At 64.0% G+C, this 55,905-nt stretch carries 56 protein-coding genes (1 of these 56 only partly in view); 44 read left to right on the forward strand and 12 right to left on the reverse strand.

From position 1 onward, the window contains the following. The 4 genes from PVW27_RS13965 to PVW27_RS13980 all read left to right on the forward strand — a co-directional run. On the forward strand, window positions 1-896 hold an 896-nt coding region (locus PVW27_RS13965; RefSeq protein WP_274558685.1), incomplete at its 5' end, for an ATP-binding cassette domain-containing protein. Window positions 897-913: 17 nt separating this feature from the next. Then, a complete protein-coding gene (gene argE / locus PVW27_RS13970; RefSeq protein WP_274558687.1) occupies window positions 914-2,071 on the forward strand; it encodes an acetylornithine deacetylase in 1,158 nt (385 codons plus the stop codon). Window positions 2,072-2,117: 46 nt separating this feature from the next. Then, window positions 2,118-3,284 carry a M20 aminoacylase family protein gene (locus tag PVW27_RS13975; RefSeq protein WP_274558688.1) on the forward strand — a complete coding sequence of 389 codons (1,167 nt, stop codon included), beginning with the start codon at window positions 2,118-2,120 and terminating at the stop codon, window positions 3,282-3,284. Window positions 3,285-3,323: 39 nt separating this feature from the next. Continuing rightward, entirely contained in the window at window positions 3,324-4,487 is a 1,164-nt protein-coding gene (locus PVW27_RS13980; protein WP_274558690.1) for a M20 aminoacylase family protein, read from the forward strand. A 34-nt stretch (window positions 4,488-4,521) separates the two neighbouring features. Here the strand turns inward: PVW27_RS13980 and PVW27_RS13985 are convergent, their stop codons facing one another. Continuing rightward, on the reverse strand, window positions 4,522-5,835 hold the full coding sequence (locus tag PVW27_RS13985; RefSeq protein WP_274558692.1) for a 3-deoxy-D-manno-octulosonic acid transferase: 1,314 nt from the start codon (window positions 5,833-5,835) through the stop codon (window positions 4,522-4,524). Window positions 5,836-5,842: 7 nt separating this feature from the next. After that, a complete protein-coding gene (gene moaA, locus PVW27_RS13990; protein WP_274558694.1) occupies window positions 5,843-6,874 on the reverse strand; it encodes a GTP 3',8-cyclase MoaA in 1,032 nt (343 codons plus the stop codon). Between the two features lie 86 nt (window positions 6,875-6,960). Between moaA and PVW27_RS13995 the strand changes: the two genes are divergently transcribed. Beyond that, window positions 6,961-7,434, forward strand: a complete 474-nt coding sequence (locus PVW27_RS13995) for a hypothetical protein (RefSeq protein ID WP_274558696.1) — start codon at window positions 6,961-6,963, stop codon at window positions 7,432-7,434. Between the two features lie 6 nt (window positions 7,435-7,440). Here PVW27_RS13995 and PVW27_RS14000 read toward each other — a convergent pair whose 3' ends face one another. The 3 genes from PVW27_RS14000 to glmU are packed head-to-tail and all read right to left on the reverse strand — an operon-like array spanning window position 7,441 to window position 11,317. Further along, window positions 7,441-8,142 (reverse strand): DNA alkylation repair protein, encoded by a 702-nt coding sequence (locus PVW27_RS14000; RefSeq protein WP_274558697.1) that lies wholly within the window; start codon window positions 8,140-8,142, stop codon window positions 7,441-7,443. Then, window positions 8,139-9,962, reverse strand: coding sequence for a glutamine--fructose-6-phosphate transaminase (isomerizing) (gene glmS, locus PVW27_RS14005; RefSeq protein ID WP_274558699.1), 1,824 nt, complete (start codon window positions 9,960-9,962; stop codon window positions 8,139-8,141). Before glmS ends, PVW27_RS14000 begins: the two co-directional genes overlap by 4 nt. Then, a complete protein-coding gene (glmU, locus tag PVW27_RS14010; RefSeq protein ID WP_274558701.1) occupies window positions 9,962-11,317 on the reverse strand; it encodes a bifunctional UDP-N-acetylglucosamine diphosphorylase/glucosamine-1-phosphate N-acetyltransferase GlmU in 1,356 nt (451 codons plus the stop codon). The genes glmS and glmU overlap by 1 nt, the downstream gene beginning before the upstream one ends. A gap of 130 nt (window positions 11,318-11,447) precedes the next feature. Between glmU and PVW27_RS14015 the strand changes: the two genes are divergently transcribed. Both PVW27_RS14015 and PVW27_RS14020 read left to right on the forward strand, forming a co-directional pair. Continuing rightward, window positions 11,448-12,113: an HAD-IA family hydrolase gene (locus tag PVW27_RS14015; protein WP_274558703.1), complete on the forward strand. Its 666-nt coding sequence runs from the start codon at window positions 11,448-11,450 to the stop codon at window positions 12,111-12,113. Window positions 12,114-12,177: 64 nt separating this feature from the next. Beyond that, complete coding sequence (locus tag PVW27_RS14020) at window positions 12,178-13,389, forward strand: DegT/DnrJ/EryC1/StrS family aminotransferase (protein WP_274558705.1); 1,212 nt, start codon at window positions 12,178-12,180, stop codon at window positions 13,387-13,389. Window positions 13,390-13,438: 49 nt separating this feature from the next. Here the strand turns inward: PVW27_RS14020 and PVW27_RS14025 are convergent, their stop codons facing one another. Continuing rightward, the gene (locus PVW27_RS14025) at window positions 13,439-13,837 is read right to left on the reverse strand and encodes a BLUF domain-containing protein (RefSeq protein WP_274558707.1); all 399 of its coding nucleotides are present in this window, start codon (window positions 13,835-13,837) and stop codon (window positions 13,439-13,441) included. A 205-nt stretch (window positions 13,838-14,042) separates the two neighbouring features. On the opposite strand from PVW27_RS14025, the gene PVW27_RS14030 reads away from it, so the two are divergent. From PVW27_RS14030 to PVW27_RS14190, 33 genes are all read left to right on the forward strand, one after another. Further along, a complete protein-coding gene (locus tag PVW27_RS14030; RefSeq protein WP_274558709.1) occupies window positions 14,043-15,206 on the forward strand; it encodes an isovaleryl-CoA dehydrogenase in 1,164 nt (387 codons plus the stop codon). After that, window positions 15,203-15,541, forward strand: a complete 339-nt coding sequence (locus PVW27_RS14035; RefSeq protein WP_274558711.1) for a hypothetical protein — start codon at window positions 15,203-15,205, stop codon at window positions 15,539-15,541. The genes PVW27_RS14030 and PVW27_RS14035 overlap by 4 nt, the downstream gene beginning before the upstream one ends. Then, entirely contained in the window at window positions 15,541-17,106 is a 1,566-nt protein-coding gene (locus PVW27_RS14040; RefSeq protein WP_274558713.1) for an AMP-binding protein, read from the forward strand. Before PVW27_RS14035 ends, PVW27_RS14040 begins: the two co-directional genes overlap by 1 nt. Continuing rightward, entirely contained in the window at window positions 17,103-18,707 is a 1,605-nt protein-coding gene (locus PVW27_RS14045; RefSeq protein WP_274558715.1) for a carboxyl transferase domain-containing protein, read from the forward strand. Before PVW27_RS14040 ends, PVW27_RS14045 begins: the two co-directional genes overlap by 4 nt. A gap of 2 nt (window positions 18,708-18,709) precedes the next feature. Further along, the gene (locus tag PVW27_RS14050) at window positions 18,710-19,120 is read left to right on the forward strand and encodes an ASCH domain-containing protein (RefSeq protein WP_274558717.1); all 411 of its coding nucleotides are present in this window, start codon (window positions 18,710-18,712) and stop codon (window positions 19,118-19,120) included. A gap of 103 nt (window positions 19,121-19,223) precedes the next feature. After that, window positions 19,224-21,167, forward strand: a complete 1,944-nt coding sequence (locus PVW27_RS14055) for an acetyl/propionyl/methylcrotonyl-CoA carboxylase subunit alpha (RefSeq protein ID WP_274558719.1) — start codon at window positions 19,224-19,226, stop codon at window positions 21,165-21,167. Next, window positions 21,164-21,847 (forward strand): glutathione S-transferase family protein, encoded by a 684-nt coding sequence (locus tag PVW27_RS14060; protein WP_274558720.1) that lies wholly within the window; start codon window positions 21,164-21,166, stop codon window positions 21,845-21,847. Before PVW27_RS14055 ends, PVW27_RS14060 begins: the two co-directional genes overlap by 4 nt. A gap of 31 nt (window positions 21,848-21,878) precedes the next feature. Beyond that, entirely contained in the window at window positions 21,879-22,736 is an 858-nt protein-coding gene (locus PVW27_RS14065) for a hydroxymethylglutaryl-CoA lyase (RefSeq protein ID WP_274558722.1), read from the forward strand. Beyond that, window positions 22,733-23,518, forward strand: coding sequence for a crotonase/enoyl-CoA hydratase family protein (locus PVW27_RS14070; RefSeq protein WP_274558724.1), 786 nt, complete (start codon window positions 22,733-22,735; stop codon window positions 23,516-23,518). Before PVW27_RS14065 ends, PVW27_RS14070 begins: the two co-directional genes overlap by 4 nt. A gap of 289 nt (window positions 23,519-23,807) precedes the next feature. Then, window positions 23,808-24,173: an NADH-quinone oxidoreductase subunit A gene (locus tag PVW27_RS14075; RefSeq protein ID WP_274558726.1), complete on the forward strand. Its 366-nt coding sequence runs from the start codon at window positions 23,808-23,810 to the stop codon at window positions 24,171-24,173. Continuing rightward, window positions 24,164-24,697, forward strand: coding sequence for a NuoB/complex I 20 kDa subunit family protein (locus tag PVW27_RS14080; protein WP_274558728.1), 534 nt, complete (start codon window positions 24,164-24,166; stop codon window positions 24,695-24,697). The genes PVW27_RS14075 and PVW27_RS14080 overlap by 10 nt, the downstream gene beginning before the upstream one ends. Before the next feature lie 51 nt (window positions 24,698-24,748). Continuing rightward, window positions 24,749-25,357: an NADH-quinone oxidoreductase subunit C gene (locus PVW27_RS14085; protein WP_274558730.1), complete on the forward strand. Its 609-nt coding sequence runs from the start codon at window positions 24,749-24,751 to the stop codon at window positions 25,355-25,357. Next, a complete protein-coding gene (locus PVW27_RS14090; protein ID WP_274558732.1) occupies window positions 25,357-26,571 on the forward strand; it encodes an NADH-quinone oxidoreductase subunit D in 1,215 nt (404 codons plus the stop codon). Before PVW27_RS14085 ends, PVW27_RS14090 begins: the two co-directional genes overlap by 1 nt. An 8-nt stretch (window positions 26,572-26,579) precedes the next feature. Further along, window positions 26,580-26,858, forward strand: a complete 279-nt coding sequence (locus PVW27_RS14095) for a hypothetical protein (protein ID WP_274558734.1) — start codon at window positions 26,580-26,582, stop codon at window positions 26,856-26,858. Beyond that, a complete protein-coding gene (nuoE, locus tag PVW27_RS14100; protein WP_274558736.1) occupies window positions 26,858-27,976 on the forward strand; it encodes an NADH-quinone oxidoreductase subunit NuoE in 1,119 nt (372 codons plus the stop codon). Before PVW27_RS14095 ends, nuoE begins: the two co-directional genes overlap by 1 nt. 37 nt (window positions 27,977-28,013) lie before the next feature. Further along, window positions 28,014-28,805 (forward strand): endonuclease, encoded by a 792-nt coding sequence (locus PVW27_RS14105; RefSeq protein ID WP_274558738.1) that lies wholly within the window; start codon window positions 28,014-28,016, stop codon window positions 28,803-28,805. 28 nt (window positions 28,806-28,833) lie between these two features. Then, window positions 28,834-29,064 carry a DUF5337 domain-containing protein gene (locus PVW27_RS14110; RefSeq protein ID WP_274558739.1) on the forward strand — a complete coding sequence of 77 codons (231 nt, stop codon included), beginning with the start codon at window positions 28,834-28,836 and terminating at the stop codon, window positions 29,062-29,064. Beyond that, the gene (nuoF, locus tag PVW27_RS14115; protein WP_274558741.1) at window positions 29,064-30,359 is read left to right on the forward strand and encodes an NADH-quinone oxidoreductase subunit NuoF; all 1,296 of its coding nucleotides are present in this window, start codon (window positions 29,064-29,066) and stop codon (window positions 30,357-30,359) included. The genes PVW27_RS14110 and nuoF overlap by 1 nt, the downstream gene beginning before the upstream one ends. Window positions 30,360-30,364: 5 nt before the next feature. Then, the gene (locus PVW27_RS14120) at window positions 30,365-30,718 is read left to right on the forward strand and encodes a hypothetical protein (RefSeq protein WP_274558743.1); all 354 of its coding nucleotides are present in this window, start codon (window positions 30,365-30,367) and stop codon (window positions 30,716-30,718) included. Window positions 30,719-30,851: 133 nt separating this feature from the next. After that, the gene (locus tag PVW27_RS14125) at window positions 30,852-31,277 is read left to right on the forward strand and encodes a DUF5333 domain-containing protein (protein ID WP_274558745.1); all 426 of its coding nucleotides are present in this window, start codon (window positions 30,852-30,854) and stop codon (window positions 31,275-31,277) included. Between the two features lie 6 nt (window positions 31,278-31,283). Further along, window positions 31,284-33,269, forward strand: coding sequence for an NADH-quinone oxidoreductase subunit NuoG (gene nuoG, locus PVW27_RS14130; protein WP_274558747.1), 1,986 nt, complete (start codon window positions 31,284-31,286; stop codon window positions 33,267-33,269). Beyond that, on the forward strand, window positions 33,269-33,664 hold the full coding sequence (locus PVW27_RS14135; protein ID WP_274558858.1) for a hypothetical protein: 396 nt from the start codon (window positions 33,269-33,271) through the stop codon (window positions 33,662-33,664). The genes nuoG and PVW27_RS14135 overlap by 1 nt, the downstream gene beginning before the upstream one ends. Window positions 33,665-33,670: 6 nt before the next feature. Further along, a complete protein-coding gene (gene nuoH, locus PVW27_RS14140; protein WP_274558749.1) occupies window positions 33,671-34,708 on the forward strand; it encodes an NADH-quinone oxidoreductase subunit NuoH in 1,038 nt (345 codons plus the stop codon). Between the two features lies 1 nt (window position 34,709). Continuing rightward, window positions 34,710-35,204: an NADH-quinone oxidoreductase subunit NuoI gene (gene nuoI, locus PVW27_RS14145; protein WP_274558751.1), complete on the forward strand. Its 495-nt coding sequence runs from the start codon at window positions 34,710-34,712 to the stop codon at window positions 35,202-35,204. Next, a complete protein-coding gene (locus PVW27_RS14150; protein ID WP_274558753.1) occupies window positions 35,201-35,608 on the forward strand; it encodes a carboxymuconolactone decarboxylase family protein in 408 nt (135 codons plus the stop codon). The genes nuoI and PVW27_RS14150 overlap by 4 nt, the downstream gene beginning before the upstream one ends. After that, a complete protein-coding gene (locus PVW27_RS14155) occupies window positions 35,605-36,213 on the forward strand; it encodes an NADH-quinone oxidoreductase subunit J (protein WP_274558755.1) in 609 nt (202 codons plus the stop codon). Before PVW27_RS14150 ends, PVW27_RS14155 begins: the two co-directional genes overlap by 4 nt. 81 nt (window positions 36,214-36,294) lie before the next feature. Next, complete coding sequence (gene nuoK / locus PVW27_RS14160; protein ID WP_274558757.1) at window positions 36,295-36,600, forward strand: NADH-quinone oxidoreductase subunit NuoK; 306 nt, start codon at window positions 36,295-36,297, stop codon at window positions 36,598-36,600. A gap of 4 nt (window positions 36,601-36,604) precedes the next feature. After that, window positions 36,605-38,710, forward strand: coding sequence for an NADH-quinone oxidoreductase subunit L (nuoL, locus tag PVW27_RS14165; protein ID WP_274558759.1), 2,106 nt, complete (start codon window positions 36,605-36,607; stop codon window positions 38,708-38,710). Next, window positions 38,710-40,251, forward strand: coding sequence for an NADH-quinone oxidoreductase subunit M (locus PVW27_RS14170; RefSeq protein ID WP_274558760.1), 1,542 nt, complete (start codon window positions 38,710-38,712; stop codon window positions 40,249-40,251). The genes nuoL and PVW27_RS14170 overlap by 1 nt, the downstream gene beginning before the upstream one ends. A 15-nt stretch (window positions 40,252-40,266) precedes the next feature. Further along, window positions 40,267-41,706: an NADH-quinone oxidoreductase subunit NuoN gene (gene nuoN / locus PVW27_RS14175; protein ID WP_274558762.1), complete on the forward strand. Its 1,440-nt coding sequence runs from the start codon at window positions 40,267-40,269 to the stop codon at window positions 41,704-41,706. Further along, window positions 41,696-42,457, forward strand: coding sequence for a biotin--[acetyl-CoA-carboxylase] ligase (locus PVW27_RS14180; protein ID WP_274558764.1), 762 nt, complete (start codon window positions 41,696-41,698; stop codon window positions 42,455-42,457). The genes nuoN and PVW27_RS14180 overlap by 11 nt, the downstream gene beginning before the upstream one ends. Before the next feature lie 11 nt (window positions 42,458-42,468). Continuing rightward, entirely contained in the window at window positions 42,469-43,248 is a 780-nt protein-coding gene (locus PVW27_RS14185) for a type III pantothenate kinase (protein ID WP_274558765.1), read from the forward strand. Further along, window positions 43,245-44,918: a ribonuclease J gene (locus tag PVW27_RS14190; protein ID WP_274558767.1), complete on the forward strand. Its 1,674-nt coding sequence runs from the start codon at window positions 43,245-43,247 to the stop codon at window positions 44,916-44,918. The genes PVW27_RS14185 and PVW27_RS14190 overlap by 4 nt, the downstream gene beginning before the upstream one ends. Before the next feature lie 30 nt (window positions 44,919-44,948). On the opposite strand, the gene PVW27_RS14195 is transcribed toward PVW27_RS14190, so the two are convergent. After that, entirely contained in the window at window positions 44,949-45,554 is a 606-nt protein-coding gene (locus PVW27_RS14195; protein WP_274558769.1) for a TetR/AcrR family transcriptional regulator, read from the reverse strand. Window positions 45,555-45,657: 103 nt separating this feature from the next. On the opposite strand from PVW27_RS14195, the gene PVW27_RS14200 reads away from it, so the two are divergent. Both PVW27_RS14200 and PVW27_RS14205 read left to right on the forward strand, forming a co-directional pair. Then, window positions 45,658-46,095, forward strand: coding sequence for an ABA4-like family protein (locus PVW27_RS14200; RefSeq protein ID WP_274558771.1), 438 nt, complete (start codon window positions 45,658-45,660; stop codon window positions 46,093-46,095). Window position 46,096: 1 nt separating this feature from the next. Then, a complete protein-coding gene (locus PVW27_RS14205) occupies window positions 46,097-46,939 on the forward strand; it encodes a hypothetical protein (protein ID WP_274558772.1) in 843 nt (280 codons plus the stop codon). A 73-nt stretch (window positions 46,940-47,012) separates the two neighbouring features. Here the strand turns inward: PVW27_RS14205 and PVW27_RS14210 are convergent, their stop codons facing one another. From PVW27_RS14210 to PVW27_RS14230, 5 genes are all read right to left on the reverse strand, one after another. Then, a complete protein-coding gene (locus PVW27_RS14210; protein WP_274558774.1) occupies window positions 47,013-48,611 on the reverse strand; it encodes a DEAD/DEAH box helicase in 1,599 nt (532 codons plus the stop codon). Between the two features lie 162 nt (window positions 48,612-48,773). Further along, window positions 48,774-49,733, reverse strand: a complete 960-nt coding sequence (locus PVW27_RS14215; RefSeq protein WP_274558776.1) for a glycosyltransferase family 2 protein — start codon at window positions 49,731-49,733, stop codon at window positions 48,774-48,776. Between the two features lie 5 nt (window positions 49,734-49,738). Further along, window positions 49,739-51,523: a glycosyltransferase family 2 protein gene (locus PVW27_RS14220; protein WP_274558778.1), complete on the reverse strand. Its 1,785-nt coding sequence runs from the start codon at window positions 51,521-51,523 to the stop codon at window positions 49,739-49,741. Window positions 51,524-51,600: 77 nt separating this feature from the next. Further along, window positions 51,601-53,208, reverse strand: a complete 1,608-nt coding sequence (locus tag PVW27_RS14225; RefSeq protein ID WP_274558779.1) for a peptide chain release factor 3 — start codon at window positions 53,206-53,208, stop codon at window positions 51,601-51,603. Between the two features lie 48 nt (window positions 53,209-53,256). Continuing rightward, window positions 53,257-54,285, reverse strand: coding sequence for a Hint domain-containing protein (locus tag PVW27_RS14230; protein ID WP_274558780.1), 1,029 nt, complete (start codon window positions 54,283-54,285; stop codon window positions 53,257-53,259). Window positions 54,286-54,491: 206 nt separating this feature from the next. Between PVW27_RS14230 and PVW27_RS14235 the strand changes: the two genes are divergently transcribed. Together PVW27_RS14235 and PVW27_RS14240 are read left to right on the forward strand one after the other, a co-directional pair. Continuing rightward, a complete protein-coding gene (locus PVW27_RS14235; RefSeq protein WP_274558781.1) occupies window positions 54,492-55,271 on the forward strand; it encodes an SDR family oxidoreductase in 780 nt (259 codons plus the stop codon). Between the two features lie 132 nt (window positions 55,272-55,403). Beyond that, window positions 55,404-55,905 carry the beginning of an ABC transporter ATP-binding protein gene (locus PVW27_RS14240; RefSeq protein ID WP_274558859.1) on the forward strand. Its footprint extends 587 nt past the window's final position, so only the first 502 of its 1,089 coding nucleotides appear in the window; it begins with the start codon at window positions 55,404-55,406; its stop codon lies off the right edge, out of view.

Below are 55,905 nucleotides of genomic sequence, written 5' to 3' on the forward strand. Positions count from 1 at the left end.
AATGCCGGGCTGTGGTTCCGGCGTGGTCGTCTTGCCATGGTCTTCTCCTCGCTCGCAGCATCATGCTGCCATTGCGCGGAAAATCCACTTATCCTGGCTGTTCAGATTTCCGCAGCCACCTCTGCAAGTCCACTTGCGGGCGGTCGATCCTGCGGCTGGTCGAGCCTCTGTCCGGGTCGATTATGCTGGACGGGACCGACATCATGGCGCTGGACCAGTCCGCGCTGCGCCGTGCACGGCAGGACATGCAGATGGTGTTTCAGGACCCGTTCGCCAGCCTGAACCCGCAGATGCAATTGTCCGATCAGGTCGCTGAACCGCTGCGCAATTTCGGCACCCACAAGGGCAGTGCCCTGACCGACAAGGTGGCGGATCTGTTCGACCGGGTGCATCTGCCGCGCAACTTCATGCGCCGCTATCCGCATGAACTGTCAGGCGGGCAGCGCCAGCGCGTCGCCATTGCCCGTGCGCTGGCGCTGAACCCCAAGCTGATCATCGCGGATGAGGCCGTCTCGGCGCTGGATGTATCGGTGCAGGCGCAGGTTCTGAACCTGATGATGGAGTTGCAGGCCGATCTGGGCCTGTCCTTCCTGTTCATCAGCCATGATATGGCCGTTGTCGAACGGGTCAGTCACGATGTCGGCGTCATGTATCTGGGGCGTATCGTCGAGATGGGCCCCCGTCAGGCGGTGTTCGAGGATCCGCAGCATCCCTATACGCGCGCCTTGATGAAAGCGGTGCCCGTGGCCGATCCGCGCCAGCGCAAGAGCGAGAGGGACCTGAACTTCAAGCCGATCCCGTCGCCGATCCACCAGGCGGGCTATGTCCCCGCGCCATCGGAATACAAGGAAGTCTCCAAGGGCCATTTCGTGCTGACCACGGATAGCGGCTACTGAGACGGAAAGAGGATAGAATGACAACCCGCATGACCCCCCTCCAGCTGATGGAAAAGCTGGTCAGCTTTCCCACGGTCAGCCGCGACAGTAACCTGCCGCTGGTGGATTGGGTGGAGGATTATCTGAACAGCCACGGCATCACCGCGCACCGGCACTACAACGAAGAAAATGACAAGGCCGCGATCTTTGCCCATGTCGGACCCGAGGTTGCGGGCGGGCTTGTCCTGTCTGGGCATACGGATGTGGTGCCCGTCGATGGCCAGCCATGGGCGGATGATCCCTTCACGGTGGTCGAGCGTGACGGCAAGTATTTCGGGCGCGGGACCTGTGACATGAAGGGCTTTGACGCCCTGTCGATCTGGGCCCTGGTCGAGGCGCAGCATCGCGGCGTGAAACGCCCGCTGCAACTGGCGCTGAGCTATGACGAGGAAGTGGGCTGCACCGGCGCGCCACCGATGATCGACCGGATGCTGGAGGTGCTGCCGAAAGCCTCGGCCGTGATCGTGGGCGAGCCGTCGATGATGAAGGCGGTGACGGGCCACAAGGGCGGGCAGGGGTTCTGGACGCATGTGGTGGGGTTCGAGGTGCATAGCTCGATCATGCACACCGGCGTCAACGCGATCATGTTCGGTGCCAAGCTGATCGACTGGGCCAATCAGGTGAACGCCGAAAGCATGGCGAAAACACCCGCGCCCTTGGCCGCGATGTTCGATCCTCCCTGGACCACCGCACATGTGGGAACCATTCAGGGCGGCACCGCGCATAACATCACCGCCAAGGATTGCCGTTTCGGCATGGATTTCCGCGCCGTGCCGGGTGAAAACCTGTCGGACTGGCGCGACCGTTATCTGGCCCGCGTGCGCGAAGTCGAGGCCGAGATGCAGGCGATTCACCCCGCGGCGCGCATCGACATCACCGAGAAATTCGTCGTCCCCGGTCTGAAACCCGAGGAGGAGGGCGAGGCCGAAACGCTGGTGCGCGCCATCACGGGCGACAATGGCGGTCATGTGGTCAGCTATGGCACCGAAGCAGGACAGTTTCAGGAACGCGGCTACTCTGCGGTAATCTGCGGCCCCGGCGATATCGCGCAGGCGCATCAGCCGGATGAATACATCACCAAAGCGCAGTTCGAAGCCGGCCATGATTTCATGCGCCGCCTTCTGGAACGGCTCTGACGCCTGTTCCGGGCAGGGGCCGGGCCTTGAACAAAAGGAAAAGACCGTGCCGATCAAGAACCGTATTGCAGGCATGCAGGACGAGGTGACCGCATGGCGACGCGACCTGCATGCGCATCCGGAAATCCTCTATGAGACGCATCGGACCAGCGCCTTCGTCGCCCAGAAGCTGCGGGATTTCGGCTGTGACGAGGTCGTGACCGGCATCGGGCGCACGGGTGTCGTGGGGGTGATCCGTGGCAAGGCAGACAGCAAGGGCATGGTGATCGGACTGCGCGCCGATATGGACGCGCTGCCGATCCAAGAGGCGACGGGGCTGGACTATGCCTCGTCCATTCCGGGCGCGATGCATGCCTGCGGGCATGACGGGCATACGGCGGTTCTGTTGGGTGCGGCACAGTATCTGGCCGAGACCCGTGCCTTTGATGGCACAGTGGTCGTGATCTTCCAGCCTGCCGAAGAGGGCGGGGCTGGCGGGCGCGCGATGTGCGAGGACGGGCTGATGGACCGCTGGAACATTCAGGAGATCTACGGGCTGCACAATATGCCCGGCATCCCGGTCGGACAATTCGCCATCCGCCCCGGCGGGTTGCTGGCCTCGGGCGATATCTTCCATATCACAGTGACCGGCAAGGGGGGCCACGCGGCCATGCCGCATCTGTCGCTGGATACCACGCTGGTCGCTGCACAGATCGTCATCTCGCTGCAAAGCATCGTGGCGCGCAACGCCGATCCGGTGGCCAGCATGGTGGTCACGGTCAGTATGTTCAACACCGACAGCCATGCGCCCAATGTCATCGCCCATGAAGTCAGGATGAGCGGCACGGTCCGCGCCCTGTCGCCCGAAATGCGCCAACTGGCCCATGACAGGCTGCGCGAGATCGCGACCCACACCGCCGCCGCCTTTGGCGCACGGGCCGAAGTCACCTTCGATCCCGGCTACCCCGCGACCATGAACCATCCTGAACAGACGGAATACGCAGCACTGGCGGCCGAGACCGTGGCCGGGCAGGTGGACCGCGATACCGCGCCCATGATGGCGGCCGAGGATTTCGCCTTCATGCTTGAGGAACGCCCCGGCGCCTATATCTTCATGGGCAATGGCGATAGTGCAGCCTGTCATCACCCCGCGTATGATTTCAACGATGCTGCCATTCCGGCGGGCAGCAGCTATTTTGCCACTTTGGCCGAACAAAGAATGCCTCTGGCGTGACGCCAAACCCTGCGCCGGACCAGATCAGAAGGAAAGACCATGCCCATCAAGAACCGCTTTGCAGAAATGCAGGATGAAGTCACCGCTTGGCGTCGTGACTTGCACGAAAACCCCGAGATCCTGTTCGATACCCATCGCACCAGCGCCATGGTGGCCGACAAGCTGCGGGACTTCGGTTGTGACGAGGTGGTGACCGGTATCGGCCGCACCGGCGTTGTGGCCGTGATCAAGGGTAAGACCGACACGTCGGGCAAGGTCATCGGGCTGCGCGCCGATATGGATGCGTTGCCCATCGTCGAGGCGACGGGGCTGCCCTATGCGTCCAAAACACCGGGCGCCATGCATGCCTGCGGCCATGACGGGCATACCGCCATGCTGCTGGGCGCGGCCAAATATCTGGCCGAGACGCGGAATTTCGACGGCTCGGTCGTGGTGATCTTCCAGCCCGCCGAAGAAGGCGGCGGCGGCGGGCGCGAGATGTGCGAGGATGGCATGATGGATCGCTGGAATATTCAGGAGGTTTACGGGATGCACAACATGCCGAACCTGCCCATCGGCCATTTCGCCATCCGTTCGGGGCCGTTCTTCGCCGCGACCGATCAGTTCGAGATCCATCTGGAAGGCAAGGGCGGCCATGCGGCGCGACCGCAGGAAACCGTGGATACCACCGTCATGGCCGCACAACTTGTGCTGTCGCTGCAAACCATCGCCAGCCGCAATGCCGATCCGGTCAGCCAGATCGTCGTGTCCGTGACCTCGTTCGAGACGTCATCGACCGCGTTCAACGTCATCCCGCAGAAAGTGCATATCAAGGGCACCGTCCGCACCCAGAGCAACGAGAACCGTGACATGGCCGAGCGTCGGATCAAGGAAATCGCGGCGGCAACCGGCGCCATGTATGGTGGCGTGGCCGAGGTGACCTATCACCGTGGCTATCCGGTCATGGTCAACTCGGAAGAACAGACGGAATTCGCGCGCGACGTGGCGCGCAATGTCGGCGGCAATGTGATCGAAGCACCGCTGGTCATGGGGGGCGAGGATTTCGCCTTCATGCTGGAGGAGCGTCCGGGCGCCTATATCCTTGTGGGCAATGGTCCCAGCGCGCAGGTGCATCACCCGGAATACAACTTCAACGACGAGGCGATCCCGGTCGGGTGCAGCTGGTGGGCCGAAATCGTCGAACGGCGGATGCCCGCGGCCTGACCCATCGGCGTTGTGCCACCATAACGGCGCGCGATCAGCGCGCCGTTGTCATGCCGGGGCCCTGTGGCAGCAGCGGGAGCAACCGTGCCAGCAAATGCCGCCGCGAATCCTCGCGGCTGTGCGAGACCCTGCGTGCCGCCTCGCGCATCTCCTCCAGCAGGATGCTCTGCGTCAGACGGCTCACATCCGCGCCCAGATCCTCGGCATCGGTGACCATCCGGGCCGCCCCTTCCCGCGTCAGCCCGGCATAGGCCAGCTTGAAATTGGCCACTTTCGGCCCGTGCAGCAATCCCGCCCCCAGCATCGCAGGCTCATAGGGATTATGTCCGCCTTCACCGCCGAAGGACCCGCCCAGAAAGACCAGCGGGGCAAGGCGATAGAAGATCCCGGTTTCGCCCAAGGTATCCGCCAGATAGACCTGCGTCCCGGCATCAGGCATCCCGCCCGTGCTGCGTTGCGCCATCTGCAGACCAGCCTGCGTCACGAGGGCCGCAATCTCGGCCCCGCGCGCGGGATGGCGCGGGATCAGGATCAGGAGCAGATCAGGATGATCCTGAAGCGCCACCTGATGCGCGGCGATCACCGCCTCTTCGTCGCCCGGATGGGTCGAGGCAGCCACCCAGACGGGGCGCGCACCGACAGCTTCCTGTAACGCGGCAAGGGCCATCGGATCGGCGGGCAAGGGTGTGGCGGCCGCCTTCAGGTCCCCGGTATCGACGATCCGCGCCGGATCAAGGCCAAGCTGGCGCATCTGCGTGGCGGTCGCGGCATCCTGCGTGCTGATCAAGGCGGCACGCCCCAGCAGGCAGGTCATCGCACGCGGCGCGCGCCTGCGGGTTTTCGAGGCGCGGGCGTTGATCACGGCCATGGGGATTGCGCGCCGGTCCGTCTCAATCATCAGGCGCGGCCAAAGGTCGTTCTCCATGAAACAGGCCAGATCAGGGCGCCAGTGATCCAGAAACGCCTGCACGGCGGCAGGTGTATCGACCGGCTGGAACTGATGGATCGCCTGCGGCAGACGCCGCGCCAGCGTTTCGGCCCCCGTGGTGGTCGTGGTGGTGAACAGCAGGCGGGCGCCGGACGCCGCTTCAAGGTCGCGGGCCAGATCCAGCGCCGAGGCGACTTCACCCACCGAGGCCGCGTTGATCCAGACCAGCGCACCGTCCGGGCGAGGGGCCGAGGGCTGGCCGAATCTTTCTGCCAGTCGGGCAGGTTCCGCCCCCTGCGCCACATGGCCCTTGCGCGCAAGGCGGTTCAGCAAGGCGGGTGCAAGGCCGGTTGCCGCCAGATAGAGGCTCAATACAGCAGTCAGCCCCGGCCTTGGGGCAGCGATGGGCCCGCCCGTCATCAGGGGATCATCCGCCTGTGTGGCTCATGTGGCGGGACATCTTGCCGTCCACCACCTGCCGCGAGTAATCGAAATCATGACCCTTGGGTTTCAGCCGGATCGCCGCGCGGATCGCGTCTTCCAATGCGGCTGTATTGCCGGGATTGGCGCGCAACGGCGCGCGCAGGTCGGCCATGTCCTCCTGCCCCAGACACATGTAAAGCTCACCTGTGCAGGTCAGCCGCACGCGGTTGCAGCTTTCGCAGAAATTATGCGTGAGCGGCGTGATGAAGCCGATCTTCTGACCCGTCTCCTCGATCCGCACATAACGCGCAGGGCCGCCGGTGCGCTCGGCCAGATCGGTCAGGGTGAAGCGTTCCGCCAGTCGCGCGCGCAGATCGCGCAGCGGCCAGTATTGATCCAGACGGTCCTCGTTCCCGATATCGCCCATCGGCATGACCTCGATGAAGGTCAGGTCCATGTCGCGGGACGCGCACCAATCGGTGAGGGTGAACAGCTCGTCCTCGTTGAAGCCTTTCAGCGCGACGGCGTTGATCTTGACACGCAGGCCCGCTTTTTGCGCGGCATCAATGCCCCGCATGACCTGTGGCAGGCGACCCCAGCGCGTGATCTGCGCGAACTTCCCCTCATCCAGCGTATCCAGCGAGACATTGATCCGCCGCACACCCGCCGCCGCCAGATCGGGGGCGAATTTCTCCAGCTGGCTGCCATTGGTGGTCAGTGTCAACTCGCGCAGGGCGCCGCTGTCCAGATGGCGGGTCATGGCGTCGAAGAAGGTCATGATCCCCTTGCGCACCAAGGGTTCCCCCCCGGTGATCCGCAACTTCTGCACGCCAAGCCCGATGAAGGTCGAGCACATGGTGTCCAGTTCCTCAAGCGTCAGAAGCTGAGCCTTGGGCAGAAAGGTCATGTTCTCGGACATGCAGTAGACGCAGCGGAAATCGCAGCGATCCGTGACCGAGACGCGCAGATAGCTGATGGCCCGTTGAAACGGGTCGATCAGGGGCGCTGCGCCAGAGGAGGTAAGGGTCTTGTCCATGCCTGAAACCTAAGGATCGGCGGAAGTCAGAGCAAGGGGGATTGTTGCGATTGCGCGCCCCCTTCGGGACGCCTAGACTGAACGGCATGAAACATATCGCCATTTCCCTGACACTTGGTGCCGCGCTGCTGTCTGGCTGCGCCGAGTTTGACCCATTCGCGCAACGCACGGCTGCGGTGCCCGCTCCGGCGACGGCCCCGCAGACAAGCACGCGCCCGCCATTGACGGGCGCGCCGCGCACGGTTGATGATTTCGACCGGACCACGGCCGAGGAACGTCAGGCCGCGGTGGCGACACCGCCCGCAGCGTCGGGGTCCATCGGCACGACGGTTGCCTCGCTGGGCGATCCGGCGCGACCCGGTTTCTGGATGGAAACGCCGCTGGTGCGTGAACCGACGCGGGGCAGCGTGCTTTATCGTCCCACGGGGCGGCGGCTCAATCTGGATCTGATCCCGATCGAGGGGCCACCCTCTGGCGGTAGCCGTCTGTCGCTGTCTGCGATGCGGATGCTGGACGCCCCCCTGACGGGCCTGCCGCAGGTGGATGTCTTCAAGAACTGAAGCAAATCAGGTCGTTGCCGCAGGTTGTTCAGGCGGCAGATACTTGGATGCTTCGCGGCGGGCGAACGGCTTCATGTGTCTTGCATGGTTCTTCAGGAAATAGCGCACCCGCTCCGCATCATGCTTGGACAGCTCGCGCAGCCACCATGCCACGGATTTCTGGATGAACCATTCAGGGTCGTGGACATATCCGGCGGCCCATTCCAGCACCCGCTGCCGGATCGCCAGATCCGCGGGCTTGGGGTGGTTTTGCTTGGTCCATGGCAGGGTAAAGACCATGACGGCGCGACGGGTCCAGTGATGCGGGGACTTGGTCCATGCCTCAAGATCATCGACGCGGGACGGATCGGCCAAGAGGCGTTTCTGCCCCGCGATGGCGGCGGCATCGGCAATGGCCCAGCTGTCGCATGTGGGCACCCATGATGCGATCAGCGCCCAGACAGCGGCATCATCCTTGATCCTTGCCTGTGTCAGCAGCTTGGCGGCGGCGATCTTCGCCTCGAACACATCCGACCGCCACAAGGCATCGGCCAATGCGACGCGGGCGGGGACATCCATGCCCTCGCGCCAGGCCGTTGCCAGATCGGTGATCTGCGGCGTGGTCAGGCCCAGATATTCACGCGGGACCTTGTGATAGTCCGCCAGTCCCGTGGCACGCTCTGCATCCGACAGGGCGCGCAGTTGCATCATGGCGTCATCAAATGTCATTCCACGGTCACCGATTTCGCCAGATTGCGGGGCTGGTCCACGTCGGTGCCCTTGGCCACCGCCGTGTGGTAGGCCAGCAGTTGCGCGGGCAGGGCATAGAGGATCGGGGTCAATACCGCATCGACGCGGGGCATGACGATCACCTCCCATGTCTGCTCGGACGCTTCGGCGGCCCCTTCGGCATCGGTGATCAACATCACCTTGCCGCCACGGGCCATCACTTCCTGCATGTTCGACACGGTCTTGTCGAAGAGGGCGTCGCGCGGGGCCATGACGACCACGGGCATGGTCTTGTCGATCAGGGCGATGGGGCCGTGCTTGAGTTCGCCTGATGCATAAGCTTCGGCGTGTATATAGCTGATTTCTTTTAGTTTTAGCGCCGCCTCTAGTGCCAGAGGATACATCAGGCCACGCCCCAGAAACAGCACGTCCGTAGCTTCCGACAGTTTGCGCGCCGCCCCCTTGATCGACCCGCTCAGATCAAGTGCCGCGTTCAGCGCCACAGGCAGCGCGCGCAGGGCGCTCAGGTGATCGGACAGGTCTTCGCGGCTGATCCGGCCCCGCTGATGCGCGGCCTCCAGCGCCAGCAACAGCAGCACCGTCAACTGACAGGTGAACGCCTTGGTCGAAGCGACGCCGATTTCCGCCCCCGCCATGATCGGCAAAGCCAGATCGCTTTCCCGCGCGATCGAGCTTTCGGCCACGTTCACGACCGACAGGATGCGCGCAGCCTTGCCCTCGCAATAGCGCAGCGCGGCCAGCGTGTCCGCCGTCTCGCCGGATTGGCTGACGAACAGCGCCACGGTGCGCGCGGGAATGGGCGGCTCGCGGTAGCGGAATTCCGAGGCGATATCGACATCAACGGGCAAGCCAGCCAGTTGTTCAAACCAGTATTTCGCCGTCATGCAGGCATAAAAGGCCGTGCCGCAGGCCACCAGCGACAGCCGGTCCACCTGGGTGAAGTCCACGCCGTCACCGGGCAGGCGGATCGTGTCGCCCTCACCTGACAGGTAGAAGCGCAACGCCTCGCCGATCACGCGGGGCTGTTCGGCGATTTCCTTGGCCATGAAATGCTTGTGCCCGGCCTTGTCCACCTGCGTGGATTCGATCTGGATTGTCTTGATCGCGCGATTGGCCAGTGCGCCATGCGCATCCCGGATCTCAAGGCTGGTGCGCGTCAGAACGGCGATGTCGCCTTCTTCCAGATAGGTGATGCGGTCCGTCATGGGGGCCAGCGCGATGGCGTCCGATCCCACGAACATCTCGCCATCGCCATGGCCGATGGCCAGCGGGCTACCCTTGCGGGCGGCGATCAGCAGATCTTCTTCGCCCTCGAACAGGAACACGAGGGCAAAGGCACCGTGCAGCCGTGCAATGGTCTGTCTTGCCGCTTCGACCGGACCGGCACCCTGCGCCATGTAATGCTGCGTCAGCAGGGCCACGGTTTCGGTATCGGTCTGGGTCACGAAGCTCAGGCCATGCCCGGCCAGTTCCGCGCGCAATTCGCGGAAATTCTCGATGATGCCGTTATGGACCACGGCGACGGGACCGGCCTGATGCGGATGGGCATTGGTCACGCTGGGTGCGCCATGGGTGGCCCACCGCGTGTGCCCGATCCCGGCCTTGCCCGCCAGCGGGTCATGCACCAGCAGGTCCGACAGGTTCACCAGCTTGCCCACGGCCCGGCGGCGGTCCAGCTTGCCGTTGTTGACCGTGGCAATCCCGGCACTGTCGTAGCCGCGATATTCCAGACGCTTCAGCGCCTCGACCAGAAGGGGGGCGGCTTCGTGATCGCCCAGAACGCCGACAATGCCGCACATCAGATGTTATCCTTGTTTTTCTTGGCTTTTCTGGCGCGAAGCATGTCCATCAGCTTCAGCGCCATGCCGGGTTTGACCTCTTGCCGTGCGCGACCCAGCGCCAGCGCGCCATCGGGCACGTCCGACGTGATCACCGATCCGCTGCCGGTCATGGCCTCATGCCCCACGCGCACCGGCGCGACCAGCATGGTGTTCGACCCGATGAAGGCGCCGCGCCCGATCTCGGTGTGATGTTTCATCACGCCATCATAGTTGCAGGTAATCGTGCCCGCGCCGATATTCGTGGCAGCGCCGATGGTGGCGTCGCCGATATAGCTGAGGTGGTTGGCCTTCGCGCCCTCATGCAGCACGGCATTCTTGATCTCGACGAAATTGCCGACATGCACATCTTCCGCCAGTTCCGCACCGGGGCGCAGGCGGGCATAGGGGCCCACGATGGCCCGTTGGCTGACATGGCAGCCTTCCAAATGGGAAAAGGCACGGATGCGTGCGCCGCTTTCCACGGTCACGCCGGGGCCGAAGACCACGTTCTGTTCCACCACCGCATCGCGGCCGATCACCGTGTCATGGGCGAAATGCACCGTGTCGGGGGCGATCAGGGTGACGCCATCCTCCAACGCCCGAGCGCGGGCGCGTGCCTGAAAGGCGGCCTCGGCGGCGGCCAGTTCGGCGCGGGTGTTGATGCCCATCGTCTCGGCCTCGGGGCAGGTGACGGCGGTGGCCGTCAGGCCGCGTGCGCGGGCGATGGCGATGATGTCGGTCAGGTAGTATTCGCCTGCGGCATTGTCATTGCCGACAGCGGCCACCAGATCGAACAGGGTCTTTGCATCCGCTGCAATGACGCCGCTGTTGCAAAGGGTTATCGCGCGTTCTTCATCTGAAGCGTCCTTGAACTCCACGATCCGGTCCAGCCGGTCGCCATCCATCACCAGACGGCCATATCGGCCCGGATCAGCGGCGTGGAATCCCAGCACGACGATGTCATTCTGCGCGCGGGCAGCCTGCATCGCCTCCAGCGTCTCGGCCCTGATCAGGGGCGTGTCGCCGTAAAGCACGATCACATCGCCATCGAACCCCGCCAATGCGGGGGCGGCTTGGGCCACGGCATGGGCGGTGCCCAGTTGCGGCTCCTGCACCACGCAGATGGCATCCTCGTCCCAGTCGCGGGCGGCGGCAGCCACGGCATCGGCCCCGTGCCCCGTCACCACGACGCAGGCCGAGGCATCCAGCGCGAAACCCGCCTTCATCGCGTGGATCAGCAGCGGGGCACCCGCCAAGGGGTGCAGCACCTTGGGCAGGTCGGAATTCATCCGCGTGCCCATCCCGGCCGCCAGAATGACGAGTGCTGTGTTCATGCTGTTTCTCTTTGCCCTTTTGGTGCGCCCGTTTTATCCGGTTGGTCCAAGGGCGCAAGGCCGCATCGGATCACGTCTGATTGCGGGATATGACAGGCATCGGCGGCAAAGCGCCGGAAAGGGCAGACCCATGAGAACGGTGATTTTCGATCTGGACGGCACTTTGGCCGATACAAGCGGCGATCTGATCGCGGCGGCCAATGCCTGTTTCGCGGAGATGGGGGCGGGTGCTGTGCTGGACCCTGCGCGGGATGCGGGCACCGCGCTGCGCGGCGGGCGCGCGATGCTGAAACTGGGATTGGAGCGGATCGTCCACCCTGAGGCCGAGGCGATGATCGCCCGTTACTACCCCGTCCTCTTGGAGGCCTATGGTGCGGCGATCGACGTGCATACGGTCCTTTATCCCGGCGCGATGGAGGCTGTGGCGCGGCTGTCCCGCGACGGCTATGCCGTGGGCATCTGCACCAACAAGCCTGCCGGTCTGGCCGAGACGCTGATGACCCGGCTGGGGGTGCGCGGCGCTTTCGCCTCGTTGGTGGGGGCGGATACGCTGGCGGTGCGCAAACCCGATGCCGCGCCATTGGTCGAGGCGGTGCGGCGCGCAGGCGGCGATCCGGCACGGTCCCTGCTGGTGGGCGACACGATCACGGACCGTGAGACGGCGCGGGCGGCAGGGGTGCCGTCGGTGCTGGTGACCTTCGGCCCCGGCGGAGAGGATGTGGCCGCGCTGGAGCCCGAGGGGTTGATCGGCCACTATGACGAATTGCACGCGGTGGTGCAGCGTCTGATCGGCTGACGGACCTGCGACAAAACCTGCGCGGTGCATTGACGAAACCGCACCACAGCCCCAGAACAGAACCATGGACCAGAGCAGCACCCAGCCCGAAATCTTTACCGGCAGTTTCACCCAGCAGGAGCCGATCCCCGAAGCCGGGATCGAGGCGGCCGTCGCGGTGATGCGCTCGGGCCGCCTGCACCGCTACAATGTCAAGGGCGATGAGGCGGGCGAGGTCGCGCTGCTGGAGCAGGAATTTGCGGCCGCCATGGGGGTGAAATACTGTCTGGCCGTGGCCTCGGGCGGCTATGCCATGACCACCGCGCTGCGGGCCTTGGGTGTCAAGCCGGGCGACCGGGTGTTGAGCAATGCCTTCACGCTGGCCCCGGTGCCGGGGGCCATCGCCGCCGTGGGGGCGATCCCGGTCTTTGTCGGCGTGACCGAGGCTTTGACCATTGATCTGGATGATCTGGAGGCCAAGGCCGATCAGGCCAGCGTTCTGCTGCTGAGCCATATGCGCGGACATATCTGCGACATGAACCGCCTGATGGCGATCTGCGCGCGCTATGACGTGCGGGTGATCGAAGATTGCGCCCATACGATGGGGGCCCGCTGGCGCGGGCGGCTGTCGGGCACCGACGGGATCATCGGCTGCTATTCGACGCAGACCTACAAGCACATGAATTCGGGCGAGGGCGGGTTCCTGATCACCAATGACGATGAGGTCATGGCGCGCGCGGTGATGTTGTCCGGCTCCTACATGCTCTATCCGCGTCATCTGGCCGCCCCCGCGCCGGATGCCTTTGAGGCGGTGAAATACGACACGCCCAATATTTCGGGCCGGATGGATCATCTGCGCGCCGCGATCTTGCGCCCGCAATTGCGGGTGCTGGACGAGAAGTGCAAAGCTTGGACCGCGCGCTACCGAATCGTCGAGGCTGGATTGCAAAGTTGCCCCGGCCTGCATCTGATTCCGCGCCCGGCGGAAGAGGAATTCGTGGGGTCGTCCTTCCAGTTCCTGTTGCTGGACTGGGCCGCACCCAAGGTGCGCGAGGTCGTATCGCGCTGCGCCGCGCGCGGGGTTGAACTGAAATGGTTCGGCGCGGCGGAACCGGCCGGTTTCACAAGCCGCTATGACAGCTGGCGTTATGCCCCCAGCGCGCCCATGCCCGCCAGCGACCGCATCCTTGCCGGTATCCTCGACATGCGCCTGCCCTTGACCTTCAGCCTTGAGGATTGCGCGACCCTCGCGCGGATCATTTGGGCCGAGGTGAGCGCGGTCTATCAGGCCGCGTGATCCGCCCCGTCAGTTGCTCTGAGTATTTTTGGCAAGGTGACGCGCAGGGTCAGTGCGCGCCGTCGGCCACGCGCTGGAACACTGCCAGAAAAGCCGCCGTGTCGGCACGGTCCAAGGCGCCTGCGTCCACCTCTTCCTTGGTCCAGAGCCAGCTTTGCGCAGGATCGTCGCGCATGGCCCAACCATCGAACATCCGGGTCCCGATCTGGCGCTGCACCCGGCGCGTGACCTCAAGGTGGCGGTCATCTTCGAGAATGGCGTCATAAAGGCGGGCCACCGCTTCCTCCGGGCCTTCCAGCAGTTGCAGATAAAGATCGCCCCGGCAGATCAGGCAGCCGGTGACATGGGCATTGGCGTTGTTGCGCCTTGCGGTCAGCAGGATCTGGCTGAGAATGGCATCGTCAAACCCGAAGGGCCGCGAGGAGTAGATCAGTTGCGTGAGGGGCATGGGGCAGTCCTTCCAGCGGGTCAACTTGGTCGTATCCCGATCATCTGGGCCTGTCCACGTTTGTTGACAGGGCAGGGCCGCGCGGGTCAGCTTTGGCAGGGCCGAGGGATGGGGCGGCTTGGCAGTTGACGCGACTCAGGCTTCATGCCTATTAATGAACAAGCGTTCAATAAATACGGGCTCGTTGATCTCTGGGAGGGATGCCATGTTCACCGCGACGATGAAATTCGACCTTGGCGAGGATGTGAATGCGCTGCGCGAAATGGTGCACCGCTGGGCGCAGGACCGGATCAAGCCGATGGCGGGCAAGATCGACAGCAGCAATGAATTCCCGGCCGAACTGTGGCGCGAGATGGGTGATCTGGGTCTGCTGGGCATCACGGTGGACGAGGAATTCGGCGGCGCGGGAATGGGCTATCTGGCCCATGTCATCGCGGTCGAGGAAATCGCGCGGGCCAGCGCAAGCGTCAGCCTGTCTTACGGCGCCCATTCCAACCTCTGCGTCAACCAGATCAGTCTGAACGGGACAGAGGCGCAGAAGCGCAAGTATCTGCCCGGTCTGGTCAGTGGCGCGCATGTGGGCGCGCTGGCCATGTCCGAACCGGGGGCGGGCAGCGATGTGGTGTCGATGAAGCTGCGCGCGGAAAAGCGCAACGATCACTACCGGCTGAACGGCAACAAATACTGGATCACCAACGGCCCCGATGCCGATACGCTTGTCGTCTATGCCAAGACAGACCCGGAGGCGGGATCGAAGGGGATCACGGCGTTCCTGATCGAGAAGACCATGAAGGGCTTTTCGACCAGCAAGCATTTCGACAAGCTGGGAATGCGCGGATCGAACACGGCCGAGCTGATCTTCGAGGATTGCGAAGTGCCCTTCGAGAATATCCTGGGCGAGGAGGGGCGCGGCGTGCGCGTCCTCATGTCCGGCTTGGATTACGAGCGTGTGGTGCTGTCTGGCATCGGCACCGGCATCATGGCCGCCTGTCTGGACGAGATCATGCCCTATATGGCCGAGCGCAAGCAGTTCGGGCAAAGCATCGGGAATTTCCAGCTGATGCAGGGCAAGATGGCCGATATGTATACGGCGATGAATTCGGCCCGCGCCTATGTCTATGAAGTGGCCAAGGCCTGCGACCGGGGCGAGGTGACGCGGGCCGATGCCGCCGCATGCGTCCTTTATGCCAGCGAAGAGGCGATGAAAGTCTCGCATCAGGCGGTGCAGGCGATGGGCGGCGCGGGTTTCCTTGCCGATGCACCCGTGGCGCGCATCTTCCGCGATGCCAAGCTGATGGAGATCGGCGCCGGCACCTCGGAAATCCGCCGCATGCTGGTGGGCCGCGAGATGATGGCGGCGATGGCATGAAGATCCCGCCCGCCGTGCTGCTGGTGATCGCCGTGTTGACGGTGGCGGCGGGCACGCTGGGCTATGTTGCGGGGATGCGGCAGGCGGCGCTGACCGAGACGGATGTGATCGTGGCCTATGCCAACCGCTATGTGGCCGAGAAAGGGCTGGAGCCCGAGGCCATTCGGCGCTGCCATGCCGTGCCGGGGGCCGCGGAACGGGTCTGGCTGGTGGTTGTCTGCGCGGAAGGCACCGAGGCGGAACGGGCCTATTTCGTGGCGCCGGGTGGGGCCTTGCTGCATGTGGGACGGGCCGCGGACACCCCCTTCGCTGCGCCTCTGGCACCGGAGGCGTGATGCTGGAACCGGGCCGCAGCTATGACGATCTGGTGGCGGGGTTTCGCTGGAACCTGCCCAAGCGGTTGAACATGGCGCATCAGGTCTGTGACGATTGGGCCGCGCGTGACCCCGACAGGCTGGCCATCCTCGATCTGTCAGAAGGCGGGGTGCAGCGCGTCACCTATGGCGACTTGCGACGCATGGCCGAAGGTCTGGCGCATGCCTTGGCCGCACGCGGCGTGGCGCGGGGCGACCGGGTCGGGGTGCTGCGCTCGCAAGCGGCATGGACGGCGGCGGCGCATATCGCGATCTGGAAACTGGGCGCGGTGTCGATCCCGCTGTTCAAGCTGTTCGGCACGGATGCCCTGCGGACACGTCTGACCGATGCCGGGGCGCATGTGGTGGTGAGCGATCCCGAAGGGGTGGCCTTGCTGGATGGCTTCGATCTGGACGTGCTGGTGCCCGAAGGCATGGACCTGCCCGATACGCCCTTCGAAACAGCAGATACCGGCCCGGATGATCCGGCAGTTCTGATCTACACGTCAGGCACCACAGGCGCCCCCAAGGGTGCGCTGCACGGGCACCGCATCCTGACCGGCCATCTGCCGGGGGTCGAGATCAGCCATGATCTGTTGGGGCGGCCCGGTGATTGCCTCTGGACCCCTGCGGATTGGGCCTGGATCGGGGGGCTGTTCGATGTGCTGATGCCGGGGCTGGCGCTGGGCGTGCCGGTCGTCGCGGCGCGGATGGCGAAATTCAGCGTGGCAGAATGCCTGGACGTCATCGCGCGTGGCGGCGTGCGCAATGTGTTCTTTCCGCCCACGGCGCTGCGCATGCTCAAGGCGGCGGATGCCGTCGTGCCGGGGTTGCGCTCGGTCGCCAGCGGCGGCGAGCCATTGGGGGCCGAGATGCTGGACTGGGGGCGGCGGGCCTTTGGCCTCAGCATCAACGAATTCTACGGCCAGACCGAATGCAACATGGTGGCGTCAAGCTGTGGTGCCCTTTTCAGCCCGAAACCGGGCTTCATCGGGCGCGCCGTGCCCGGTTTCGACGTGGCGGTGATCGACGATCAGGGGCAAGCCACAACCGGCGAGGGCGATATCGCCATCCGCCGGGGTGCGGCCTCGATGATGCTGGGCTACTGGAACCGGCCCGAGGCCACCGCCGAGAAGTTCCGGGGCGACTGGATGCTGACCGGGGATCGCGGCCTCATCGAAGGTGGATTCATCCGCTTCGTGGGCCGCGATGATGATGTCATCACCTCGGCCGGCTATCGCATCGGCCCGGCCGAGATCGAGGATGGCCTGCTGACCCATCCCGCCGTGGTCACCGTGGGCGTTGTGGGCAAACCCGACCCGCTCAGGACCGAGATCGTCAAGGCCTATGTCGTCCTCAAGCCGGGCTACAGCCCCTCAGACGCTTTGGCCGCCGAACTGGCAGACCACGTCAAGACGCGGGTGGCCCAGCATGCCTATCCGCGCGAGATCGGATTTCTGGATGCCCTGCCGATGACCGTGACCGGCAAGGTGATCCGCAAGGACTTGAAGGCCCGCGCCATGCGGGAAAGGGAGAGTGCGACATGAAACTGACATCCCAGGCGATTCCCTCGTCCGAGGCGTTCCAGACCAACCGGGCAGGGCATCTGGAGGCGCTGAAACTGGTGCAAGCGGCGGCCGAAGCGGCAGCGGCAGGCGGCGGCGACAAGGCCCGCGCGCGGCATCTGGAACGTGGCAAGATGCTGCCGCGCGACCGGGTGGCCAATCTGCTGGACCCCGGCTCGCCCTTTCTGGAAATCGGGGCCACGGCGGCGCATGGCATGTATGACGGGGCGGCCCCCGGTGCGGGTGTCATCGCGGGCGTGGGCCGTGTGCATGGCACCGAGGTCATGGTGGTGTGCAACGATGCCACCGTGAAGGGCGGCACCTATTACCCGATGACCGTCAAGAAACACCTGCGCGCGCAGGAGATTGCCGAGGAAAACCACCTTCCCTGCATCTATCTGGTCGATAGCGGCGGCGCGAACCTGCCCAATCAGGACGAGGTCTTCCCCGACCGCGACCATTTCGGGCGCATCTTCTATAATCAGGCGCGGATGAGCGCCAAGGGCATCCCGCAGATCGCGGTCGTCATGGGCTCCTGCACCGCAGGCGGCGCTTACGTGCCCGCCATGTCCGATGTCACGATCATCGTGCGCGATCAGGGCACGATCTTTCTGGCCGGTCCTCCCTTGGTCAAGGCGGCGACGGGCGAGGTTGTGACCGCCGAGGATCTGGGTGGCGGCGATGTGCACACGCGCCTGTCGGGCGTGGCCGATTATCTGGCCGAGGATGACGCTCATGCGCTGGCGCTGGCCCGCCGCGCGGTCAGCCATCTGAACCGCGCCAAACCCGCCACCGTGCAATGGCAGACCTCCGAAGAGCCAGCCTATGACCCTGACGAGATTCTGGGCGTCGTCCCCGCCGACCTGCGCACGCCCTATGACATCCGCGAGGTGATCGCGCGTGTGGTCGATGGCAGCCGCTTTGACGAGTTCAAACCCCGCTTCGGCGAAACGCTGGTCACAGGCTTTGCCCATATCCGCGGATGCCCCGTGGGGATCGTCGCCAATAACGGCGTGCTTTTCTCCGAAGCCGCCCAGAAAGGCGCGCATTTCGTGGAACTCTGCTCGCAGCGCAAGATCCCGCTGGTGTTCTTGCAGAACATCACCGGTTTCATGGTGGGCCGCAAATATGAAAACGAAGGCATCGCCCGCCACGGCGCCAAGATGGTGACGGCGGTCGCCAGCACGAACGTGCCCAAGATCACCATGGTCGTGGGCGGCTCGTTCGGCGCGGGCAATTACGGCATGGCGGGGCGCGCCTATCAGCCGCGTTTCATGTGGTCATGGCCCAATTCCCGCATCAGCGTGATGGGCGGCGAACAGGCGGCAGGGGTGCTGGCCACCGTGCGCCGCGAGGGGATCGAACGGGCCGGCGGCACATGGTCGGCGGAAGATGAGGCCGCATTCAAGCGCCCCACCATCGAGATGTTCGAGCGCCAGTCGCACCCGCTCTACGCCTCGGCCCGGCTCTGGGATGACGGCATCATCGACCCGCGCCGCGCCCGCGATGTGCTGGCACTGTCGCTCTCTGCGGCGCTCTGCGCACCGATCGAGGACACGCGCTTCGGCGTGTTCCGGATGTGACCATGACCTTAGCCGAAGCTCTAGCCCTTTATCCCGGTTCCGGCAGTTTCCGCTTCGGTGACAGCCGTGCGCTGAACGCGCAGATCCTCGATCTGGTGCGGCAGGGGCGCAAGACCGTGACCTGTGACGCGGTGACGAATTTCGCCAGTCGCGGCGAACCCCTGCCGGTACCGGGGCGCGTCGACATCGCGCTGGACTGGGACAGCGTGCCGGTCCTTGCGATCCGAACGGTCGATGTGACCCGGATGCCGTTTTCGGCCATGACCGAGGATCTGGTCACCGATCAGGGCGAATTCAGCGATCTGGATGACTGGCGCGCAGGCTACCGCGCCTACCTGTCCCGTGCCGGGCTCTTTTCGCCGGACGTCGAGATGCTGGTTGAGCGTTTCACCGTGGTCGAGGTCTTTGCATGACCTTTGCCCTGTTTCTTCTTGCCGTAAATATCCCGGGGAGCGCGAGGGGCTGGCCCTTCGCTGCCCGGCCGCAGCCCGCACAAGCGCCTGAAAAGGAGTTCCCATGTTTGACACCATCCTGATCGCCAACCGGGGCGAGATTGCCATTCGTGTCGCGCGCACCGCCCGCGCCATGGGGCTGCGGACAGTCGCCGTCTATTCCGATGCCGATGCCGGGGCCGCGCATGTCGCCGCCTGCGACGCGGCGGTGCATATCGGCGGCGCGGCCCCGGCGGACAGCTATCTGCGCGGCGACCGGATCATCAAGGCGGCGCTGGACACAGGCGCGCAGGCGATCCATCCGGGTTATGGCTTTTTGTCGGAAAACCCCGCATTCGTGGATGCGGTGGTGGCGGCTGGCCTCGTGTTCATAGGACCATCGGCAGATGCGATCCGGGCCATGGGATTGAAGGACGCGGCCAAGGCGCTGATGGAGAAGGCGGGCGTGCCCGTGGTGCCCGGCTATCACGGGGCCAATCAGGACCCCGAACATCTGGCGGGGGCCGCGGATGCCATCGGATACCCCGTTCTGATCAAGGCCGTCGCGGGCGGCGGCGGCAAGGGGATGCGGCTGGTGGACAGCCCCGCCCGCTTTGCCGAGGCGCTGGAAAGCGCCCGCTCCGAGGCGCAGAACGCTTTCGGCAACCCCGATGTGCTGGTCGAGAAATATATCGAGAAGCCCCGCCATATCGAGGTGCAGGTCTTCGGCGACGGCACCCGCGCTGTCCATCTGTTCGAACGCGATTGCTCGCTCCAGCGCCGCCACCAGAAGGTGATCGAGGAGGCCCCCGCGCCCGGCATGACGGCGGAGGTGCGCGAGGCCATGGGCCGGGCCGCCGTCCGCGCGGCAGAGGCCATCGGCTATAGCGGGGCAGGCACCATCGAATTCATCGTGGATGGTAGCCGGGGCCTGCGCACCGACGGGTTCTGGTTCATGGAAATGAACACGCGGTTGCAGGTGGAGCATCCGGTGACCGAAGCCATCACCGGCGTCGATCTGGTCGAATGGCAGTTGCGCGTCGCGGCAGGCGAGCCCTTGCCCGCCCGGCAGGAGGATCTGACGATCAAGGGCCATGCCTTTGAATCCCGGCTTTACGCCGAGGATGTGCCCGCAGGCTTTCTGCCCGCCACCGGCACGCTGGCGCATCTGGCCTTTCCGACGGGGGCCCGCGCGGACAGCGGTGTGCGCACGGGCGACACGATCAGCCCCTTCTATGATCCGATGATCGCCAAGATCATCACCCATGGCCCCACCCGCGATGTGGCTCTGGCGCGGATGCGCGGCGCGTTGGCGGGCACGCAGGTGGCCGGGACGGTCACGAATCTGGGGTTTCTCTCCGCACTCTGCGCGCATCCCGGCTTTGCGGCGGGGGATGTGGATACCGGGTTGATCGGGCGCGATCTGGCGGCGCTGACCCTGACTCCGGCAGCAACGCATGCGGATGGGGCCTTGGCCGCGCTGGCCGCACTCGATCTGCTGGGGGGCGCTTGGGATATCGGGCTGACCCTGTGGCAACCGCTGGAACGCGCGGTGATGCTGTCGCATGACGGGGCCGAGATCACGGCGCGGGTGGTCTGCGATGGGCCGGACACGCGGCGCGTGGTTCTGGACGGGGCAGAGGTCACGGCCCGTCGGCAAGGCGGGCGCTGGCATCTGGACGGGCAGGTGGCCCCTGCGGTGCGGGTGACGGGCGATCTGGTGACGGTCTTCACCGGCGCGGGGCTGGGGTTCCGCGTGATCGACCCGCTGGCGCGGGCGGCCGGGGCCACCGGCGACGGCAATCTGATCGAGGCACCGATGCCCGGCATGGTCAAGGCAGTCTTTGCCAAGGCTGGCCAATCCGTGCAGGCGGGCGACCGTCTGGCCGTGCTCGAGGCGATGAAGATGGAACATGCCCTGCTGGCCGCCCGCGACGGGGTGGTGGCCGAAGTGCTGGTGAGCGCAGGCACGCAGGTCGAGGCCGGCGCCGCGCTTGTGCGGCTTGAAGCCAGCGAGGGGGGCGCATGATCACGCTGCATCATTGCCCGCAAAGCCGCTCGATGCGGGTGCTGTGGCTGCTGGAGGAGTTGGACGTGCCCTATCGCGTGCAGGTCCGCGCCTTCGACAAAAGCCTGCGCGCGCCTGAATTCCTCAGCCTCTCGCCCGCAGGCCGCGTGCCTGCGCTGGAAATCGACGGTGAGCGGATGTTCGAGAGTGCCGCGATCATGGAATACCTCTGCGAACGCTTTCAGGATGCGGGCTTGGGCCGTCTGCCGGGGGACATGGACCGCATGGCCTGGCTGGTCTGGCTGCATTTCGCGGAAACCATCAGCCAGCATGTGGCGGCGCTGACCCAGCAGCATATCCTGCTGTATGACGATGCCACCCGCAGCCCGATCGTGATGAAGCTGGAAGCCGCGCGTCTGATGAAATGCTATGCGGCCATCGAGGCGCGGCTGAGCACGCCGGTCGAGAACCGCGACAGCCTTCTGACCAGTGGCTTTTCGGCCTGTGACATTGCCGTGGGGCAGGCGGTCTATCTGGCGCGGCATTTCGCAAAGACCGACGGGTTCCCCGAGCTGGAGGCCTGGATGGACCGGATCATGGATCGGGACGGGTTCCGCGCGGCGCTGCCCAAGCCGGAGGAGGCACTGATCTATACCCAGCCCTTCTATCCGGCGTGGGAGCAGGCGGCGGGGGCGGAATGAGTATTTGGGGCAAGATGAAAGGGCGGCGCTGATGGGTGGAACTGTCGAGATTTTCGAGGTCGGCCCGCGCGATGGCTTGCAGAACGAAAAGCGCGCCATTCCGGTGGCCGACAAGATCGCGCTGGTCGATTGCCTGAGCGGGGCCGGGTTTCGCCGGATCGAGGTGGCGAGTTTCGTCAGCCCCAAATGGGTGCCGCAGATGGCCGACAGCGCCGATGTGCTGGCGGGTATCCGGCGGGTGCCGGGTGTCCGCTATGCCGCGTTGACGCCCAACATGAAGGGGCTGGAAGGCGCGCTGGCCGCGCGCGCCGATGAGGTGGCGATCTTCGGATCGGCCTCGGAAGGGTTCAGCCGCGCCAATATCAACGCAAGCATCGCCGAGAGCCTGGAACGCTTTGCCCCGGTGGCCGAGGCGGCAAAGGCGGCGGGTTTGCCGGTGCGGGGCTATGTCTCTTGCGTGACCGATTGCCCCTATGACGGGGCGGTCGAACCGGGTGCTGTGGCGCGGGTGGCAGCGGCGCTGTTTGCCATGGGCTGCTACGAGATCAGCCTTGGCGATACGATCGGGCAGGGGCGGCCCGAGACGATTGACGCCATGCTGGCGGCGGTGCTGGAGGTGGTGCCCGCCGGGCAACTGGCCGGGCATTACCATGATACGGCGGGCCGCGCGCTGGAGAATATCGAGGTGTCCTTGACGCGCGGGCTGCGGGTGTTCGATGCCGCCGTGGGCGGATTGGGTGGTTGCCCCTACGCGCCGGGGGCGGCTGGCAATGTGGCGACCGAGGCGGTGCATGCGCGGCTGCTCGCGCTGGGCTATGAGACGGGACTTGATGCCGGTATTCTGGCGCGGGCGGCGGATATGGCGCGCGCCATGAGGGGGCAGGGATGAGCTATCAGACACTCGAGATTGAGAAAGACACGCGTGGCGTGGCCACTCTCTGGCTGGCACGGGCGGACAAGCACAACGCGCTGAACGCGGCGATGATGGCGGACCTGACCGATGCGGCGCGGGTGCTGGGCGCGGACGATACCGTGCGCGTCGTCGTGCTGGCGGCGCGGGGTGTCACCTTCTGCGCGGGCGGCGATCTGGGCTGGATGCAGGACCAGATGGCGGCGGATGCCGAGACGCGCGGGCGCGAGGCGGCCAAACTCGCCTGGATGCTGCAGGCGCTGAATACGCTGCCCAAACCCCTGATTGGCCGCGTGCAGGGCAACGCCTTTGGCGGCGGGGTCGGCATGGCCTCGGTCTGCGATATCGCGATCGGGGTGGATACGGCCCTGATGGGGCTGACCGAGACGCGGCTGGGCCTGATCCCGGCCACTATCAGCCCCTATGTCTGCGCCCGCATGGGCGAGGCGCGGGCGCGGCGGGTGTTCATGTCGGGGCGCCGTTTCGGAGCGGATGAGGCGGTGGCGCTTGGCCTGCTGACGCGGGCTGTGCCGGTCGATGCGCTGGATCAGGCCATCGAGGCCGAGGTGGCGCCCTATCTGGACTGCGCGCCGCGGGCCGTGGCGCGGGCCAAGGCCTTGCTGCGCCATCTGGGTCCGGTGATCGACGAGGCGACCATCGCCCACACGATCGGCGAATTGACCGCCTGCTGGGAAGGCGAGGAAGCCGTCGAAGGGATCGGCGCTTTCTTTGCCAAGCGCAGACCGGGCTGGCAGGGCTGAAACGGCCGCGCACGGGACGGCGTCAGAATCGCGCAAGGTGATGCCGCGTCGCGGCATATTCGGTCCAATGTGTTGAATAGTCAGACGATCTTTCGCAACGACAGACCGGCGAATTGCCGCATCGCGCGGTCCGGACTTTGGTATCCCGTTGTATACGTTGTCTTTTTTGAACAGGTTCAAAACAGCGAATATGACAGCGGCTCGGTTGACCCTGACCGGGGGCAGGAGTAAACCTGCGCGCAAACCTGTAGCCAGCAGATTGCGCCTTGATGCGCGAAAGGAGCCACTCTTGGAAGGGATGCTGCGAGAATATCTGCCGATCCTCGTGTTTCTGGCCATCGCCATCGGACTGGGCCTTGTCCTGATCCTGTCCGCCGTGATCATCGCCGTGCGCAACCCAGACCCGGAAAAGGTCAGCGCCTATGAATGCGGCTTCAACGCCTTTGACGATGCGCGGATGAAATTCGATGTCCGGTTCTATCTGGTGTCGATCCTGTTCATCATCTTCGATCTGGAGATTGCCTTCCTGTTTCCCTGGGCCGTCGCCTTTCAGGACATCAGCATGACGGGCTTCTGGTCCATGATGGTATTCCTGGCCGTGCTGACAGTGGGCTTTGCCTATGAGTGGAAGAAGGGGGCCCTGGAATGGGAGTGATGACGGGTGCCAATACCGCAGGCGGCGACCGCGAACACGCGACGCAGGCCCTGAACGCCGAACTGGCGGACAAGGGGTTCTTGCTGACCTCGACCGAGGATATCATCAACTGGGCGCGCACGGGATCGCTGCACTGGATGACCTTCGGTCTGGCCTGCTGCGCGGTCGAGATGATGCACACCTCGATGCCGCGCTATGATGCCGAGCGTTTCGGGATCGCCCCGCGCGCCAGCCCCCGCCAGTCCGACCTGATGATCGTGGCCGGCACCCTGACCAACAAGATGGCGCCCGCGCTGCGCAAGGTCTATGACCAGATGCCGGAACCGCGTTACGTCATCTCGATGGGCAGCTGCGCCAATGGCGGTGGCTATTACCACTACAGCTATTCCGTGGTGCGCGGCTGCGACCGGATCGTGCCCGTGGATGTCTATGTGCCGGGCTGCCCGCCGACCGCCGAGGCGCTGCTCTACGGCCTGATGCAGTTGCAGCGCAAGATCCGCCGCACCGGAACAATCGTCCGCTGACCAGCACGGCCCTAAAGTGGGCCGGCGGCCGCACCCAGAAGGAACGACATGATGAGTGATGCGCTGAACGAATTGGGACAGCATATCGCGGCCCGCAGGCCCGAATGCGTGCTGTCCTGGGATGTGAGCCATGACGAGCTGAACATGGATATCGCCCCCGCGAATATCGAGGATTTCGTCGAGTTCCTGAAGGTCGACCGCAACTGCCGTTTCTCGACTTTGGTGGACCTGACCGCCGTGGACTATCCGGGTCGCGAAAAGCGCTTCGACGTGGTCTATCACTTCCTGTCGATGTATCGGAACCAGCGCATCCGTTTGCGCGTGGCCATCCGCGAAGATGAGATGGTCCATTCGATCACGAACATTCACCCCTCGGCCAACTGGTTCGAACGGGAGGTGTTCGACATGTTCGGCATCCTGTTCTCGGGCCACCCGGACCTGCGCCGCATCCTGACCGATTACGGCTTTCGCGGGCATCCGCTGCGCAAGGATTTTCCGACCACCGGCTATACCGAGGTCCGCTATGACGAGGCGCAGAAGCGCGTTGTCTATGAACCGGTCAATCTGGTGCAGGAATACCGCCAGTTCGATTTCATGAGTCCCTGGGAAGGGGCGCAATACATTCTTCCGGGTGACGAGAAGAAAGAGGGGGCGAAGTGATGGACGGCTCCAAGGGATTCAACGACGCCCAGACGGGCGAGCAGAAGATCCGCAACTTCAACATCAACTTCGGCCCGCAGCACCCTGCCGCGCATGGTGTGCTGCGTCTTGTGCTGGAGCTGGACGGCGAGATCGTGGAGCGCTGCGACCCGCATATCGGCCTGCTGCACCGTGGCACCGAAAAGCTGATGGAAAGCCGGACCTATCTGCAGAACCTGCCTTATTTTGACCGGCTGGATTACGTGGCTCCGATGAATCAGGAACATGCCTGGTGTCTGGCCATCGAAAAGCTGACCGGGGTGGAAGTGCCGCGCCGCGCCAGCCTGATCCGGGTGCTGTATTCGGAAATGGGGCGCATCCTCAGCCATCTGCTGAACGTGACCACGCAGGCGATGGACGTGGGCGCGCTGACCCCGCCGCTCTGGGGATTTGAAGAGCGTGAAAAGCTGATGATCTTCTATGAGCGGGCCTGTGGCGCGCGCCTGCATGCGGCCTATTTCCGGCCCGGCGGCGTGCATCAGGACCTGCCCGACGATCTGCTCGACGATATCGACACATGGGCCGTGGAATTTCCCAAACTGCTGGCCGATATCGACGGTCTGCTGACCGAGAACCGCGTGTTCAAGCAGCGCAACTGCGACATCGGCGTGGTCACCGAAGAGGATATCCAGAATTACGGCTTCTCGGGCGTGATGGTGCGCGGCTCCGGTCTGGCCTGGGATCTGCGGCGCGCGCAACCCTATGAATGCTATGACGAATTCGACTTCCAGATTCCGGTCGGCAAGAATGGCGATTGCTATGACCGCTATCTGGTGCGGATGGAGGAGATGCGCCAGTCCACCAGCATCATGCGGCAGGCAATCGCCAAGCTGCGGGTGGAGAAGGGCGATGTGATGGCGCGCGGCAAGATCACGCCGCCCAAGCGTGGCGAGATGAAGACCTCGATGGAAGCGCTGATCCATCACTTCAAGCTGTATACCGAAGGCTTCCGTGTCCCCGCGGGCGAGGTTTACGCCGCTGTCGAGGCCCCCAAGGGCGAGTTCGGCGTCTATCTGGTCGCTGATGGCACGAACAGGCCCTATCGCGCCAAGCTGCGCGCGCCGGGCTATCTGCATCTGCAGGCGATGGATCACGTCGCGCGCGGCCACCAGTTGGCCGATGTGGCGGCGATCATCGGCACCATGGATGTCGTGTTCGGGGAGATTGACCGTTGAAGAACCTGATGCGTTTCCCTGGCCTGACCCTGGGCGCCGGCCTGCTTCTGGCGGCCTGCGCCGTGCCGCCGCAAGGCACGAGCCCGCAGGATATCGCCAATTACGAGGCCGCCGTCGCCAGTATCGGCTGCAGCCTTGTGACCGAGCCGGATTATCTGGCCGTGGGTCTGCAGACCGGCCTGAGCCGCGAGCAGTTGTTGGGCGTGACCCAGTATCAATTGGCCGCGCGCCGCGCCGTAAGCCTGCCCGAGGGCGGGATCAAACTGACCACCGGAGTCTGTGCCTGATGCTTCGCCGTCTCTATCATGACCAACCCGCCAGTTTCGCCTTCACGCCCGCCAACCGGGCTTGGGCCGAGGCGCAGATCACCAAATATCCCGAAGGCCGTCAGGCATCCGCGATCATTCCGCTGCTCTGGCGCGCGCAGGAACAGGAAGGCTGGCTGACCCGGCCCGCGATCGAATATGTGGCCGATATGCTGGGCATGGCCTATATGCGGGCGCTGGAAGTGGCCTCGTTCTACTTCATGTTCCAGCTGCAACCCGTTGGTTCTGTGGCACATTTCCAGATTTGCGGCACTACGACCTGCATGATCTGCGGGGCCGAGGATCTGGTGGCGGTCTGCCGCGACAAGATCGCCGACAAACCCCACACTCTCAGCGCCGACGGCAAGTTCAGCTGGGAAGAGGTGGAATGTCTGGGCTCTTGCGCCAATGCGCCGATGGCCCAGATCGGCAAGGATTACTATGAGGATCTGACCGCCGCGCGCCTGGCCGAGATCATCGACGAGCTGGCCGCAGGCAAGGTGCCGGTGCCCGGTCCGCAGAACGGGCGCTATGCGTCTGAGCCGCTGTCGGGTCTGACCAGCCTCAAGGAGATGGACAGCGGCAAGACTCAGTATAACGCCAGCGTGCAACTGGCCGTGGATATCGGCGATACCATCAAGCGCATCGACGGCACCGAAGTGCCGCTGACCGCGCCCTGGCAGGGCGGTGCCGTCAAGCAGACCCCCCGTGCGTCAAAGCCCGCCGCGGCGAAAGCGCCCGTGCCGGATGAGGCCCAGAAGATCGGCAAACCCCCGGTCAAACCCTCGGCGACGCCGACACCCGAAGCCGGGGCTGGAACCAAACCGCAGACCATGACGGCACCGCGCGAGGCAGGGGCCGATAATCTGAAGCTGATCAAGGGCGTCGGTCCCAAGCTGGAAGCCATGCTGCACAAGATGGGTTTTTTCCATTTCGACCAGATCGCCAAGTGGTCCGCTGCCGAAGTGGCCTGGGTTGATGAGAACCTTGAAGGGTTCAAGGGCCGCGTGACCCGTGACGACTGGGTCGCACAGGCCACGGTGCTGGCCGAAGGGGGCGAGACTGATTTCTCCAACCGTGCTAAGAAGGGCGAGGTCTGAACAGGGACCGACCGGATAGCAAAAAGGAGTTGGAACGATGGGTGAGCCGATGAAGAAGACCAGTTGCCAGATCGCCTGTTGGGCGATGGGCGCGGGTGCGGGCTTTGTGGCCTTCGTCATGTTGATGGCGTTGGGTGACTGGAGTTTCATTCAGGCGGTCTTCGGGGCAGCCGTTGTGTTCATCGTGCTGGGTGGCCTTCTGTCGTGGATCCTGTGCAAGCCGCTGCCCGCTCTGGGCGAGATCAAGGCGGGCATGGACGAGCTTGACGCGACACCCGCCCCCAAGGCCGAGTCCGTCTCTGCACCCGTCGCCGCCGCGCCTGCACCTGTGGCGGCGCAACCCGCCTCTGCCGCACCCGTGGCCGAGGTCAAGTCGGCCGAGGTCAAGTCGGGCACCCTTCTGGAAGGCGAGAAGGAACTCGCCTCCCGCAAGGGCAACTGGAGCTATCAGGCCGAGGCTGCACCTGCCCCTGCTGCGACGGTGACGAGCAAGCCAAAGGCAAAGACAGAGGCAACTGCCGCACCTGTAGCGGCCGCTGAGGGGGCCAAGCCGGCCACCTTGACGGCAGCGCGCGGAGGTCAGGCAGACAACCTCAAGGAAATCAAGGGCGTGGGTCCGAAGCTCGAGGCGATGTTGCACGGGATGGGGTTCTATCACTTCGACCAGATCGCCGCCTGGACCGCAGCCGAAGTGGCTTGGGTCGATGAGAATCTGACCGGCTTCAAGGGCCGTGCGACCCGCGACGACTGGGTGGGGCAGGCGAAGATCCTTGCCAGCGGCGGCGAGACCGCATTTTCGAAACGCGTGGAAGATGGCGACGTCTATTGACGCCGCAGGACCACAACCGGAACAGGACATGACACGGGAACGGGATACAGAACTGGCACGCAAGGGACGCATGGCCGCGATGATCATCGCGGGCACGGCTGTGTTCTGGGTTCTGGCGATCCTGCTGGGCGGACAACTCGGTCTGACCCAGCGCACCCGCGCCCTGTTCGATCTGATGGCTCTGGCAGGGTTTGTCTGGGCCATCGTGATAATTTTTCAAATCTGGCGTCTGCGCCAGAGTGACAAGGGAAAGCCGTGATGCTGAAGGATCAGGACCGCATTTTCACCAACCTCTACGGCATGCATGACCGCACGCTGAAAGGGGCGATGGCGCGCGGGCATTGGGATGGCACGGCGAACATCCTCAAGAACGGGCGCGACTGGATCATCTCGCAGATGAAGGCTTCGGGCCTGCGCGGGCGCGGCGGGGCGGGCTTCCCGACCGGCCTCAAATGGTCCTTCATGCCCAAGGAAAGCGATGGCCGCCCGGCCTATCTGGTGGTCAATGCGGACGAATCCGAACCGGGCACCTGCAAGGACCGCGAGATCATGCGCCATGATCCGCATACCCTGATCGAAGGCTGCCTGATCGCGTCCTTCGCGATGAACGCGCATGCCTGCTATATCTATATCCGCGGCGAGTATATCCGCGAGAAAGAGGCGCTTCAGGCCGCGATCGACGAAGCCTATGAGGCGGGTCTTGTGGGCAAGAACGCCTGCAAGTCGGGCTGGGATTTCGACATCTACCTGCACCACGGCGCAGGCGCCTATATCTGCGGCGAGGAAACCGCCCTGCTGGAAAGCCTTGAAGGCAAAAAGGGCATGCCCCGCATGAAGCCGCCATTCCCGGCGGGCGCGGGTCTTTACGGATGCCCCACCACGGTGAACAACGTGGAATCCATCGCGGTGGTCCCCACCATCCTGCGGCGCGGGCCGGAATGGTTCGCGGGCTTTGGCCGCCCCAACAACGCGGGCACCAAGCTGTTCGCGATCTCGGGCCATGTGAACAACCCCTGCGTGGTCGAAGAGGCGATGTCGATCAGTTTCGAGGAACTGATCGAAACCCATTGCGGCGGCATCCGCGGCGGCTGGGACAACCTCAAGGCGGTCATCCCCGGCGGGTCCTCCGTGCCGATGATCCCGGGCCACGCGATGCGCGATGCGATCATGGATTTCGACTACCTGCGTGAACAGCGTTCGGGCCTCGGCACGGCGGCGGTGATCGTCATGGACAACTCCACCGATGTCATCAAGGCGATCTGGCGGCTGTCCAAGTTCTACAAGCATGAAAGCTGCGGCCAGTGCACCCCCTGCCGCGAAGGCACGGGCTGGATGATGCGCGTCATGGACCGCCTGGTGAAGGGCGAGGCCGAGGTCGAAGAGATCGACATGCTGCTCGACGTGACCAAGCAGGTCGAAGGTCACACGATCTGCGCCCTTGGCGACGCCGCGGCATGGCCCATCCAGGGCCTGATCCGGCATTTCCGCGACGAGATCGAGGACCGCATCAAGCACAAGCGCACGGGCCGCGTCAGCGCCGTGGCGGCGGAGTGATGGTCATGCGGGCAAGCCTTCTGGCACTGGGTGCCGTGGTGGCGCTGACGGGATGCGGTGTGGTCTCGAACGTCACGGACCGGATCACCGGCAGCGGCCGTCAGGCATTTGACGGGCAGTTCTTCCGCGCCAGTCTGGCCTTCGACCGCGAGGCGCCGGCCGATTTCGTCGTGCGTGTGCAGGATGCCGGAAGATCCGTGACCGGCGCGCGCGAGGCAGGCCGCTATGAGGCGACCAAGCATTGCATCGAGTTTTTCGGCAATTCCGCCGCCGTCTGGGCCGTCGGCCCCGACAGCCCGGACGAGGCGCTGGTGTTCGATGGCGGCGCGCTTGTTCTGACGGGGCGCTGCGAGGGATGATGCAGGTCAGGGTCATATCGCGGATGGCAGGGGGGCTGATATTGCATAGCAGCCCGTCCCGGACCCATCTGTGCCGGACGGGACGGGGGCAGCCTGCTGCCCGCCGCCCACGTGGCATGGAAGGAGCGATGACATGCGTATGACCTTGTTCGGACAGAAATCCCTGATGGCGGCCCTCCTGGTGCTGGCCTTGGCGGCACCTGCGGTGGCAGCGGGCAAGCCTGCCTTGCGCGATCTGCCGCAGATCGACGACCGGATGCTCTGGGTGGCCATCGCCATCGAGATCAGCGACCGCTGCGACAGCATCGACCCGCGGACAGTGCGGGGACTGAGCTATCTGTGGAACATCCGCTCGGAGGCGCAGAAGCTTGGCTACTCGAACGCCGAGATCAAGGCCTATGTGGACAGCGACGCCGAAAAGGCACGGATGCGCGCACGGGGCGAGGACTATGTCCGTGCCCAAGGCCTGAACCCAGAGAATGACGCCGACCTGTGCAAACTCGGTCAGGCGGAAATCGCGAAGGGCAGCCAGATCGGCGCCTTCCTGAGAATGAAGTGAGATCAAATGGCTGACCTACGCAAGATCATCATCGACGGGCATGAAGTCGAAGTCGAGGGCGCGCTGACCCTGATCCAGGCCTGTGAACTGGCCGGGGTCGAAGTGCCCCGTTTCTGCTATCACGAGCGGCTGTCCATTGCGGGCAACTGCCGGATGTGTCTGGTCGAGGTCGTGGGCGGCCCGCCCAAGCCCGCCGCCTCCTGCGCGATGCAGGTGCGCGATCTGCGCCCCGGCCCGGAAGGTCAGCCCCCGGTGGTCAAGACCAACAGCCCGATGGTCAAGAAGGCGCGCGAAGGCGTGATGGAATTCCTGCTGATCAACCATCCGCTGGATTGCCCGATCTGCGATCAGGGCGGCGAGTGCGATCTTCAGGATCAGGCGATGGCCTACGGCGTCGATTTCAGCCGTTACCGTGAACCCAAGCGCGCGACCGAGGATCTGGATCTGGGCCCGCTGGTGGAAACCCACATGACGCGCTGCATCTCCTGCACGCGCTGCGTGCGCTTCACGACCGAGGTGGCGGGGATCACCCAGATGGGCCAGACCGGACGCGGCGAGGATAGCGAGATCACCTCCTATCTGGGCGAGACGCTGGACAGCAACCTTCAGGGCAACATCATCGACCTGTGCCCGGTGGGCGCGCTGGTGTCCAAGCCCTACGCCTTCACCGCCCGGCCTTGGGAACTGACCAAGACGGAATCCATCGACGTGATGGATGCGCTGGGATCGAACATCCGCGTGGACACCAAGGGGCGTGAAGTCATGCGATTCCTGCCGCGCAACCATGACGGCGTGAACGAGGAATGGATTTCCGACAAGACGCGCTTTGTCTGGGACGGTCTGCGCCGCCAGCGTCTGGACACCCCCTATATCCGCGAGAACGGCAAGTTGCGCAAAGCCGGCTGGGACGAGGCGCTGAAAGCCGCCGCCGCCGCGATGACGGGCAAGAAACTGGCCGGTCTGGTCGGTGATCTGGTGTCAACCGAGGCGGCCTTTGCCCTGAAAGCGCTGATCGAAGGGCAGGGCGGCCATGTCGAATGCCGCACCGATGGCGCGCGTCTGCCCATCGGAAATCGCTCGGCCTATGTGGGCAATGTCGCCATCGAGGAACTGGATACCGCGACCGATATCCTGATCGTCGGCTCGAACCCGCGCGACGAGGCACCGGTGCTGAACGCGCGTATCCGCAAGGCCTGGACACGCGGTGCCAATGTGTCCGTGATCGGTCAGGCGGTCGATCTGACCTACCCTTACGAACATCTGGGCACCGATCGCGCTGCACTCTCCAAGGTCAAAGTGGCTGACGGCACGATCGTGATCGTCGGCCAAGGTGCGCTTCGTGAGGCGGATGGCGAGGCGGTTCTCGCCGCCTGCATGGCGCTGTCGGGCCGGATGCTGGTGCTGCACACCGCCGCCGCCCGCGTGGGCGCGATGGATGTGGGCGCGGTAACCGAGGGCGGCATGCCCGCCGCCATCGACGGGGCCGAGGTGATCTACAACCTTGGCGCCGATGAGGTCGAGATCGCACCGGGTGCATTCGTCATCTATCAGGGCAGCCATGGCGACCGTGGCGCGCACCGGGCCGATATCATCCTGCCGGGTGCCGCCTACACCGAAGAAAACGGCCTCTTCGTGAACACCGAAGGCCGCCCGCAACTGGCGCTGCGCGCCGGTTTCGCACCGGGCGAGGCCAAGGAGAACTGGGCGATCCTGCGGGCCCTGTCGGCCGAAATGGGGGCCACGCTGCCCTTTGACAGCATGGCGCAACTGCGCCGCGCGATGGTGGCGGCGCATCCGCATCTGGGCGATGTGGATGTGGTGGCTGACAATGGCTGGACCCCGTTGGCGGCGGCCCCCTTGGGCAAGGCCGATTTCCGCAACGCGATTGCGGATTTCTACCTGACCAACCCGATTGCACGGGCCAGCCAGCTGATGGCCGAACTCAGCGCAGGGATCAAGGCGCGCGGCACAAAGGCCATGGCCGCCGAGTGATGGGAGTGCGGGCGATCATATCCGCCGCAGGTCTTGCGGGCGCACTCTCCGGGTGCAGCGATGCTGCGCCCGAGGTGGCCCGTTTTGCGCCGCTCTATGAAGGGGTCGAGACGCGCCTTCTGGACGGGGATCTGGTCCGCTTCCGCGTGGCGATGCGCGGGGCGCGCGACAATGACGATGTGAGTGCCTATGCCGAATGTGCGGCGGCCCAATATGCGCTGATCCGGGACTATGGTTTTGCCCGGCATTTGCGGACGAATGTGACGGAACAGGGTGGCTTTTGGCGCGGGGATGCGGTTTACACCATCTCGGCTCAGCTGCCCCGCGGATTGCGGACCATCGACGCCGAAGTCGTTGTGGCGCAATGCGCGGAAAACGGAATACCGACGGTGTGAGGACCAATGGCTGATTTCTATACAACCCCGCTGGGGATCGCAGTTCTTCTGGTGGCGCAATCGCTGGCAGTCGTGGCCTTCGTGATGATCAGCCTGCTGTTTCTGGTCTACGGCGACCGCAAGATCTGGGCCGCGGTGCAGATGCGGCGCGGGCCAAATGTGGTGGGCCTGTTCGGCCTGCTGCAAACCGTGGCCGATGCGCTGAAATATGTGGTCAAAGAGGTGGTGATCCCGGCGGGTGCGGACAAGACCGTGTTCATGCTGGCGCCGCTGACCAGTTTTGTGCTGGCGATGATCGCCTGGGCTGTGATCCCCTTCAACGAAGGCTGGGTGCTGTCGGACATCAACGTGGCCATCCTCTATGTCTTCGCCGTCTCCTCTCTCGAGGTTTACGGCGTCATCATGGGGGGCTGGGCGTCCAACTCGAAATACCCGTTCCTTGGCTCGCTGCGCTCGGCCGCGCAGATGATTTCCTATGAGGTCAGCATCGGTCTGATCATCATCGGCGTCATCATCTCGACCGGCTCGCTGAATTTCAGCGATATCGTGCGCGCGCAGGATGGGGATTACGGCTTCTTCAGCTGGTATTGGCTGCCGCATTTCCCGATGGTCTTCCTGTTCTTCATCTCGGCACTGGCGGAAACCAACCGCCCCCCGTTTGACCTTCCGGAAGCGGAATCCGAACTGGTGGCGGGGTATCAGGTGGAATATTCCTCGACCCCCTTCCTGCTGTTCATGGCGGGCGAATATATCGCGATCTTCCTGATGTGCGCGCTGATGAGCCTGCTGTTCTTCGGCGGCTGGCTGTCCCCGATCCCCGGACTGCCTGATGGTCCGCTGTGGATGGTGGGCAAGATGGCCTTCTTCTTCTTCCTCTTCGCGATGGTGAAGGCGATCACGCCCCGTTACCGCTATGACCAGTTGATGCGGATCGGCTGGAAAGTGTTCCTGCCCATGTCGCTGGCCTGGGTGGTGATCGTGGCATTCCTTGCGAAATTCGAACTCTTCGGCGGGGCCTATGCCCGCTGGGCGATTGGAGGCTGATATGGGTCAGATCGATTACGGACGCGCGGCGGGCTATTTCCTGCTGTCGGACTTTGCCAAAGGGTTCAAGCTGGGGCTGAAATACTTCTTCGCGCCCAAGGCGACGCTGAACTATCCGCATGAAAAAGGCCCGCTCTCCCCGCGTTTCCGGGGTGAACACGCCCTGCGCCGTTATCCCAACGGCGAGGAACGCTGCATCGCCTGCAAACTGTGCGAGGCCGTCTGCCCCGCGCAGGCCATCACCATCGACGCCGAACCGCGCGAGGATGGCAGCCGCCGCACCACGCGTTATGACATCGACATGACCAAATGCATCTATTGCGGCTTCTGTCAGGAAGCCTGCCCGGTGGATGCCATCGTCGAGGGGCCGAATTTCGAATTCGCGACGGAAACCCGCGAGGAGCTTTTCTACGACAAGACCAAGCTGCTGGAGAACGGCGAGCGCTGGGAAGCCGAGATTGCCCGCAACCTCGAACTGGATGCGCCCTACAGATGAGTGATGCAAAAACCCCCCTCGAGCTGATGATGCAGCAGGCGCAGGAGATGGTGAAAGCCTTCAACCCGGCCATGTCCTCCTTCGATCCCAAAGGGTTCGAGAAGATGTGGCCGACGATGCCCAAGGACGCCATGGAAATGTGGTTCGGCAAGGGTATCAGCAAGGACGGGCTGGATGCCAAGACACGGCTGCTGCTGACGCTGGCCGGTCTGACGATGCAGGGCGCGCAAAGCGAAACCGCCCTTCGCCAGACCGTGCGCCACGCGCTCGAGGCCGGGGCCACCAAGGATGAAATCGCCGAGACCATCGCCCAGATGTCGATGTTTGCCGGTATCCCCTCCATGACCCGCGCGATGGAACTGGCGCGGCAGGTCCTGGACGAGACAGAGGATGACAAGTCATGACCATGATCGCCTTTGCCTTCTATCTGTTCGCGCTGTGCGTGCTGGCGGGTGGGCTGTTCACCGTGATCAGCCGCAACCCGGTGCATTCGGTGCTCTGGCTGATCCTGACCTTCCTGTCGGCGGCGGGGCTGTTCGTCCTTCTGGGCGCTGAATTCGTGGCGATGCTTCTGGTGATCGTCTATGTCGGCGCGGTCGCGGTGCTGTTCCTGTTTGTGGTGATGATGCTGGATGTGGATTTCGCGCAGCTCAAGGCGGAAATGGCGCGTTATATGCCGCTGGCGCTGCTGATCGGCATCGTGCTGCTGATGCAGTTGTCGCTGGCCTTCGGCGTCTGGACCACGTCCGAGGGCGCGGTGGCCGCCCGCGATGCGGTGATCCCGACGGATATCACCAATACCGCCGCATTGGGTCTGCTGCTCTATGACAAGTATTTCCTGCTGTTCCAGCTGTCGGGTCTGATCCTGCTGGTCGCCATGATCGGCGCCATCGTTCTGACCCTGCGCCATCGCAAGGACATCAAGCGCCAGAACGTGCTGGCGCAGATGTGGCGCGATCCGGCCAAGGCGATGGAACTGAAGGACGTGAAACCGGGGCAGGGCCTCTAAGGCCCGGTCACGACCGCCCGTTCAGGGCAAATGATACATGCCGGGTGCAAGGCCCGGTCACATGAAGAACCGAGGGACGACATGATTGGCTTGGAACATTACCTGACGGTGGCGGCGGCGCTGTTCGTCATAGGGATCTTTGGTCTCTTCCTGAACAGGAAGAACGTGATCATCCTGCTGATGTCGATCGAGCTGATCCTGCTGTCGGTGAACATCAACCTCGTCGCCTTCTCGTCTTTCCTGGGCGATCTGGTGGGGCAGGTCTTTACGCTCTTCGTGCTGACCGTGGCGGCCGCCGAGGCGGCGATCGGCCTTGCGATCCTTGTCTGTTTCTTCCGTAACCGCGGCACCATCGCGGTGGAAGATGCCAATGTGATGAAGGGCTGATACCATGGCAACGATCATTCTGTTCGCGCCCCTGATCGGGGCCCTGATCGCGGGTTTCGGCTGGCGCATCATCGGTGAAACCGCCGCGATGTGGGTGACCACGGGCCTGCTGTTTCTGGCGGCGATCCTGTCGTGGATCGTGTTCCTGACCTTCGACGGCGTCACCCAGCAGGTCGAGATCCTGCGCTGGGTGGAATCCGGCAGCCTCAGCACCGACTGGGCGATCCGTCTGGACCGTCTGACCGCGATCATGCTGATCGTGATCACCACGGTTTCGGCGCTCGTGCATCTGTATTCCTTCGGCTACATGGCCCACGATCCCCAGTGGAAAGAGGGCGAAAGCTACAAGCCGCGCTTCTTTGCCTACCTGTCCTTCTTCACCTTCGCGATGCTGATGCTGGTGACGGCGGACAACCTGCTGCAGATGTTCTTCGGCTGGGAAGGCGTGGGCGTCGCCTCTTATCTGCTGATCGGTTTCTATTACCGCAAGCCTTCGGCCAATGCGGCGGCGATCAAGGCCTTCGTGGTCAACCGCGTGGGTGACTTCGGCTTCCTGCTGGGCATCTTCGCACTGTTCTACCTGACGGATTCGATCCGCTTCGACGACATCTTCACCATGGGCCCGCAACTGGCCGAAACGCAGATCGCGTTTCTCTGGACGGAATGGAATGCGGCCAACCTGATCGCCTTCCTGCTGTTTGTCGGCGCGATGGGCAAATCGGCGCAGCTTTTCCTGCACACGTGGCTGCCCGACGCGATGGAAGGTCCGACCCCGGTATCGGCGCTGATCCATGCCGCGACGATGGTCACCGCAGGCGTGTTCCTTGTCTGCCGCATGTCGCCCATCATGGAATACGCGCCCGAGGCGATGATGTTCGTGACCTTCATCGGCGCGACGACCGCGTTCTTCGCCGCGACCGTGGGTCTGGTGCAGAACGACATCAAGCGCGTGATCGCCTATTCGACCTGCTCGCAGCTGGGCTATATGTTCGTGGCCGCTGGCGTGGGCGTCTATTCCGTGGCGATGTTCCACCTGTTCACACACGCCTTCTTCAAGGCCATGCTGTTCCTTGGCGCGGGCTCCGTGATCCACGCGATGCATCACGAACAGGACATGCGGAACTATGGCGGTCTGCGCAAGAAGATCCCCTATACCTTCTGGGCGATGATGATCGGCACGCTGGCCATCACCGGCGTGGGTATCCCGCTGACCTATATCGGTTTTGCCGGCTTCTTCTCCAAGGACGCGGTGGTCGAAAGCGCCTATGCGGCCACGGCGGGCGGCTATGCCTACTGGATGCTGGTCATCGCGGCGCTCTTCACCAGTTTCTACAGCTGGCGTCTGATGTTCCTGACCTTCTATGGCGAGGCGCGGGGCGACAAGCATACCCATGAACACGCCCATGAAAGCCCCAAGGTCATGCTGATCCCGCTGGGCGTTCTGGCGCTGGGGGCGATCTTCTCGGGCGTGGTCTGGTATAACAGCTTCTTCGGGCATACCGACACGGTCGCCAAATTCTTTGGTGTCCCCTATGCCGAGGCCGAGGCGCATGCGGAAGAAGGTGCTGATCACGACACCGGCGCCGCAGACGCGGATCATGCCGAGGGCGACGCCAAGGCCGAGGGTGAGCATCTCTATGTCTTCACCGGCGCACCGGGCGAGGGGGCCATTCACCACCGCGAGGGCAATACCGTCCTGAACGATGCCCATGAGGTGCCGAAATGGGTCAAATTCAGCCCCTTCGTGGTCATGATCATCGGCTTCCTGACGGCTTACTGGTTCTACATCCTGAACCCGGCCCTGCCGCGCAAACTGGCCGAGGTGCAGCGCCCGCTTTACCTCTTCCTGCTCAACAAATGGTATTTCGACGAGATCTATGACGCCATCTTCGTGCGCCCGGCGCGCTGGATCGGCGGCATCTTCTGGAAGCGCGGCGATGGCGACATCATCGACGGCTCGATCAACGGTGTGGCGATGGGCGTGATCCCGATGCTGACCCGTTTCGCAGGCCGCGCACAGTCGGGCTACATCTTCACCTATGCCTTCGCGATGGTGATCGGGATCGTGATCCTGATCACATGGATGACGCTCACCGGAGGGGCGGAATAATGGATAACCTTCTTTCCATCGTCACCTTCATTCCGGCGCTGGCGGCCCTTATCCTGATCGTGTTTCTGCGCGGGTCCGATGCGGCGGCCAATCGCAATGCCAAATGGCTGGCGCTGATCGCGACAAGTGTCACCTTCCTTGTGTCTCTGTTCATCCTGCTGCAGTTCGACCCGTCCAATACCGGCTTCCAGTTTCTGGAAGAACGGACATGGATCATGGGCCTGACCTACAAGATGGGCGTGGACGGGATCAGCATCCTGTTCGTCATGCTGACCACCTTCATGATGCCGCTGGTCATTGCCGCGTCATGGGATGTGAACACCCGCGTCAAGGAATACATGGTCGCCTTCCTGCTTCTGGAAACGCTGATGCTAGGCGTGTTCATGGCGCTGGATCTGGTGCTGTTCTATCTGTTCTTCGAGGCGGGACTGATCCCGATGTTCCTGATCATTGGCATCTGGGGCGGCAAGGCGCGCATCTATGCCAGCTTCAAGTTCTTCCTCTACACCTTCCTTGGTTCGGTGCTGATGCTGGTGGCGATGGTGGCGATGTATTCCGATGCGGGCACCACCGATATTCCCACGCTGATGCGCCATGACTTCGGCTCTGAAACCTTCAGCCTGCTGGGGATCCAGATCGTCGGCGGCTTGCAGACCCTGCTGTTCCTGGCCTTCTTCGCCAGTTTCGCGGTCAAGATGCCGATGTGGCCGGTCCATACCTGGCTGCCTGATGCCCACGTGCAGGCACCGACCGCCGGGTCGGTCGTGCTGGCCGCGATCCTGCTGAAGATGGGCGGCTATGGCTTCCTGCGCTTTTCCTTGCCGATGTTCCCCGTGGGCGCGGATGTCCTGACACCCCTTGTGCTGTGGATGTCAGCCATCGCCATCGTCTACACCAGCCTTGTCGCGCTGGTGCAGGAGGACATGAAGAAGCTGATCGCCTATTCCTCGGTCGCGCATATGGGTTACGTGACCATGGGCATTTTCGCCGCCAACCAGCAGGGCATCGACGGCGCGATCTTCCAGATGATCAGCCACGGCTTCATCTCGGGTGCGCTCTTCCTGTGCGTCGGCGTCATCTATGACCGGATGCACACGCGCGAGATCGACGCCTATGGCGGCCTCGTGAACCGGATGCCCGCCTATGCGCTGATCTTCATGTTCTTCACCATGGCCAATGTCGGCCTGCCGGGCACCTCCGGGTTCGTGGGTGAATTCCTGACGCTGATGGGGATTTTCCAGGTCAACACATGGGTGGCTTTGGTGGCCTGTTCCGGTGTGATCCTGTCGGCGGCCTATGCGCTCTGGCTCTATCGCAAGGTGGTGCTGGGCGACCTGATCAAGGAAAGCCTGCGATCGATCACCGACATGACCCGCCGCGAAAAGGCGATCTTCGCCCCGCTTGTGGTGATGACCCTGCTCTTGGGCGTCTACCCTGCCTTGGTGACCGATATCATCGGCCCCTCGGTCGAGGCGTTGATTGCCGATTATGACCTTGCCCGTGCCGAGGGGACGACCCTCCGCATGCTGGCCCAGAACTGAACGGAGCGCTGAGAGATGATCCAGGCTGATCTGACCATTATCCTGCCGGAAATCCTGCTGTCGGTCTTTGCGATGCTGGCGTTGCTGTTCGGGGTCTATACCACCAAGGACAAGGTCGCACCCCTGCTGACATGGGTGACCGCTGCCGTCTTCGCGCTTCTGGCTGCATGGATCGGTCTGAGCGGTGAGGGCAACAACGTCGCCTTCAACGGCATGTTCCATGACGATGCCTTTGCGCGCTTTGCCAAGGTGACGATCCTGCTCTCTGCCGCCGCCGTGCTGCTGATGAGCCAGGAGTATATGGAGCGGCGCGGTCTGCTGCGGTTCGAATATCCCATTCTGGTCTCGCTCAGTGTCGTCGGCATGATGATGATGGTCAGCGCGGGCGACCTGATGGCGCTTTACATGGGGTTGGAACTGCAATCGCTGGCGCTTTATGTCATCGCCTCGCTGCGCCGGGACAGTCTGAAATCGACTGAGGCGGGTCTGAAATACTTCATCCTCGGCGCGCTCTCCTCGGGTCTGCTGCTCTATGGCGCGTCGCTGGTCTATGGCTATGCCGGAACCACGCTGTTCTCGGGCATCATCGCGGCGGCTGGATCTGGCGACATGTCGCTGGGTCTGCTGTTCGGACTTGTTTTCGTGATCTCCGGCCTTGCGTTCAAGATTTCGGCCGTGCCGTTCCACATGTGGACGCCCGACGTCTATGAAGGCTCGCCGACGCCCGTCACCGCCTTCTTTGCCACCGCGCCCAAGATGGCGGCGATGGCGCTGTTTGCCCGCGTGCTGCATGACGCCTTTGGCGGGGCCACGGCGGATTGGCAGCAGATCCTCGCGCTGCTGGCGCTTCTGTCGATGTTCCTCGGCTCGATCGCGGCCATCGGTCAGCGCAACATCAAGCGTCTGATGGCGTTTTCGTCCATCGCCCATATGGGTTACGCGCTGATGGGTCTGGCGGCGGGCACCGTTTTCGGCGTGCAGGCGATGCTGGTCTACATGGCGATCTATGTCACCATGAACGTGGGCACCTTCGCCTTCATCCTGTCGATGGAAAAGGACGGCCAGCCCGTCACCGATATCGCGGCGCTGAACATGTATGCCAAGCGGGAACCGGGCCGGGCGCTGGCCATGCTGATCCTGCTGTTCAGCCTCGCCGGCGTGCCGCCGCTGGTGGGCTTCTTCGGCAAGTTCTATGTGCTGCGCGCTGCCTATGATGCGGGTCTGGCATGGCTGGCCATCGCCGGTGTGATCGCCTCGGTGATCGGCGCCTTCTACTATTTGCGCATCGTTTACTACATGTATTTCGGCGACGAGGGCGAGGAGCTGGACGGCGGCAAGTCCCCGGTGCTCTGGGTCATGCTGATGGCCTCGGCCGGTGCGATGCTTTTCGGTGTCGTGAACCTGTTCGGGATCGAGGGCGCGGCAGCCGCCGCGGCAGCCACGCTTGTCAACTGACGCGACGTCTGCGGGCTGGCCGCAAGGCACGGCCCGCATCTTGCTGGCCGAGGTGGACAGCACCCTGAACGAGGCCGCGCGCCGCTTCGATACCCTGCGCGGTCCGACATGGATCCTCGCCCTGCATCAGACGGCCGCACGCGGGCGGCGGGGCAGGGACTGGCGGCATCCGGCGGGGAATTTCGCGGCAACCCTCGTGCTGCCCGGCCCGTTGCAGCCCGCCACGGCGGCGCTGCGGTCCTTCGTCGCCTCCCTTGCGCTTTACGATGCCTTTGCCGCCGCCACCGGACGCCCCGGCAGCTTCGCACTGAAATGGCCCAATGACGTGCTGCTGAACGGTGGCAAGGTGGCGGGGATGCTGCTGGAAACCATCGGCCCGCGCGGCGATGCGCTGTCCATCGGGATCGGCGTCAATCTGGCGCAGGCCCCAGACGCCGGGCAGGTCGAGCAGGGGGCGGTGCGGCCCGTGTCGCTTCTGTCCGAGACAGGCGCTGCCGTCAGCCCAGAAGAGTTCCTCGATCTTCTCGCCCCCGCCTATGCCCGCTATGAAGCGCAGTTCGCCGCCTATGGCTTTGCCCCGATCCGCACCGCCTGGCTTGACCGCGCCGCGCGTCTGGGCCAGCAGATCACCGCGCGCCTGCCCGCCGAAGAGGTGACCGGACGGTTCGACACGGTGGACGAGCAGGGCCAACTTGTCCTATCAACGCCGCAAGGCCCGCGCCGCATCGCTGCGGCTGACGTCTTCTTCTAAGGATCGCTGCCATGCTTCTGGCCATCGACTGTGGCAATACCAATACTGTTTTCGCGATCTGGGATGGCGAGCGGTTCCTCTGCACGCTCCGCACCTCGACCGAGCATCAGCGGACGGCGGATCAATATTACGTCTGGCTCAGCGCGCTGTTGAACCATCACAAGATCCCGATGGATATCGACACGGTCATCATCTCCTCGACCGTGCCGCGCGTGGTGTTCAACCTGCGGGTTCTGGCGGATCGCTATTTCAATTGCCGCCCGCTGGTGGTGGGCAAGCCGGAATGCCTGCTGCCGCGCGCCCCGCGCGTGGATCAGGGCACGACCGTGGGGCCGGACCGTCTGGTCAACTCGGCCGGGGCCTATGACCGGCATGGCGGCAATCTGATCGTGGTCGATTTCGGCACCGCGACGACCTTTGACGTGGTCGATGATGACGGGGCCTATGTCGGCGGTGTGATCGCGCCGGGTGTGAACCTGTCGCTGGAAGCGCTGCACATGGCCGCCGCCGCCCTGCCGCATGTGGACATCACCAAGCCGCAGGGCGTGATCGGCACCAATACCGTGGCCTGTATGCAGGCCGGGATTTTCTGGGGCTATGTCGGCCTCGTCAAGGAAATCTGCACAAGGATCAAGGCGGAACGCGACCGCGACATGCGCGTAATTGGCACAGGGGGGCTGGCCGCGTTGTTCGGCGCCTCGGAAGTGCTGTTCGACAGGATCGAAGACGACCTGACCATTCATGGCCTGACGGTCATTCACCAATATAACAAGGACCAAGGCAACATATGAGCAGCAACAGATTGATCTACCTTCCCCTCGGCGGCGCCGGGGAGATCGGTATGAATTGCTATGTCTACGGATATGGCCCCAAGGACAAGGAACGCCTGATCGTCGTGGACGTGGGCGTGGCCTTTCCCGATATGGACGGCACGCCGGGGGTGGACCTGATCCTGCCCGACATCGCATGGCTGGAAGAGCGCAAGACCCAGATCGAGGCGGTGTTCATCACCCACGCCCATGAGGATCACGTCGGTGCCATCGGCCATCTGTTCGAACGGCTGGGCCAGCCAGCGGTCTATGCCCGCGCCTTCACCTCGAACATCGCGCGCGGCAAACTGGCGGAATACGGCTATTCCGACAAGGTCGTCAAAACCGTTTCGAAATGGCCCCAAACCGTTGAAGCGGGGCCTTTCACCGTGGGCTTCCTGCCGATTTCCCACTCGATCCCTGAAAGCTCGTCTCTTGTGATCGACACGCCCGAAGGCCGGGTGATCCATACGGGTGATTTCAAGATCGACCACAACCCGCTGGTGGGCGAACCCTTCGATCCCGATCTCTGGGCCGAAGTGGCGCAAAGCGGTGTCAAGGCGCTGATCTGCGACAGCACCAACGTGTTCAACGCGCATGAGGGGCGGTCGGAATCCACCCTCGGCCCGGCAATTGTCGAACTGATCGCCGCGCAGAAGGGGCTGGTCGTGGCCACAACCTTTGCCAGCAACGTGGCCCGCGTGAAAACGCTGGCCGACGCGGGCGAGGCGGCGGGCCGTTCGATCTGCCTGATGGGCCGCGCCATGCGCCGGATGATCGAGGCGTCGATCGAAACCGGTGTTCTGACCTCCTTTCCCAAGGTGGTCAGCCCCGAAGATGCGATGATGATGCCGCGTGACAATGTCATGCTGATCGTCACCGGCAGCCAGGGCGAACGCCGTGCCGCCAGTGCGCAGCTGGCCAATGGCAAATATCAGGGCGTGGTGCTGAAAGAGGGGGATCTGTTCCTCTTCTCCTCCAAGACCATTCCCGGCAACGAAAAAGGCGTCATCCGCATCATCAACCAGTTCAGCGAAATGGGCGTGGATGTGGTCGATGACAGCAACGGCAAATACCATGTCTCGGGCCATGCGAACCGGCCTGATATCGAATACATGCAAAAACTGGTGAAGCCGCAGGTCGTGATCCCGATGCATGGCGAACACCGCCACCTGCGCGAGATGGTCAAGATCGCCAAGGGCAACCGCTTCCAGTCGATCCTTGCCGCCAACGGCATGATCGTGAACCTTGGCGGCAATGAACCCGCCGTGGCCGGCTATGTGGAAACGGGCCGCACCTATCTGGACGGCACCGCACAGGTCGGCGCGCTCGATGGTGTCGTGCGCGACCGTATCCGCATGGCGCTGAACGGGCATGTCACCGTCACGCTGATCCTTGACGACGAGAACGAGCCCCTTGGAGAGCCGTGGTGCGAGATCATGGGGCTGGCCCAGACAGGCCGCTCCCGCGCGCCGCTGGTCGATGTGCTGGAGGCCGATCTGGAGCAGTTCATCAACCGCGCCTCCGAGGTGACGCTGGCCGATGACGACAAGCTGGAACAGCAGTTGAAAAAGATCGTCCGCCAGACCGCGCTGGACGAGATCGGCAAGAAACCCGAAGTCACCGTCGTCATCAGCCGCCTCAGCGCCTGACCCTGCACCTGACACATGTCTCGCCCGCGTTCATCCTGTGACGCGGGCGAAAACCTGACGAAAGAACGCCTCGCGCGCGGGTTGGTCCATGTCCTGCACGGGATGCATCCGCCCCGACAGCAGCAATGATGCGAACCCATGCACCATGCTCCAACTGGCCATGACATCGGCCATCGCATCCGCATCCTCATAGGGTGACACGCCGCGCAGCCGCGCAATATCCTGCGCCAAATGGTCGAACGCGGCTTCGGCCGTTACTTCCAGATCAGGGTCGCACACATCCACCCGGTCCGATCCGAACATCAGCTTGAACAGGGCGGGGGCCGCCAGCGTGAAATCCAGATAGCCAAGGCCCGAGGCGATCAACAAGTCCTGCGGGTCGTCGCTGCTGCAACTGGCCTGCCGCGCCTGCATTGCCTCCAGAAACTGCCGGAACCCTTCCGCCGCCAAGGCCGCCAAAAGGCCCTGCGTGTCGCCGAAATGATGCGCGGGGGCCGAATGGCTGACCCCCACTTCGCGCGCCACACGGCGCAGCGAGAAACCCTCGATTCCCGTCTCGGCCAGTACAGCCTCGCCAGCCTTCAGCAGCGCCGCGCGCAGGTCGCCGTGGTGATAGGGATGTTTTTCCAATGTCATGTCATAAGCTTAGCCCTCAATCTGGACAGTGTCAATATTTTGTCTTGACACTGTCCAGATCGCGCTGGCATCCTGAACTTGCCACTGTCCAGATGAGGTTGCCATGTCCCCCGACACCTTGTTCCAATATGCCAGCCCGCTTGCCATGATCGGCTGGATCATCCTTGCCCTGTCGCCGCTGGCCCCGCGATGGGCCGACCGGATCGGGGGCTTCATCATCCCCGCGATCCTGTCGCTGCTCTATGTAGCCGTGATCCTTGGCTATTGGTGGCAGGGGCAGGGCGGCTTCGACAGTCTGGCCAATGTGATGCTGCTTCTGTCCAACCCGTGGATGGCGCTGGCCGGATGGGTGCATTTTCTGGCCTTCGATCTGTTCATCGGCGGCTGGATCACCCGCACCGCGCGGGCGCAAGGGCTCGCGCATTTGCTGATCCTGCCCAGCCTGCTGCTGACCTTCCTGTTCGGTCCCATCGGGCTGATCCTGTTCCTGTCCATCCTGGCGGTCCGCCGCCTGCTGACCCCCAACCAGATCGAGGCCTGAGATGACCGATATGTCCTTCTCCCCATCCATGCCGATCCAGTCGCGCCGGCGCCTGATCCCACGGCTTTTCAGTGCTGAACCGCGCTTCGCCATGCTGGGGGTGCTGTTGGCTTTTGCCATGATCCCCACGGCTCTGGCGTTGGCGCTCGACCCGCGACAGTTTCAGGGCGAGGCGGTCTGGCTGAAGCCGCTCAAGTTCGAACTGGCGCTGAGTGTCTATCTGCTCAGCCTTGCCTTCTTCGCCCGGTTTCTGCCAGCGGGCATGACCGACCGGCGCGACTACCGGATCTTTGCCGCCATCGTCGTCTTCTGCGTGCTGGCCGAAATGGCATGGATCGGCGGGGCAGCCATGTTCGGCACGGCCTCGCATTTCAACCTGTCCACCCCGGTGATGGAGACGGTCTACAGCCTGATGGGCCTGTTTGCGGTCACACTGACCTCGGCCTCGCTGGTCTATGGCATCGCCATCTGGCGGCACCCCGCAGGATTGCCGGATCAGGCGCTGCGCCTGTCGGTGGCTTTGGGTCTGGGGCTGACCTTCGTGCTGACAGTGATCGTGGCGGGCTACATGGCCGGGCAACCGGGGCATCTGGTGGGCACTCCCGTCACGGGCGTGCGGGTGCCGCTGATGGGGTGGTCGCGCGAGGTGGGCGACCTGCGGCTGCCGCATTTTCTGGCCACCCATGCGATGCATGTGATCCCGCTGGCCGGTCTGCTGGCGGTGCGGCGGCTAGCCCCGGTTGCGGCGCTGCGGGTGGTCTGGGTCCTGTCGGCGGGCTTTGTGCTGGCAACAGCCGCGACCTTCGCGATGGCGATCAGGGGGCTTCCGGTATTCCCGGTCTGACCTGTTCATCGGCAAAGAAAAACCCGCGTCGAGCGATCGGCGCGGGTTCGGCTTGGTCCTGATCAGACGCGGATCAACTCGTGCGCCGCTCGTCAAAGCTCAGGGCGATAAAGCTGGGCAGATGGTCGCCCATGCCCACGACCTTTGGCCCGTTGTCGCGCGTGTTGTCTCGGCCCTGACCGCCACGTGGCCGATCACGGTCGCGGCGTTCATCCGACCGCCCTTCAGTGCGACGCTCCTCACGGGGACGATCCTCGCGTGGCCGCTCCTCCCGAGGACGGTCCTCGCGGACGCGGGGCTCGCGGCTCTGTTCTTCGCGGGGCTTGTCGTCACGCGGCTTGGCCTCGCGCACGGGGGCCGCTTCGGTCACGGAGTCGGCCTGCGGGGCATTGTCCTTGGCGGCGGGCTTGTCTCCCGCGCGGCTGCGCGAACCGCGCGACCGGCTGCTGGAGGATTTCCCGCGTGAGGATGCGCCGCGCTCGGCGCTGTCACCGTCGTCATCGCTTGCCGGGGTGATGACACCTTCCAGCGGATTGGGCAGGCGCGGAATCTCGGTCTGCAACAGGCGTTCGACATCGGCGAAATTCTTGTCGTCGCGCGGCGTGCAGATCATGATCGTGGTGCCAAGCTTGCCCGCGCGCCCGGTGCGGCCGATACGGTGGACATAATCCTCGGCATGGCTGGGCACGTCGAAGTTGAACACATGGCTGACATTCGGGATGTCCAGACCGCGCGCCGCCACATCCGAGGCCACAAGGAAGCGCAGCGTGCCATCGCGGAAACCGTCCAGCGTGCGGGTGCGCTGCGACTGCTCCAGATCGCCATGGATCGGGGCCGCGTCATAGCCATATTTCATCAGCGATTTCGCCACGATATCCACATCCGTCTTGCGGTTGCAGAAGATGATCGCGTTGCGGCACTTCTCGCCCTCGGAATCAATCAGCTTGCGCAGAAGCTGCCGCTTCTCGCTGGCTTCCTGATCCTTGCGGCTGGCCTTGAACATGACCACGCCCTGCGTGATCGTGGCCGAGGCGCTGGCCTGCCGCGCCACTTCGACCCGTTCAGGGGCCGACAGGAACGTATTGGTGATCCGCTCGATTTCGGGCGCCATGGTGGCGCTGAAAAACAACGTCTGACGGGTAAAGGGTGTCAGGCTGAAGATCCGCTCGATATCGGGAATGAAGCCCATATCCAGCATCCGGTCCGCCTCGTCCACCACCATGATCTGCACGCCGGTCAGCAGCAGCTTGCCCCGCTCGAAATGATCCAGCAGGCGGCCGGGGGTGGCGATCAGCACGTCAACACCACGGTCGATCAGCTGATCCTGTTCCTTGAAGGACACGCCACCGATCAGCAGCGCCTTGGTCAGCTTGTGATATTTCGTATAGGTGTCGAAGTTTTCCGCCACCTGCGCCGCCAGTTCGCGGGTCGGACAAAGCACAAGGCTGCGCGGCATGCGGGCCCGCGCGCGACCCTTGGCCAGCAGCGTGATCATCGGCAGCGTGAAGCTGGCGGTCTTGCCTGTCCCGGTCTGGGCGATCCCCAGAACGTCGCGGCCTTCCAGCGCGGGCGGAATGGCCCCGGCCTGAATGGGCGTAGGGGTTTCATACCCCGCATCCTCAATCGCCTTGAGGACCTTGGGGTCGAGTTTGAGATCAGAGAATTTTATCATGTGTATCCGTTGAGTACGGACACGTCACGGCCCGTTGCGTCTGATGGGGGTCGGGCCCCTATGGCCCCGTGGTTGTCCACATATGCGATCCCCGCGCAGGCCATAGCCTAAAGCGTGGCGGCGGTCAATGAGAGCGGGACTTCGCGGTGCCGCATCGCGCTGTCAGGCTTGCGGAAAATGCCGGGCGACGGCGCCGTCCAGATCCAGTGCGGGCCGCCGCAACAGCCCTTCCGCGTCAAGAGCGGCCAGATGTGCGGGCGTGGCGGTGCAGACCTGATCATAGAAATGTCGCAGACCGGCCTCGCCATCCGCGTCATGGATCGCCTTGAACATGTCGTGCAGGGTCAATCCGCCCTTGTCCACGGGCCGGTTCGGTTTCAGTTCGGCCCGGTAACTTCCCTTGTCCAGACGGTAGTGGAAAGCCGTGATGAACGCCTCCCAGCTTTTGGCATGCAGGTGCAGCAGGTCGGTGCCGGTCAGGTCCTGCTGTCCGGGATTCTGCGTCTCGCCCACCGTGATGTTGTGGATATTGGCCTTCAGACCCTCCACCCCGGTGCGATAGACCAGCTTGCCTGCCACATGGCTGAGAAAGCCGCCGTTCAGATGCGCGCCGTAATCGGGATAAAGCCGTTCCGTCTGGCGGTTGCGCATGGCCCGGTCCAGCGCGCAGGCCTTGGCATGAAGCGGTTGATCCGGGGCGATGGGGGCCAGCGCCTCGATCGGGCGGATGCGGGCGCACAGGCAATCCGCTGGCAGCGCGCCCAGTTGCGCGGCAAGCGACGTGCCGGGGAGCAGGAACTCATCCACGTCGATATGGGCCAGCCAGTCCAGATCCCCGGCACGGCCATAGGCGTGGCGGGCGTTCTCGAACTGGCGCGACTGGTGCTTGGCGCGGCGCTTCATCCCCAAACCGGCCCAATAGGAGTCATCGGTCAGAACCGGGCGCAGTTTGGGATGGGCCTTGAGCCGGTCATAGGCGGCGCGGTTGTCGTCGTCCAGATAGACAAAGATGCGATGGGCCCCCAGATCAAGATGGTGGGCCGCAAAGGCAAGGATCGCGGGAACAGGCGCCTTGATGGTCGAGACGATTCCCCATTTCGGCAAGGCTCTGCTCTGGGCCATGTGGCTCAACCCCTTGGAACCGCGCCGAAAACGCGCATGATCTTGCTCTCTGTGTCCAGCGGCGCGCGCAGGAGCATGCCATGGGCATCAAGGGACGCGATCAGCCGATCAGTGCCTTCGCAGACCTCTGCGAAAAAGGCCCTCAGACCGTCCTCGCCTTCTTCTTCCTGCAACAGGTCAAGGATGTCGTGCAGGCCCAGAACCTCTTCGTCGGTCTTCCGATAGGACCCCTGCGCCATGCGAAAGGCCAGATGCCGCTGGAACGTGTCCCAGTCAGGTGCATGGGCATGGCCAAGGCGCAGTCCGGGCAGCGCCAACCTGTTGCTGGCGGGATACCCGTTCAACAGCACGGCATGCAGACCAAAGCGGATGCCCGGTATGCCACAGCGGGCGATCAGCTTGCCTTCGCGGTGGCTGATGAACCCGCCGCGCAGATGTCCGCCGAAATTGGGATAGATATCCTCCAGCACCGCCTTTTCCTGACCTGCGTCGCGCGGGGTCAGTTTGAAACAGTCCGTGGTGCCGGCCAGCAATTCGGCAGGGGGCAGATGGATGGCGGCGATGCCGGCAGGCAAGGCCGCCATCAGGGGCCCGAGCGCCGACCCGGACAGGATGAACTCGTCCACGTCCACATGCGCCAGAAAATCCAGATCGCAGCGGTGATAGGTCTGCGTGGCAACCCAGGCCTGCCGCAGTTGATGGGTCTTCATCCGCGGCTTCTTCTGACCCGCCCACCAATTCGCATCACATGTCGTGACCTCGATTTTCGGATGCCGTGACAGATAGGCCAAGGCCTCGGGATGCGGCTCGTCCAGATGGATGTGCAAGCGATCCGCGCCAAGATCCAGATGATGCGCCGCGAAGGCCGCGATCCGGTGCAGCGGTGCCTTGACCAGCGAGACGGTGCCCCAGCGCACCGTTCCGGGATCCGTCTTCACCACGCGCGCAGGCACAGGCACATGCCGGGTCGGGGCGGCATGGCCCCGCTTAGGGCGACTCCCCTCGGCCTTCTGCGCCTTTTCACGTTGTCGCCGCATAAGGCGCAGGCGGCGGAACACCGTGCGATCATCCGCGATCAGCAGTTCCAGCAGATGCCGCGCCAGCGGGGCCAGCACGGGATCGCTTCCCGCATCCTGCCACAGACGGCCCAGCAGGTTCACATCCAGACCGCCGCCCCCCAAGGCATAGGTGTCCATCTGGAGGGCCAGCGCTGTCTGGGGCCGTTTCGACCATGCAAAGGGTTGATCCGGGGGCGTTCCGGAATACAGCCGCTCGGTCTCGTAAAGCTTCATCATCCCGAACATCAGGCTCAGGGATTGGCCGACGCGCCGCTGCACCTCGGATGTGCCATGATCGCCGAACGTGGTGATGGCCGAGACCAGCCACCGCGAATCCAGACGATTCAACAGCCAGTCCGATTCCTCGGACCACAGGCGCAGGAACAGGGCGGCGGTGTGATCGGGGGCGCTGCGGCGGCGCAGATGCGCGATCAACAACCCGTGCAGCAGCATCAGCTCCGGCAGGCCGTCGAACTCCTCGGACAGATCACGCAGCTTGCGCGCATAGGTCGAACGCGACCCTTCCACGCTGGGGGCACGGCCATCGACACAGGCCGTCTTGAGCGGGCCGAAATCCACGTCCAGCGGGGGCAGGCACTCTTGAGCCTCATAGGAAAACGGCTCACGCCGCCCCTCCATCTGCGTCAGGATGGCGTCGAAACCGCCGGGATAGGTTGGGGCACTGGCATCACTCATGCGCAGCAGAATGGGCAGCGCCCGCGTCCCTTTCAAGCCCGGCCCTTGGGCAGGCCCGCAGATAATGCGCGCCTGCGACATGGCTGCCATGCCCGCGCCGGACAGGCTTGAGATCAGACCATCATTTCCTTGGTCGCGGTCAGCTTGACCTCGGGATAATCCCGCTCGATCCGGTCGATATCCCATTGCAGCCGCGTCAGATAGACGATGTCGCCATCATGATCATGCGCGATGTGCTGCTTGTTGACATTCACAAACTTTTCAACAGCTTGCCGGTCACCGTTCACCCAGCGGGCCGAGGTGAACTGCGATTGTTCGAACCGCACCGGCAGGCCATATTCCAGCTCGATCCGGCTGGCCAGCACCTCGAATTGCAGCGCACCCACCACGCCCACGATGAAGCCTGACCCGAAGGCGGGCTTGAACACCTTGGCGGCCCCTTCTTCGGCAAACTGCATCAGCGCCTTTTCCAGATGCTTGGCCTTCATCGGATCGCCCGCACGACAGGTCTGCAACAGTTCCGGCGCAAAGGACGGAATGCCCGTCACGCGCAGCGCCTCGCCTTCCGTCAGCGTGTCGCCGATGCGCAATTGTCCGTGGTTGGGGATACCGATGATGTCACCGGCCCATGCCTCTTCCGCCAGTTCGCGGTCTGAGGCAAGGAACATCACCGGGTTGGAAATCGTCATGGGCTTCTTGCTGCGGACATGGGTCAGCTTCATGCCCCGGATGAAATGCCCCGAGGCCAGACGCACAAAGGCCACCCGGTCGCGGTGCTTGGGGTCCATATTCGCCTGAACCTTGAAGACAAAGCCGGAAACATTTGTTTCCTCGGGCAAAATCATCCGTGGTTCGGCTCGCTGCGGTTGCGGTTCCGGCCCCAGATTGCCGATTCCGTCCATCAGCTCCTTAACCCCGAAGGAATTGATCGCCGACCCGAACCAGATCGGTGTCATGGTGCCTTCCTGAACGGCCTTGATATCCAGCGTGGGCAGCAGTTCGCGCGCCATCTCGACCTCCTCGCGCAGCTTTTCAAGCAGCGCGGCGGGCACATGCGCGGCCAGACGCGGATCGTCCAGCCCTTTGATCTCGATGGTTTCGGCCACCACATTGCGGTCGGCGCGGTCCATCAGTTCCAGCCGATCCCGCAGCATGTCATAACAGCCGATGAAATCGCGCCCCATGCCGATGGGCCAACTGGCGGGCGTCACGTCGATCGCCAGATTCTCCTGAATCTCGTCGATGATATCAAAGGTGTCGCGGCTTTCACGGTCCATCTTGTTGCAGAAGGTCAGGATCGGCAGATCGCGCAGGCGGCAGACCTCGAACAGCTTGCGGGTCTGGCTTTCCACACCCTTGGCCCCGTCGATCACCATCACCGCCGCATCCACCGCCGTCAGCGTGCGATAGGTATCCTCGGAAAAGTCCGAGTGGCCGGGCGTATCCACCAGATTGAAGCGGAAGTTGCGGAAATCAAAGGACATGGCCGAGGCCGAGACCGAAATGCCCCGGTCCTTTTCCATCTGCATGAAGTCCGACCGCGTGCGCCGCGCTTCGCCTTTGGCGCGGACCTGACCGGCCATCTGGATCGCCCCACCGAACAGCAGGAATTTTTCGGTCAGAGTCGTCTTTCCGGCGTCGGGATGCGAGATGATCGCAAAGGTCCGGCGGCGGGCGATTTCGGGCGGCAGGGCGGGGCGGTTCGAGGGCGTGTCCAACATGAGCGCAGCTTTAGGCAGAGGCGTGCGCAAAGGCAAGCCGGGTGCCGTTCACCCCAGCGAGGCGCGCCGCAGCACGGCGGCGGCATCGGGCAGATCCAGCAGACGTTCGGGCACCTCGAAATCTTCAAGCCCGGCACCATGGCGGCCGCCCAGAGTCTCGCCCAGACGCGCCGCCAGATCGGCGGGCAGGGCGGGGCTGGTGCGCGGGTCCAGCAGCAGCGTCTCGGCGGCGATCCCCTCGGCATAGATGATCTGGTGGCGGTCGAACAGGATCTGGAAATAATCCACAAAGCCGCCGTTCTGGCGATAGACGCTGGTGCCGTTCACCAGATGACGCGCCCTCACCAGAACCTCGGCCCGGCCTGCGCCAAGCACATCCGCGCGCTGATAGATGAACAGCCGGTGATCCGGACTGACAATCAGGTCATGGGCATTGTGCAGCGTGCCCTTGGTGATCACGATGGGGGCATGCTCTCCATGCGCCCGCAGAGTGGTCTGGCCGATCCAGCGAATCTCCTGCGGACCCTCGTCGCGTGTCAGGACGCGGTCGCCGGGGCACAGGTCTTCGATCCGGCGCTGCTCGCCAGTGGCCATGGTGATATGGGTGCCACGGCTGAAGGACACGCAGGCGATCTCGGCCAGACGGGCGCTGGCGCCCTCGGTGTCGATGGTCACAAGGGTGTAACGTGTCTTGGGTTTCAGCGGCACCAGCGGCAGCACATGCACTTCGGCCACATCGCCGCCCTGGTCCACTTCGACCATGACCAGAACCTCGGCGGTTTCGCCGTCGGTGGTCATGAAGGTCAGGCAACTGTCCAGATGCAGCAGGGCACCGGGCTGACCCGCAGCCGTATCGGCCGCAACGCGAAACCGGGCAGGACCATCGTGATGCAGCGACAACCGGCGGGTGCGCGCGCCGCGCAGCAGCGCATAGGTGTCGTCGGGAATCAGATCCGCCGCAAAGGACAGGGGGTCCCCAAGATTGGCCCCGGCCACAACCTCCAGCGCGATACCCGGCAAAACGGGCAGCGCAAAGGCTGTTCCGGGCAGGGCGGGGGGATGGCTGGATGCGATCATTGAGGCGGCTTCACTCCCGGTGACTCGTGAACATACATGCGGAAACAGGGCCCGATTCTTGGACACCGCATGGGCTATCCTGCCGGGTTTAAGATAGGATTGTGGCATCAGCGGGTCAACGTCCCGGCCTTTTGCTGGCATTTCCCTGCGCCGGGATGCTAGCAAGGCCGCGAGGGTCGCAAGACCACATCTGTCAGGAGGACGCTATGGATCTGGGAATCAAGGGAAAACGGGCGCTGGTCTGCGCGTCGAGCAAAGGTCTGGGGCTGGGTTGCGCCCGTGCGCTGGCCGAGGCTGGCGTCGATCTGGTGATGAATGCACGCGGTGCCGAGGCGCTGGAGGCCGCCGCCGCCGCCATCCGTGCCGACTATGGCGTGAAGGTGGACACCGTCGCGGCCGATGTGACCACCGAGAATGGCCGCACCGCCGTTCTGAACGCCGCCCAAGGCGTCGATATCCTTGTCACCAACGCGGGCGGGCCGCCTCCGGGTCTGTGGTCGGACTGGGACCGGGATGACTTCATCCGCGCGCTGGATGCCAATATGCTGACGCCGATCGCATTGATGAAGGCCCTGATGCCCGCGATGATGGAGCGTGGCTGGGGTCGGGTCGTGAACATCACCTCGCAATCGGTCAAGGCGCCCATTCCGCAGCTTGGCCTCAGCAATGCCGCGCGCACCGGCCTGACCGGCTATGTGGCAGGCACTGCGCGGCAGGTGGCGGGCAAGGGCGTGACCATCAACAACCTGCTGCCGGGGATCCATGCGACGGACCGCGCCGATGCGCTGGACGGCGGTGTGGTCAAGGCGCAGGGCATCACGCTCGAGGAAGCCCGGACCCGCCGTGCGGCCACCATCCCGGCAGGCCGCTATGGCACCTCTGCTGAATTCGGCGCGGCCTGCGCCTTTCTGTGCTCGGTCCATGCCGGTTTCATCGTGGGCCAGAACATCCTTCTGGACGGCGGCGCCACCAACGCCACGATCTGAGACGGGGCATGCCCCCGGTGAACCCGACCGCAGCGGTCCCTCCGCTGCGGCCTTGCGATGCGGGACGCTGCCTGCTATGCGCCTTTCCCGACCGTATTGATCGGAAATAGCCCGTTGACCAACGTATCTGACATGCCGGCGAAAGGGCCAGTGCCCCGGCTCGAGATCCGCAACCTTGTGCGTCGTTTCGACGGGGTCGCGGTGGTCGATGACGTGTCGCTGACGGTGATGCCGGGGCAGGTCACCTGCCTGCTGGGGCCGTCGGGCTGCGGCAAATCGACCACGCTGCGCATGATCGCGGGCGTCGAGATGCAGGATTCGGGCGAGATCTGGGTGGATGGCCACCTGATCTGCGACACCGTGTTCCGGGTCCCGCCTGAGCGGCGCGCCATCGGCCTGATGTTTCAGGACTTTGCCCTCTTTCCCCATCTGAGCGTCGCCGAGAACGTGGCCTTCGGCCTGTCCGGCCCGCGTGAGGCGCGCCGGGCGCGGGTCGAAGAGTTGCTGCGCAGGGTCGGCCTCCTGCGCTTCATCGACGCCTATCCGCATTCCCTGTCCGGGGGCGAACAGCAGCGCGTGGCCCTGTCGCGCGCCCTTGCGCCACGTCCCCGCATCATGCTGATGGACGAGCCTT

It is taken from the genome of Seohaeicola sp. 4SK31, assembly GCF_028802875.1.
Lineage (GTDB): Bacteria > Pseudomonadota > Alphaproteobacteria > Rhodobacterales > Rhodobacteraceae > Seohaeicola.

Bases quoted from the DNA above. Each gene is read 5' to 3' on its own strand.
- argE (WP_274558687.1), top strand. From the start codon at position 914: ATGACAACCCGCATGACCCCCCTCCAGCTGATGGAAAAGCTGGTCAGC.
- PVW27_RS13980 (WP_274558690.1), top strand. From the start codon at position 3,324: ATGCCCATCAAGAACCGCTTTGCAGAAATGCAGGATGAAGTCACCGCT.
- PVW27_RS13985 (WP_274558692.1), bottom strand. From the start codon at position 5,835: ATGACGGGCGGGCCCATCGCTGCCCCAAGGCCGGGGCTGACTGCTGTA.
- moaA (WP_274558694.1), bottom strand. From the start codon at position 6,874: ATGGACAAGACCCTTACCTCCTCTGGCGCAGCGCCCCTGATCGACCCG.
- PVW27_RS13995 (WP_274558696.1), top strand. From the start codon at position 6,961: ATGAAACATATCGCCATTTCCCTGACACTTGGTGCCGCGCTGCTGTCT.
- PVW27_RS14000 (WP_274558697.1), bottom strand. From the start codon at position 8,142: ATGACATTTGATGACGCCATGATGCAACTGCGCGCCCTGTCGGATGCA.
- glmS (WP_274558699.1), bottom strand. From the start codon at position 9,962: ATGTGCGGCATTGTCGGCGTTCTGGGCGATCACGAAGCCGCCCCCCTT.
- glmU (WP_274558701.1), bottom strand. From the start codon at position 11,317: ATGAACACAGCACTCGTCATTCTGGCGGCCGGGATGGGCACGCGGATG.
- PVW27_RS14015 (WP_274558703.1), top strand. From the start codon at position 11,448: ATGAGAACGGTGATTTTCGATCTGGACGGCACTTTGGCCGATACAAGC.
- PVW27_RS14020 (WP_274558705.1), top strand. From the start codon at position 12,178: ATGGACCAGAGCAGCACCCAGCCCGAAATCTTTACCGGCAGTTTCACC.
- PVW27_RS14025 (WP_274558707.1), bottom strand. From the start codon at position 13,837: ATGCCCCTCACGCAACTGATCTACTCCTCGCGGCCCTTCGGGTTTGAC.
- PVW27_RS14030 (WP_274558709.1), top strand. From the start codon at position 14,043: ATGTTCACCGCGACGATGAAATTCGACCTTGGCGAGGATGTGAATGCG.
- PVW27_RS14035 (WP_274558711.1), top strand. From the start codon at position 15,203: ATGAAGATCCCGCCCGCCGTGCTGCTGGTGATCGCCGTGTTGACGGTG.
- PVW27_RS14040 (WP_274558713.1), top strand. From the start codon at position 15,541: ATGCTGGAACCGGGCCGCAGCTATGACGATCTGGTGGCGGGGTTTCGC.
- PVW27_RS14045 (WP_274558715.1), top strand. From the start codon at position 17,103: ATGAAACTGACATCCCAGGCGATTCCCTCGTCCGAGGCGTTCCAGACC.
- PVW27_RS14050 (WP_274558717.1), top strand. From the start codon at position 18,710: ATGACCTTAGCCGAAGCTCTAGCCCTTTATCCCGGTTCCGGCAGTTTC.
- PVW27_RS14055 (WP_274558719.1), top strand. From the start codon at position 19,224: ATGTTTGACACCATCCTGATCGCCAACCGGGGCGAGATTGCCATTCGT.
- PVW27_RS14060 (WP_274558720.1), top strand. From the start codon at position 21,164: ATGATCACGCTGCATCATTGCCCGCAAAGCCGCTCGATGCGGGTGCTG.
- PVW27_RS14065 (WP_274558722.1), top strand. From the start codon at position 21,879: ATGGGTGGAACTGTCGAGATTTTCGAGGTCGGCCCGCGCGATGGCTTG.
- PVW27_RS14070 (WP_274558724.1), top strand. From the start codon at position 22,733: ATGAGCTATCAGACACTCGAGATTGAGAAAGACACGCGTGGCGTGGCC.
- PVW27_RS14080 (WP_274558728.1), top strand. From the start codon at position 24,164: ATGGGAGTGATGACGGGTGCCAATACCGCAGGCGGCGACCGCGAACAC.
- PVW27_RS14085 (WP_274558730.1), top strand. From the start codon at position 24,749: ATGAGTGATGCGCTGAACGAATTGGGACAGCATATCGCGGCCCGCAGG.
- PVW27_RS14090 (WP_274558732.1), top strand. From the start codon at position 25,357: ATGGACGGCTCCAAGGGATTCAACGACGCCCAGACGGGCGAGCAGAAG.
- PVW27_RS14095 (WP_274558734.1), top strand. From the start codon at position 26,580: ATGCGTTTCCCTGGCCTGACCCTGGGCGCCGGCCTGCTTCTGGCGGCC.
- nuoE (WP_274558736.1), top strand. From the start codon at position 26,858: ATGCTTCGCCGTCTCTATCATGACCAACCCGCCAGTTTCGCCTTCACG.
- PVW27_RS14105 (WP_274558738.1), top strand. From the start codon at position 28,014: ATGGGTGAGCCGATGAAGAAGACCAGTTGCCAGATCGCCTGTTGGGCG.
- PVW27_RS14110 (WP_274558739.1), top strand. From the start codon at position 28,834: ATGACACGGGAACGGGATACAGAACTGGCACGCAAGGGACGCATGGCC.
- nuoF (WP_274558741.1), top strand. From the start codon at position 29,064: ATGCTGAAGGATCAGGACCGCATTTTCACCAACCTCTACGGCATGCAT.
- PVW27_RS14120 (WP_274558743.1), top strand. From the start codon at position 30,365: ATGCGGGCAAGCCTTCTGGCACTGGGTGCCGTGGTGGCGCTGACGGGA.
- PVW27_RS14125 (WP_274558745.1), top strand. From the start codon at position 30,852: ATGCGTATGACCTTGTTCGGACAGAAATCCCTGATGGCGGCCCTCCTG.
- nuoG (WP_274558747.1), top strand. From the start codon at position 31,284: ATGGCTGACCTACGCAAGATCATCATCGACGGGCATGAAGTCGAAGTC.
- PVW27_RS14135 (WP_274558858.1), top strand. From the start codon at position 33,269: ATGGGAGTGCGGGCGATCATATCCGCCGCAGGTCTTGCGGGCGCACTC.
- nuoH (WP_274558749.1), top strand. From the start codon at position 33,671: ATGGCTGATTTCTATACAACCCCGCTGGGGATCGCAGTTCTTCTGGTG.
- nuoI (WP_274558751.1), top strand. From the start codon at position 34,710: ATGGGTCAGATCGATTACGGACGCGCGGCGGGCTATTTCCTGCTGTCG.
- PVW27_RS14150 (WP_274558753.1), top strand. From the start codon at position 35,201: ATGAGTGATGCAAAAACCCCCCTCGAGCTGATGATGCAGCAGGCGCAG.
- PVW27_RS14155 (WP_274558755.1), top strand. From the start codon at position 35,605: ATGACCATGATCGCCTTTGCCTTCTATCTGTTCGCGCTGTGCGTGCTG.
- nuoK (WP_274558757.1), top strand. From the start codon at position 36,295: ATGATTGGCTTGGAACATTACCTGACGGTGGCGGCGGCGCTGTTCGTC.
- nuoL (WP_274558759.1), top strand. From the start codon at position 36,605: ATGGCAACGATCATTCTGTTCGCGCCCCTGATCGGGGCCCTGATCGCG.
- PVW27_RS14170 (WP_274558760.1), top strand. From the start codon at position 38,710: ATGGATAACCTTCTTTCCATCGTCACCTTCATTCCGGCGCTGGCGGCC.
- nuoN (WP_274558762.1), top strand. From the start codon at position 40,267: ATGATCCAGGCTGATCTGACCATTATCCTGCCGGAAATCCTGCTGTCG.
- PVW27_RS14185 (WP_274558765.1), top strand. From the start codon at position 42,469: ATGCTTCTGGCCATCGACTGTGGCAATACCAATACTGTTTTCGCGATC.
- PVW27_RS14190 (WP_274558767.1), top strand. From the start codon at position 43,245: ATGAGCAGCAACAGATTGATCTACCTTCCCCTCGGCGGCGCCGGGGAG.
- PVW27_RS14195 (WP_274558769.1), bottom strand. From the start codon at position 45,554: ATGACATTGGAAAAACATCCCTATCACCACGGCGACCTGCGCGCGGCG.
- PVW27_RS14200 (WP_274558771.1), top strand. From the start codon at position 45,658: ATGTCCCCCGACACCTTGTTCCAATATGCCAGCCCGCTTGCCATGATC.
- PVW27_RS14205 (WP_274558772.1), top strand. From the start codon at position 46,097: ATGACCGATATGTCCTTCTCCCCATCCATGCCGATCCAGTCGCGCCGG.
- PVW27_RS14210 (WP_274558774.1), bottom strand. From the start codon at position 48,611: ATGATAAAATTCTCTGATCTCAAACTCGACCCCAAGGTCCTCAAGGCG.
- PVW27_RS14215 (WP_274558776.1), bottom strand. From the start codon at position 49,733: ATGGCCCAGAGCAGAGCCTTGCCGAAATGGGGAATCGTCTCGACCATC.
- PVW27_RS14225 (WP_274558779.1), bottom strand. From the start codon at position 53,208: ATGTTGGACACGCCCTCGAACCGCCCCGCCCTGCCGCCCGAAATCGCC.
- PVW27_RS14230 (WP_274558780.1), bottom strand. From the start codon at position 54,285: ATGATCGCATCCAGCCATCCCCCCGCCCTGCCCGGAACAGCCTTTGCG.
- PVW27_RS14235 (WP_274558781.1), top strand. From the start codon at position 54,492: ATGGATCTGGGAATCAAGGGAAAACGGGCGCTGGTCTGCGCGTCGAGC.